Below are 54,686 nucleotides of genomic sequence, written 5' to 3' on the forward strand. Positions count from 1 at the left end.
CCAGACCGTAATCCATCCCAGACATCGCTCGCTCCCGCGAATCATCACTCAACTCACGGAATCAGCAATCAAATTCCTCCGCAATATGTGTGAATTCGACAGGCCGCGGCGGGGTTGGGGCCAGCGGAGCAGGATAAGATGCGGCAGGTGGTTGCCGGCACCGATCGCGTCTACGCGCTGGCGAAGAAGTACGGCATCAAAACCGCATTCGGCACTGACGTGCTGTTCTCGAAGGCTTTGGCGGACAAGCAGGGCTCGATGTTGGCCGCGTTGACGCGCTGGTACACACCGGCCGAAGCGCTGGCGATGGCGACGTCGACCAATGCGGAGCTGCTGAACCTGTCAGGCCTGCGCAATCCTTACCCAGGTAAGCTCGGCGTGGTGGAGGAGGGCGCGCTTGCCGATCTCTTGCTGGTCGACGGCAATCCGCTCGACAACATCAATCTCGTCGAAGATCCCGCGAAGAATTTTGTGCTGATCATGAAGGGCGGCAGGATCTACAAGAACAGTCTGGCGCGCTGACGCGCACGCGCAGTGCAGCAATTTAATTCGCATCGTTACGCCGGATTGTGACAGGCGTTGCCCGATTTTTGCGCGTGACATCGTGTCGACGGCCACACACCGCGGCGTAACGTGACTATTCCTTGCGGACGGTACCGGCTATAGAATGGCGCTCTGTCATTGAAGTGTCATGTCACCGGGAATGCTCAATCAGACGCTAAGCCGGCTCGCAAGACTTCGAGCGCGCCGGACGGGAATCCTGTCTCGAAAGACGACAAGAGAATGCAAGTCGTCGCCGGCTTCTTCAGGCAGCGTGAACCGGCCGAGCCCGGCGCGGAACCAGGGATCATCGAGGGCGCTGTGATCGACCAGACGCCATCGCAAGAGACGACGCCCGCACCCGGGCCAACCCAGTCGAACGCCGCCGCGCGGCACGCCGGTGAAATCGAGCTCAAGCTTCTCGTCGATGCCGATCGCATGGCGCATTTCAACGCAGCGCCGGTCATCGCGGCGAACGCGCGCAACAAGGGCGCGCGCAAACATCTCAAGTCGGTCTATTATGACACGCCGGAACGGACGCTGCGTCGCAACGGCTTGAGCTTGCGCGTTCGTCAGAGCGGCGCACGCTTCGTGCAAACCGTGAAAACCGATGCGGTGGATGATCCACTGCGCCGCGGCGAGTGGGAGGCGAGGGTGTCGTCGCTTGCGCCCGACCTGGCTCTGGCGATGCCCTTCATTGCGGAGAAGCTTCCCAGCCATCTCGAAGCGCAGCCGCTCGAAGCGGTGTTCACGGCCGACGTTCATCGTCATGCGCGGATGATTGACCTGCCGTCCGGCACGGTCGAAATCGCGTTTGACCGGGGCGTCCTCACGGCCGGCGACCGGACGTTACCGGTGAGCGAGATCGAACTTGAGCTGAAGAGCGGCAGCGCGAGCGCGATCTACGAGATCGCATTGCGGCTTGCCGAGCACGGGGCGGTGAAGCCGTCGGTTCGCACCAAATCGGCGCGCGGCTTCGATCTTGCCGCCGACAAACCGCCCTCGGCGCGACGTCCGCGAAAACTTCGCCTCGATGCGTCGGTTACGCTCGACGAGGCGTTCGCGACGATCCTGCGCTCCTGCTTCCTCCATTTGCTTCAATCACTGCCCGCGGCCGAGGACGGTCGCAATCCGGAAGGGGTGCATCAGCTTCGCGTCTCGCTGCGCAGGCTTCGATCGGCGCTGGACCTGATGCGATCGGTCGGCGCGCTCAGCAATCTCGATGCGCTGCGGTCGGAAGCCAGATGGCTGGCGCAAGACCTCTCCGCCGCGCGTGACTGGGACGTGTTCCGGCTCGAGACCTTGCCGACCATCGCAAAGGCCTGTCCGTCGGTCGCAGGCTTCGATGCGCTGGGCCGGGTTGCGGCCGCGCGTCGGTCCGACGCCTATCGCAAGGCGCATCACGCGCTTGACGATTGCCGCTGCACCGCGTTCCTGATCGGCCTCGGAAACTGGATCGAGACGCGGGGCTGGCGTAACGACGTCGCCGCCGGAGACCCCGGCCGGCTCGCCGAGCCCGCCGTCAACTTCGCGCAGCGCATTCTGTCGGAGCAACATGCGAAGCTGCTCAAGCGCGGCCGCCGCTTCAAGTCGCTTGCGGCGGAAGATCTGCACCGGGTGCGGCTCGCGACCAAGCGGCTGCGCTATCTCAGCGAGTTCCTGCTGCCGCTCTACGAGGACCGCAAATCCGCGCGAAAATTCTCGCGCAGGCTCGCCGGCTTGCAGGAGCAACTCGGCGCCTTCAATGACATGGCGGTCACGGCATCATTGCTCGAAGGGCTCGGTGCCGAGCCTGACAGCGCCACCGCCGCGGCGGCGATCGCCGGCTGGCAGGCGCGCGCGTCGGTCGGGGTGCAGCCCGCCCTGCAAAGCACGTGGCGCGATTTCACCGCCGCGCGCGTGCCCTGGTCGCGGCAGACGCAGCAGGATTGAACGAAATGACATCCCCAAAAAAAAGTTGCGGCCAGGCTTTGGGGGAAGCCTGGCCGCGCGCGAACCGGTCTGGGACGGGGAGGGGTGGGGATGTGACCGGGTCGCGTAACTCCTTGTCTCGTTCTTACTGGTCTCTTGCGCTGGCGGTGGAGACCGCCGGCCTGGTATCGCCCAGCGAAACCCAGACGTTGGGATCGCTCTGCGACTGTCGCTTGACGAAGCGGTAGCCGGTGTCCGTCCAGGCAACGACGTTCTCGTTCTGATTGTCGAGAACGAACTCGCCCTTGTCGGTCTTCACCGTCAGCACCGCGTGTCCTTCACCCTTCTTGTCGCGCACGACGGTGATGAGCAGGGCCTCGCGCGGCCATCCGGCATCGATCAACATCTTGCGCTTCAACAGCACGTAGTCTTCACAGTCGCCGTAACCGTCCGACGGCAGCGACCACTTCTCGATCACGCCCCAGTGCTCCTGGTCGGTCAAAGGCTTGACGGTCTCGTTGACCCAGCGATTGACCTTGACGAGGTCGCGCCATGCGGCCTGCGACATCACGATGTCGCGCGGTTGCGTCGGCGCGCCCTGGCACTGAGCGGCATTATCCGCACAGAATTCGACCCAGCCGATCGGCGAACGCGTGGTGTCGCCGAGGCTTGCGTAGAGCAGACGGCCTTCGCCGGCCTGCGCTGCCGTGCTCATCCCGAAGAGGATGGCGGCCAGCGCCATTCCCTTCCCCTGTCCCCTGAAATCAAACATTGCGGCCCCCGTTTCTTGTTGGGACCACATTGCGCACGCAGCTTTTGAGTTGCCGCTAAATCGGCCAAGTAAAGTCGAGACGAATACAAGTAAAAGGCGCGACGAATTCAAACTATACTTGAATCAAATTCGAATAAAATTCGATATGACTGCAATTGATTCAAATTTTATCGATTAACGCGGAAACGCTGGCGGAACCGTTGTTTGCACGCGTCCGCAGTCCTCGCATTAACCCGCGCGAGGCTCGTCACGACCCATGAAAAAGGCGGCGTCCGCATCGCGGAGGCCGCCTTCAGGGCTTGAAATACAGGGGATTTGGCGCCTTCGCGCTTTACCGCGCGGTAACGCTCTCTTCGAGTGTCTCGATCGGCTGCGAATGCATGAACTCGAGCGCGAAGCCATCTTCGAGGTTTCGGACCACGCGGCCCTGCACCCGGCCGAGCAGAACCGTCGAGTTCAGCGGCGGCCGGTTCTCGGCGGCAATGGCGGCGCCCGACAGCGAGAGGTCGATGATGCGGCAGGTCATCTTTGTGCCGTCCTCGAGCGTCAGCACCGCGATCGGGTTGCGCGGCACGATACGGTCGTGGCGGCGGTCTTCCGGCAGATTGAGGATGTCGCGGTTGGCGAGCCAGGTGAGCTGTGCGGCGAGCTTGTCGCGCTTGCGCGGCGTCGCACCCACCGTCATGGCGAAGCCATTGTCGATGATGCGGGTGATCTTGCCCTCGACGCGGCCGATATGGTCGAGATAGGCGACCACGCGGTCGCCGACATTGCCGATGCCGGGGGCCAGCAGTGCCAGCCCGCCCGGCGACATGTTGATCACCTGGCAGGGGAATTCACGGCGGTCCGGCAGCATGTAGCGGCCGAGCAGGTGAACCTTCACCCGCTGGAAACGCCGACGTTCCTCGGCGGCCGGAAGAAATTTTTTGTTCGCCAACGCCATTTTCACAACCCGACCCCCCGCCTGGCGGAGTCCGGGACGACCCTAAGGTGCACAGGGTTAATGCCGCGTTAGGATTGGGCGCGTCGATTACGGACAGACACGATGCGCTCGAAAAGCCACATCAGCGGCGGGCAGGCCAGCACCGTCAGTGCGCCGAGGTCGAGCGCGACCGCGGCGGTCCCGGCCGATTTGGCGAGTCGCCCCGCCACCGCCGGTCCCAGCATCATCGCGGCATAGAAGAGAGTGTAGAACACGCCCATCCCGATCGCCCTCGTTTCCGGCACGAGCACGCGGGCGGTCAGGCTCATGATCGGGCCGGCCGGATGGCCGCCGATCAGGCCGATCAGGACCAGGATCGTGATCACGGCGTCGGATCGGGTCAGCCAGGCCAGCAGCCCCGCCAGCACGAGGCTGGCCGCGATCGCAAGCACGAGCGGCCGCTTGAAGCGATCGGCGAGATAGCCGCCTGCCGGCACCGAGATCACCGACAGCCACATCACGAGGCTGATCGCCGATCCCGCCGCGGCAATGCTCCAGCCGCGCTCGGCGAGCAGTGATGGGCCGAACGAGAAGATCATGGCGAAGCCGACATTATAGAGGCCCCAGATTGCGCCCGCGACGATCACCGCCAAGAGAGCAAGCGGATCAAGCCGCCCGGAGCCGGCCGCGCTGGCGGTGGCTCCCGGCGGCGGTTGATAAAACGTGATCAGCACAATGCCGATCGCGGTCAGCGCACCGGCCACGAGAAACACGGTGCCCGCGCCATAGGCGGTGCCGATTGCCGGCAGCACCAGGAGCGAGATCGCAACGCCCGCCGGCCAGGAGTTGACGAAGATAGCCATCGCGGTGGCGATCTCCTTACCGGCAAACCAGTCGGTGCCCATCTTCGTGAGCTGCACGGTCAGCAGCACGCCGCCGGCGCCGGAGGCAAGCCGGCCCGCCATCTGCCAGCCCCAGACATCGGTGGCGGCCATGACCAGGCTGCCGGCCGTCATCAGCAGCAGTGCCGCGATGGTCGTGGGCTTGTCGCCAAGGGTCCGGCCGATCGCGCCGCCCGGCAGCGCCAGCACGATGCCGGGTGTGAAATACAGCCCGATCAGGATGCCGATATCGGCGAGCCCGACTCCAAAAGTCTGTTGCAGCAGCGGCGCGACGGCAGCCACGCTCTGGAACTGGAACGCAATGGTGAGGCGAACGACGAACAGGATCGCAAGAATGCCCCAGCGATTGCGCAACGCCTCATCTCCCCAGCCCTGTATCGAGGGTGCGGTGGAGCGAGGCCGGAGTCAACCGGCTGCCTTCCTCACCGCGCGCTGGTACAGGAGACTCAGCAGCGCCAGCAGCACCGCGGCCGACAGGCCGAGCGACCAGTGAATGCCGATCGCCGCACCTGATAGCCCGACGGTGATGCCGCTGAACGCCCGCATGCCGAGCCCCGCCATGTTGTAGAGGCCGACGACGCGGCCGCGAATGTCGGACGGCGCGTTCAACTGCACCAGCGCCTGCGCCATGGTGTTGAACGACAGCTCGAAGAAGCCTGCAAAGAACAACAGCACGATCGCAACCGGATAGATCCGCACCGAGGCGAAGCCGAGCAGCGCCACACTCCACAACATGGCGAGCATGATCGCGGTGCGCGGCGTGCCCTTGAGCCGTCCCCAGGATTCCAGCGCGATCCCCGCGAGCAGCGCGCCGGCAGCATCGGCCGCGAGCAGCACGCTGTAGGAGATTCCGGGGTCGCCGTGGCCGAGATCGCCGGCAAAGCCCGGCATCTGGGCGTGATAGGCGTTGCCGATCATGAAGGAGGTGAGGCCGGCAAGCCATGTCATCGCCGTGAGCACCGGCTGCGTGCCGATCGCGCGCGTCGTCAGCATGATGTCGGCAAGGCCGCGCACCGCGAAGCGCCGCACGGCGACACTCTTGTGTCGTACCGGCGCCCAGAACAGCCACAGCAGCATCGGCAGGTAGAACAGCGTGTTGAAGATGATGCCATGCGAGGTGCCGAGCGTCAGCATGATGATTCCGCCGACGGCAGGCCCGACCAGGATGCCGAGATAGCGCGCCATCGCGTTCAGCCGCACCGCGCTCGGAAGATCGGCGGGACCGACGAGGTCGTAGAGCAGGAGCTGGTTCGGCGTCTGCCACAACACGCCGGCGCAGCCATGGATCACCAGCAGCAGCATCGCGTGCCACATCTGGATCGTATCGGTGATGAAGAAGAAGCCCCATCCGCTCGACGCTACGATGAACAGCAGCATGCCGCACTGGATGATGCGGCGCGGATCGAATCGGTCGGCGAGACCCCCGACCGCGACCGAGAACAACAGGAACGGCAGCCAGTGCGACAGCACGGCAAAGCCCGCGAGCGCCGGCGAATGGAATTTCTGGAACACCACCCAATAGCTGATCACATGCTCGATATTGTCAGCCATCATCGCCAGCACGTAAGCCATGAACTGGAGCCGGTACGGCACCGACTTCATCGCCGCGAACGATCCGGACGCAGCGACAGGATTTTGGGGGAGGGGGTTCAAGAGGGCACCTGGGTGGGACTCCTGGGGCCTTACACGTTCGCCGGTAAGCGCTCAAGATACTTGGGTGTGCTTGGACGTCAGCCATGCGCTGCTGCCACAAGCGCAACCGTCATCCTGAGGTGCGCGCCCTTGCGCGCCTCGAAGGATAGGCCGCGAGCGCCTGTGGCCCATCCTTCGAGGCTTCACCTTGCGATGCAAATGCATCGCAAGGTTCGCACCTCAGGATGACGGCGGTGAATGTGGCAGGCGCCGTAGCCCGGACGGAGCGCAGTGAAATCCGGGAGCGCCGGTCGCGCATTCCGCTTCGCTCGTGCGGGCTACGAGACCGCACCTTGGCACAACCGCGCATCTCACATACGCTTCCCGTTAGCCCGCACCACCAACCATAACAAAAGCGGGCAGCGAGGAAACAGCCATGGAACAGATCCGCGTCTGCACCCACGCGGGACCGGGCAGCGAGCCTGTCATCCGCAGCGTGCCATGGCCAAAGGTCGGCAAAAAGGCCGCGCTGATCAAGGTCGGCGCGTGCGGCGTCTGCGGCACGGACCTGCACATTCTGAAGGGACATTGGCCGAAGCCGCTGCCTTGGCCGTTCACGCTCGGTCATGAAATCGGCGGCGTGATCGTCGAATGCGGCGAAGAATTCACCGAAGACTTCATGAGCAAGCCGCTCAAGGTGGGATCGAAAGTGATGATCCCGCCGCTGATGCCCTGCGGCCGCTGCTATTACTGCATCCATTATCCGCAAGTCGCCAACAAGTGCCTGACGCCGGTCTATTACGGCCGATATCTCGGCTTCGACAAAGCGCCTCACATGTGGGGCGGCTGGGCCGAATATGTCTATGTCGATCTCGACATGCTGCCGGGCACCAAGATCTACAAGCTGCCCGACGACATGTCGCTGCGGTTAGGGGCGCTGTCCGAGCCGCTGACCTCCTGCATCCGCGCCTTCAACCGCGCTGGCCGAGCCGGCGGTTTCACCTGGGGCGACACGGTGGTGATCCAGGGCTCGGGTCCGATCGGCATTCTCGCCGTCGCGGCCGCAAAGGAGATGGGAGCAGGGCGCGTGATCTGCGTCGGTGCGCCGGAGGAGCCGCGGCTCAAGCTCGCGCGCGAATTCGGCGCGGAGGCGACTGTGAACATCGAGGAGATCAAATCGCCGCAAGATCGTATCGCGCGCGTGCGCGAGATTGTCGGGGGCTTCGGCGCCGATCTGGTGATGGATTGTTCGGGCCATCCGACCGCCGGCCCCGAAGGCATCGAGATGCTGCGCGACGGCGGCACCTATGTCGAGATGGGCCAGTTCACCGACGCCGGCTCGATCGAGACGTCCTGGCACCGCATCTGCACCAAAGACCTCAACGTGCTGGGATCCTGGGGCTTTACCGGTAATGATCTTCCGCTCGGCGTCGACATGCTCTATCGCACCCGCGACAAATATCCCTGGCTCAAGATGCAGACGATCTACCCCTTCACGGAAGAAGGCGTCGCGCAGGCGGTCAGGGACGCCATGGCGATGAAGACGGTGAAGTCGACCATCGTGCCGTGGCCGGAATTGGTGGAGTGAGAAATTCGTGGCCCGGATTGCGCTGTAGCGTAAGCCGGGATTCTCGCTTGTGGCTCCTCATATTCCGCTAGCTCCATACGAGCTGCGTGCGGACGTTTGGAATGAAAGGCATGATGATGGACGAGACACCCGAACCAGACCAACGCACGCGCTCCCCCTTCCACGCTATCTGCGCGATCGACTACACCATCATCTTCGTGCGCGACATGGTGGCGATGCGCCGCTTCTATGAAGACGTCCTTGCGTTTCCGCTGCTGCGAGAGTTGTCGTCGAACTGGATCGAGTACGGCTTGGGCAGCAACACGCTCGCTCTCGCAAAATCGAGCCGGACCGCGGCCGATGCGCCGACGCCAGCGGGCAGCGCCTCGCTGCAGCTTGCCTTCAAGGTGTCCGCGGCCGAAGTCGATGCGTGCGCTGACGAACTCGTGCGGCAGGGCGTTGCGCTGCTGTCGCCGCCGACGAACCAGTCGTTCGGGCATCGGACGCTGTTTTTCCGCGACCCCGACGGCAATCTTTTGGAGGTCTATGCGGAGATCTGAAGCTTGCCGAGGCGGGCCGATGTCCAAAAAGTTCCATCGGAATCCGCGAGTTATTCACGCGGGGGTGAAACTTAGACCCCAGTTCCGGCTTTCAGTTCGCGAGAGAGGTATCGTGAAGCGAATCCTGAAACCAGTCACTTACATCCTGGCCGCCATCTACTTCCTGGTGGATGCGGTCTTCATGGCCTTGGCGAGGCCAATCTCGCGCTGGATTGGGCGGCATTTCCAATTCAGGCGATTGCGCGCCTGGATCAGATCGCTGCCGCCTTATCCGTCGCTCGCCTTGTTTTCGGTGCCCGTGATCATTCTGGAGCCAATCAAGCCTGTGGCGGCCTATCTCGCGGCAACTGGTCAGTTCGTGTGCGCCGCGGCCACTCTCATCGTCGGCGAGTTGCTCAAGCTCGTGCTGGTCGAGCGCCTGTTCCATCTCACGCGCGACAAGCTGATGCGGATTCCGGCTTTCGCCTGGGGTTACGGGAAGTTCGCCGAGGTGAGGGCATGGCTGCAAGCAACCGAGGCCTGGCGTGCCGTCCGCGCCTTGAGCCGCGCGGCGAAGGACACTGTTGCGCGGGCAAGAGTCAGGCTGGTCGGCAGCTTCGGCAGGCTGGTGACCTCCCGGGATTAGGGCCGGCGCGTCGTCTCTATGCGAGCTTGCACGCTGCGGTGGTGGCTTTGACGCAAAATTTCGCTATATGCGGAAAAACGGCCGGAAAACGCTGGATGTAGTGGGTGGCGCCAGCGGTAAGCTTATTCTCGATGCCGCCAAAGCCATGCGTCATAGGCATGGTGATTTGCCCGCGCTTGGCGTAAAGAGCGTGCAAATCAAATCACCACGCGTGCGGCTGGACCATTTGCCGCCTACGCAGCTTCAGGTCGCGCGGCTCAACGTTCCGCGCCTGGACCAACCAAGGTTTTATCCCGTGTCTTTTCCGACCATGAGTCCGCCGCTCGCCCGAGCTTTGGCCGAGCGCAACTACGACCGTCCGACCCCCGTTCAGCTCGCCGTGCTCACCGACGAGGCCACTGACCGCGACCTGCTGGTTTCGGCCCAGACCGGCTCCGGCAAGACGCTGGCCTATGGGCTGGCCATGGCCAAGGACCTGTTCAAGGATCTGCTTGATGGCGCCGAGCGGTTCGAGCGGGCGGGTGCACCGCTTGCCCTGATCGTGGCGCCGACCCGCGAGCTAGCCTTGCAGGTCCATCGCGAGCTGGCGTGGCTATACGAGCATGCAAGCGGACGCGTCGTCTCCTGCGTCGGCGGCATGGATCCGCGGCGCGAGCAGCGCGAGCTTGCGGCCGGCGCGCACATCGTCGTCGGCACGCCAGGCCGGCTGTGCGATCATCTGCGGCGCAACCGTCTCGACATCTCCGAATTGAAGGTGGTCGTTCTCGACGAGGCCGACGAGATGCTCAATCTCGGCTTTCGCGAGGACATGGAGTTCATCCTCAAGACCACGCCGGACACGCGCCGCACCCTGATGTTCTCGGCCACGTTCCCGCGCGGCATCGTCGCGCTGGCGAAGCAATATCAGCAGCAGGCCTTCCGGATCGAGGTCGCCGGCGACGAAGGCGGTCACGCCGATATCGAGTACCGCGCGATCCGCATCGCGCCCGGCGATGCCGAGCATGCGGTCGTCAACGTGTTGCGCTTCTACGAGGCGCCGAGCGCTCTGGTCTTCTGCAGCACGCGCGATCACGTCAGGCATTTGCAGGCGGCGCTGCTGGAGCGCGGCTTCTCGGTGGTCGCGCTGTCAGGCGAATTGACGCAGAACGAGCGAACCACGGCGCTGCAGTCGCTGCGGGACGGACGTTCGCGCGTCTGTGTGGCGACCGACGTCGCCGCCCGCGGCATCGATCTGCCGAGCCTCGACCTTGTCATTCATGCCGACCTGCCCAACGACGCCGAAGTTATGCAGCATCGCTCGGGCCGCACCGGTCGCGCGGGTCGCAAGGGGACGAGTATCCTGCTGGTGCCGCCCGTGCGACGGCGGCGTGCGGAAATGCTGCTGAATGTGTCGGGGATCGACGCGGTCTGGGGGACGGCGCCGCAACCGGATGAGATCCGCAAGCTCGATCACGAGCGCATGAAGGACGTGTTGTTCACCGAGGAGACGACCGCCGACGATCTGGCGCTGGCGCAGGCGTTGCTGGCCGAGCGGTCGGCTGAGGAGATCGCCGCGTCGCTCGCACGGCTCTATCGCGCGCGGCTGCCGTCGCCCGAAGACATCATGGATCCGGGCGAGCGAAGCAGCCGGCCGCGCGACGATCGCGGTCGCAACGATGCCCGCGCACCGCGCGACGATGTCCGCACCTCGCGCGGCGATGATCGCCCTGCGGGGCCGCGCTCCAAGGGGAAATCCTCGCCGCGTCACGGCATGGGGGAGGCCACCGTCTGGTTCCGGGCCAACATCGGGCGACGCAAGAATGCGGAAGCGCGCTGGCTGTTGCCGATGATCTGCCGCCGTGGCGGCATCGACAAGAACGATATCGGCGCTATCAAGATCATGGACACCACGACCGAGTTCGAGATTTCCGAGCGGGTCGTGGAATCTTTCGCCGCCAAGATCAAGCGTCCGGACAAGGAAGACAATATCCGCATCGAGTCGATGGCGGATGCGCCGCAGCGGCAGGCGCCTTCGGAAGAGCGGCCCCACGCGCCTCGGCGCGAGAGCGGCGACAGCGACCATCGTGAACGTCGCGACGATCGCCCGCGCGAGCCGGGTGGGTTCAAGTCGCACGGCAAACCACACGGCAAGCCATACGACAAGGCGCAGGGCGAGCGCGGACCGAAATTCGACGATGCTCCTTCCTTCGCAAAGAAAAAGAAGCACAAGAACAAGCCGGGCCACGCAGAGCCTTCGGTCACTTCGTGGCCTGGGAAGAGCGCACCCGGAAAGAAGCCGAAGACGAAAAAGAAGCATCGAGACTGACGGCCGCGTTCCGGCGTCGGCAAGAATGTTGCCGCGGGACTGCACCGTGAAGGGGCATTACGTCGCAGCGAGATCGCGGAGCATGTAGGTCGCGTTGTCGTCGTAGGACGCGAGCTTTGCACGCAGCTCCGCGTTCGCCGTGACGGCCCGAAAGCCGAGGCGTTCCCACAGCGGCCGCGTGGCGTAGACCGACACCAGCGCGAGCGTCGCGATCCCTGACGCGCGCGCGAGCTGCTCGATCGCAGCGACATAATCGCCCGCGACGCCGCCGCGAAAGCCGGGCAGCACCGCGACGTCGTGCACATAGAGGCAGTCCGCATTGCCGGGCAGTTGTTCGAGGAAGCCGTCGAGCGGCGGAATCCGGTGTTGCGTCCAGGGATGGGCGAGTCCGTAGCCGGCGATCCCGTCGTCCGCGGCAAGCACGCGGCAACCATCGGAATAGAGCCGCATCTTTTCCGCGAACACCTCGGGGCGTTCAGGCAGATCGGGGTGGATGCGCGCTGCGATCGCGCTGATCGCCGGCAGGTCGGAGGCGCGCGCGGGACGCCAATGCGGCTTGCTCATGTCGATCCGTGGTTCCGTCTTGATCATCCCAGTTTATTCCGATGCGACGAGGCACGCAGCGAAAAATATCTTTGCCGTCATCTCAGGAATACCACGGCTCGCGCGGCGTCCTACCCCATGCAAGCCCATTGCATGACAGGAGATACCATGACGTCCTCGATCCGCCTCGCGCTCACGCTCGCAATATCGCTCGCGATGATTCCCACCGCATTCGCCGCGTCGCCGACCGTGATGGATCGCTAGCGCGGGACCGGCCATTTCCGCTGGGCGGCGAGCTTGGCTCACGCAGCCGGCGCCGGCACCAGTCCATAGCGCAGCATCGTCTCTTTCATCTTCGCGGGGTCGGGTGGCGCGCCTGCCGACAGGAGCGCGGCCATCTCCGTGAAATATTGCGTGCCCAGCACCCCGGGGCTCAGGATGCACAGGCATGTCGCCGGCCCGGTCGAGCGGTTGGTAAAGCCGTGCACGATGCCGCGCTTGATGAAGACGGATTCTCCGGGGCCGAGATCGTTCTGCTTGCCATCGATCGTCCAGGTCGAGACGCCGGACAGCCCGTAGATCGTTTCGTCCCAGCGGTCGTGATAATGCGGGATCGGCATCCGCGCATTCGGCTGCAACGTCATTTCGAAAATATCGACGCTGCCGCCGGTGTCATCCTTGCTCTGCAGGAAGCGGAGCTGAAGCGAGCCGAAATTGATGATGTCGGACATGGTCGTTTCGTCCAGGTGAGAGGCTGCATCGAGATCGCGGCGCTCGCTCACGTCGAAACGAGAACTACCGCAGCCCCCTGATACAGCCCGCGTGTGACCGGCCAATTTATCGCACAGGGACCGTTGCAGGTCGACCTGCCGGTTGCGCAAGCGGCAGAACATTCTGGCTCAAACGGCTCCGGGATCGAGCCTCTTAATAGCTCGCCGGCGCTGATCTCAGGTTGGCGCATGCAACAGCAGCAACTTCAAAGATGCAGAATTTTGATTGCGCCGCAGCATCGCACGAGTCGAACTAATTCAAGTCAAGAGTCCGAAAGCGAACCGAAGCTTCGACCTTCGTCGGTCATAGTTGCCTCCGGCAGGGGGCAAGAGCTGCATATGCAGCAGCATCCCACCATCGTGAAAGTAGAGGCACTGGGGTCCCGGTGCAGTACGCACCTGGGCGCGTCGGGGAGTCTTCAATCCATTATCTAGTTTCGCTTGAAAGGATGAATGCCCGTGAGTGATGCCAATGTGAAAGCCGAAACGAATGCCGCTCCGCCGAATGGGACGGCGAACGGAAATGCAAACTTCAAATTCGACATACCGTTTTTCAACATCCAGGCGATCTTCGGCGATCTCGCCGCGCCGACCGCCACGCGGGCTAAGGCAAATTTCGAGCAGATGAAGGCGACTTCCGAGGAGATCACCGAAGCTCTCCGCGATGCCTGTTCGACCAATGCCAGGCGTGCCGCCGACTACGGCACCAAGGTCATCGAAATATCCAACAACAATACCAGCTCCGCGCTGGAATTCCTCTCCCAGCTTGCAGACGCGAAGTCGTTTGCGGACCTCGTGAACCTCTCCACCGCTCACGGCCGCAAGACCTTTGAAGCGGCTTCCGCCCAGAATCGGGAGCTTTGGGATCTGGCCCAGAAGGTCGCGACCGAGACGGCCGAGCCGATCAAGAACAGCTTCAACCGGGTTCTGCATAGGGCTGCTTGAATCGAAGCTACTGGCCACGTGGATCGGCTGGACGAGCGTCTTCGCAAGAAGAGACGCCGTCCAGCCGATGGCGGCCAGCCTTGCCGTGAGGTGATGCCAAGCTGGAGGGAAATCAGGATGGGTATGGTGATGATCAAGTGTCCGGAAACGGGGAGCGCAATTCCGACAGGCATCGAGATGGATGGCGAAAGGTTTCGCTGCAGTACTGTGTTCTTTTCGCGTACCTATTGCCGGATGTGCGCAGCGACGCACGAGTGGTTCGCCAGGGAGGCCTGGGTTTACGAGTCGGTCTTGGCGAATGGGAAGTCCGGAGGTGGGCAGCCGTCCCGCGCCGGCGCGGCGTGAAGGAGCCTTAACGCATCCTGCGAAACGATCCGATCGATCCTGCGGCTCATCACCTTGTAGCACTCGCATGCGACGACCTCGAGCCGTTGCCTGTCGATCTCGAGTTGGCCGCGTCGATTGGATTTGATCGCCCTTGATGTTCGAAGCGCACTCACGACGTGCGTGACCGTGGTACGGCGGACGCCGAGCAATTCCGACAACGTCTCCTGGGTCAAGGGCAGGACATCACCGCCATCCGTCCGATCGTGAATGTGCAGCAGCCAGCGGGCGAGGCGCGCTTCGACGGAGTGCAGCGCATTGCAGGCCGCGACGTGCAGGAATTGCGTCATCAACGCCCTGGTGACAATCTGAACCGCGCTTGCGACGGCGGGACTGCGTTCGAGCATCGCGTGAAATCGCGCGGGCGAGATCTGCAGTGCGGTCCCGGCCACGCGGACAACCGCGGTCAGGGGGGATCGGACGGGCCCGAGCGCCGTCATGAGTCCGACGGCGCCGTCGTTGCCGATCACTGCGGTTGCGGCCGTTTGTCCGTTCGGCAACTCCATGATGAGGGCGATCGCGCCGCTGCAGGGGAAGTAGAGATGTTCGATGCGGTCGCCCGACCCGACCAGGACTGCGTCGTGCTGGAGCGGTACTTTCCGCAAATGCGGTGCAAGCAAAGCGAAGTCGGCCGGCGGTAACGCAGCTAACAGGCGATTACCAACTCTCGTCGCGTGCTCCATCACGGGAATCGCCCCTCGACGGAGGCCCGGCGGCTAGCAAACGCATCGCCTCCGACCGAGCCGCGTTGCCGCGCAGACACCAGCGACGGCGAGCGGATAAACGCACTTCAACAGATAAGGTTCCAATCACGGATCGCGAGCCTGCGTGCCGGGGGGCCGGCGCGTCTGACTGCAATGAAGATCGGGCGGCTTGCAAACGCTGCGCGCCCTGAGACGAGGGTCACTCCTACCTCAGTCCCTCATACACCATCAGCCCGCGTGCGATCTGCAGCTTGCGGATCGCGCGCGCCAAGAGCTTCTCCGGCTGGTGCAGATAACGCCAGGAGGTGAGGGTGAACGGGCCAAGCGCGCCGCATTCGTCGTCGAATGGCGCAAGCACGCCTGTCACGCTTACCGGCGTATGCGGACGGGCGTTGAACGGGAGCAGCAACAGCTCGAGATGCGCCTTGCTGCCGTCCTCGCGCGTGGCGGTGATACCGGCGATCGCGCCGAGGCTCTCGTCGGCGACAACGGTCGTGATCTCCTCGATCTCGCGGCGGTTGGCCTCGTTGAACAGCGCTGCAAAGCTCGCGTCCTTGAGGTCGCATCCTGCGAGCGCGCAGACGCGCGTGCCGGCGACGCGAAACGGGAAGCCGAGATTGGGCTCGCAGGACAGCACGAAGATGTCGCCGAGCAGGCCGCGCACGGCAGCCGGATCGATATCGGCCCGGTCAGGGGCCCGCTCGGTGCCGCGCTTCTGATCCCAATACGCGAAGAACTCGCGGTTCGACGGATGTTTCATGACTGAACGCTTATCCCGGGGCGCAACCTCGCGGGACAATCCTGTCCCGCTTCAGTGCAGCCGCGATCCCTGTGTTGTTGTGCAGGAGGGGATTTGCACCGTCCATGCCGTGGAGGCGTTTTCGGCCTCCCTGGCGCTGCCTTTGCGTCGTTAACGTTAAATTAACTATGCGCTTTCCGTCCGCCGCCCCGCTGCTATGGTGACCGCAGTCGCAAGCCTCGCCGCTTTTCTCCAGGTTCTCGGCGAGGCCTGTACACAGGCGTCAAACAGTTTGGTCACCGGCCGCGGGGGAGGGGTGGATACCCCTGTCTCTCTGGGTACCGGAAGTCCGACACGGACAGGCAGGGCTTTCCCAGGGCCCTGCCTTTTCCTTTTGTGCACTTGCGCAGGGCGGGCAAAGGCGACTATCTCCAAGGCCTGTCGTTAATCCTGTCGCTCCGATCGCGCCTGAAAGCGAAGCTGCCTTGGATTCCCCGCAAGATTCTCCGCCGCAAGATCCTTCGTTGCATCATGCTTCGATGGAGGTCCCGGCTGTCAATGAGGAGGTTCCGCGCGAGCCGATCCTGACGCTGCCCGTGGCGCTGACCGCCTACATCATCCTGCTGGCGGTGATCCATCTGCGCGTGCTGCTGCCGCCGGACCTGGAGAACTGGACCATCGACGTCTTCGGCTTCATCCCCAAGCGCTACGATTCCTCACTGCTTAATTTGGAGATTCCGGGCGGCGCCGGCGCAAAAATCTGGAGCTTCGTCACCTATTCGCTGCTGCACGCCAATCTCACCCATCTCGGCTTCAACGTGCTGTGGCTGTTGCCGTTCGGGAGCGCGCTGGCGCGGCGCTTTGGCACCATCAGGTTCTTCCTGTTCCTCGCGGTGACGGCGGCGGCCGGCGCGCTCGCCCATCTCGTCACCCATGAGCACGCGGTGGCGCCGATGATCGGCGCTTCGGCTTCGGTGTCCGGCGCGATGGCAGCGGCGATCCGCTTTGCCTTCGTTCGCGGCAGCTTCCTGTCGTTCAGCCGATCGGATGCCGATACCGCCGCGAGAGTTCCGGCGCTGCCGCTGTCGCGCGCGCTGCGCGACGGGCGGGTGCTCGGTTTCCTCGCGGTGTGGTTCGGCGTCAATATCGTCTTCGGTGTCGGCGCGATCGGCGTCGATAGCGAGACCACGAGCGTTGCCTGGCAGGCGCATATCGGCGGCTTCCTTGCCGGCCTGTTGCTGTTCACTCTGTTCGATCCCGTGCCGCGCGTGCGAAGCGATGCTGCGAATGCGTCATCACAGGACATTTCAGACCGTATTTGAAGCGGCGCTTGCGGCGCCGCCCGAATTCATCCATCATTCTCGTGAAGAATGTTCCGAAGCGACAAGCCCGTAGAGGCAATGCTTCGACAAGCGCCTGAGGGTGAAACCGGCGCCAAGCCTGTTTAGTTCAGGACTGTTAGTTGAAGACTCCAAGTCTGTTGGTTGAAGGCTCGATGAACAAGTCCAACCGCGAAAAGCGGGCGGTTCGGATTCAGGGAGGCGACAATGACGGTACGTTCGATTCTCAACAACAAGGGCCATCAGGTCATGAGCGTCGAGCCGGACGCGAAGCTGGCGGTCGCGGTCAAGCTGCTCGGTGAGAAGAAGATCGGCGCGGTGCTGGTGATGAACCAGAGCCGGCTCGAAGGCATCCTGTCGGAGCGTGACATCGTGCGGGTGATCGGCGAGCGCGGCGCCGGCGCGCTCGAGGAGCCGGTTTCTCAGGTCATGACCCGCAAGGTCGTCACCTGCAAGGAGACCGACACGGTCGCCGAGCTCATGGAGGTGATGACCACCGGCAAGTTCCGGCATCTGCCCGTGATCGACAGCGGCAAGGTGGTGGGCCTGATCTCGATCGGCGACATCGTCAAGCGCCGGGTGCAGGAATACGAGTCCGAGCAGGAAGCCCTGCGCGACTACATCAAGACGGCCTGATCAGTCCTGCTGGCCGGCTTTCGGCGCGGTGCCCTCGGGCGCGGGCGCCAGCTCGTGGATTGCCTCCTGGATGGACTCCAGCGCTCGCTCGGCAGCGCGGGTACCCAGGGCGATGAGGTCTTCGGAGCGGTGGAAGTCGAACCAGCCGAAATGGCCGACCCGCGGTGTGATCAGCATATCGGGCGGATCGCCGGCGAGGCGGGCGCGGGTGATGCGGTCCTGCATGATGTTGAAGGCATCGACCATCACCGAAGAGAGGCCGGGCCGGGCGCTGCCGCCGCCGAAGAATTCGCGCTTCACCGTTTTTTCGGGCGAGAAGAATCTCGGGAAGCGCCGCTTTGACGTCGTCTCTTCGGCCGCAGGAACGACCGGTTCAGGCATCGCGCCGTGCGAATAGACCGTCGTCGAATAGGTGAAGATATCGCTGGAAAGATTTGCAGCGACGACGATTTCGGCGCCGAGCGCGCGGGCGGCCGAGACCGGCACCGGGTTCACCAATGCGCCGTCGACCAGCCAGCGATCCCCGATCAGGACCGGAGAGAAGATGCCGGGCAGCGCATAGGAGGCACGCATCGCGTCGACCACGCGGCCGCGCGTCAGCCAGATTTCGTGGCCGGTGCGGACCTCGGTCGCGACGCTCGCGAACTTGATCGGAAGATCTTCGATCAGGGTCTGGCCGACCGCCTCCTCAAGTCGCGTTGCAAGCTTCTCGCCGCCGATCAGGCCGGAGCCATTGAGGCGGATGTCCAGATAGCCGAGGATGTTGCGCATACCTTGCAGACTGCGCCCCCACTCCTCCAGCGTATCGAGCCGGCCGGCCGCATGGAGGCCGCCCACCACCGCGCCGATCGAGGTACCGACCACCACGTCAGGCACGATGCCATTGGCCAAGAGGGTTCTCAGGATCCCGATATGGGCGAAGCCGCGCGCGGCGCCGCCGCCGAGGGCTAGGCCAATGACCGGCCGGCGGATGCTGCCGAGGCCGACCTTCTCGCCGTTCGAACCCCGACCCTTCAATATATCCAGCACCGAAACTCTCCTACACCTGGACCCGCCATCAGATTAGGCACCGTACTCGCGCTCCGCCAGAACCGGGCCGGAGCATGGTTTATGCCGGTTTGGGAAGGACACGGGGCAGGAGTATGGCGACGGGCGGTTGCGTGTGGGGTAATCGCGCGGGCGTCAACCGGGTTCCAAAACCGGATTGGGCCGTATTTCTTGGGGTTTCGGAGGCTTGAATTTGCCGCGTTTTCGGTGAAAAGCAGGTGGCATGACTCTCGGGGGTGACGGCATCATCGGATGGCGGCGCGGCGCATCGCTGCTGCCGATGCTGATCCTTGCTGCCTGCCTCTATACCCTCGGCCAAAACGCTGCGCAGGCGCAGCTTTTCTCTGATCGTCCGCCGCCGGTGCCGCCCGCTTCGGTGCCGGACCCCGGCGGCGCCGTCAGCCTGGCGCCGCCGTCCGGCCCGGGTGCCGGACCTCCGAGCCTGCCGCCGACCCTCATGCAGCCGACCACGCCCAGCATGCCGCCGCCTGCGGTCACGACCGTGCCGTCCGCCGCGCCGCTCAACGCGGCCGTGCCCGGACAGGGCGTACTGTCGCTGACCGCGAAATACGGCAAGGACACCCCGCCGATCACCAGCGGCCTGGTCTGGCGCGTATTTGCCGATCGTCCCGACGAGAACGGCACCTTCAAGCTGATCCGCGAGGACCGCAACGCCACGCCCAACATCGTGCTGCCGCCCGGCAATTACGTCGTGCACGTTGCCTTTGGCCTCGTCAGCGCGGTGCGCACAGTCAGCCTGAAGGCCGAGACCGACCGCGAATCATTCGTGCTGCCGGCCGGCGGCTTGCGCATCGAGGGCCGGGTCGGCACCAGCCGCATTCCGCAGAACCAGATATCGTTCGCGATCTACAAGGGAAGCCAGTTCGAGTCCGGCGAGCGCGCCTCCCTGGTGCCGAACGTCGCCGCCGGCGACGTCGTGCTGCTGCCGGAAGGCACCTACTACATCATCTCGAACTACGGCGACGCCAATTCGGTGGTGCGCTCGGACATCCGCGTCCAGGCAAGCAAGCTCACCGACGTCACCATCACCCACCGCGCCGCCGTCATCACGCTCAAGCTGGTCAGCGACAGAGGGGGCGAGGCGCTCGCCAACACCGCCTGGTCGGTGCTGACCCCGGGCGGCGACGTCATCAAGGAATCGATCGGCGCCTTCCCGCGCGTGGTGCTCTCCGAAGGCGAATACCGCGCCATCGCCAAGAACGAGGGCAAGGTCTACGAGCGCGGCTTCAACGTCGTCAACGGCGTCGACGGCGAAGTGGAAGTCGTCGCGCGCTAACGCTTAAGCGGGATCCCGCATGCGGCCGACGCTGTCGTTCGTGCGCTTGGCGAACGCTTCTCATTCAGCGCACGAATGTCCCATATCTTAGTACCGTCAGTCGCGTCGCGCGTGCGGGAAGCAGATGCTTTTCGCTACGCGCCAATCAACACCGGCACCATCCGCTTATTCCGGAAGCGTCTCGACTTCCTCACAGCCGGTGCAAGATACCTATTTCCGACAATCAATTTTATTCGCTTTCCATCCTGCTGCGTTATATGTCGGGCATCCCTCTAACGGGGGAGGCCGGAGCAGCCTCGTGCGTCTGCGAGACCGGCAAGGAGCAGGGGACCAAGCTCGTCGGCATGTTCGAAGTGATCCTCACCAGGCGAAAGCGGTTTGGCTGGCGGTGGCGGGTGTGCGACCACGCCGGCAAGATATTTGCCGATGGCTTCGAGCGCTCCCGGCCGTCCGCCAAATATCATGGCGAGCGCGCATTGTTCTTCCTGTTGTCGCAGGCCCATCTGCGCAACCGCTCCGCGGCCCCCAGCGAGGACTAGCGGCAGGCACAGCTCCGTAGCCCGGATTGCGCTTCGCTCCCTCCGGGCTCCGAAACGTCTCTGCGAGCGCCGTCAGATGTCGACGACGAGCTTGCCCTGCGCCGCGTGATCGCGGATCAGCGCATAGGCATTGCCGACTTTCTCCAGTGTGAAGTGCCGGGCATTGCGCTCGAACAGTCGCTCGGACAGACGCTGTTCCAGCGCACGACGGATGGTTTCGTGCTGACCGACGAGGGCACAGCCGTGCTGCGCCATGCCGAGCGGATTGAAGAGGAGGCGCTCGCTTTGGAGCGGCGTGCGTCCGGCGCGGAGACGCAGCTCGACGGCTTGCTGCGCCTGTCGTCGTCGGACTGGTTCGGGACGGTGATGCTCTCGCCGGTGAATAGCCGCCTTCGGCAAACGCCATCCCAAGATAATTGTCGAGCTTCTGACCGATGCGCGCCTCTACAGCCTGCCGCGCCGCGAGGTCGCTTCGCTCATCCCGGGCTACGCGAGACCTTGCGGTGCCTGTCGGGCAACACACACAAATTGTCGGTCAACGGGCAGGCGTAAAAATATTCGCCTTTACAGAATTCGGAATTATCGTATCTTCTGCTCACTCCGGCCCAAGGAAGAGGGCGTATCGCGATCGTCACGAACGCGGGCCGGGCGGCGGTGGACGCCGATCACATCGGCGCGAAGGGTTTCGCAGGGCGGAGAGCCGTGAGCGAGGGCGTCGCGCGCACGACCGGTGTGATCGGCGTACGGCCAAATCGTGTCGTCCTGGCGCCCGGGGTCTGTGCGCCAAGTCTTGCGGTGATGGGTGCAGCCCGACCGGGCACACGCATCAGCCATCCGCAGCGCGACGGGGGCAATAGTGCATCGCTCCCCGGGGAGAACACGGCATAAGCCGTTCCAACCATTGCGCAGGGAAGGCCGGGATGCTCCGGTTGCCCTGTTTCCCGCTGTGCAATGTAGCGCAATCTGCCCTTGGCATAGCGGAGCAATAGGAGCCAGCCGGCTCCCGGTCTTCCCTGCACCCTCTTTCAATTGAGGGTGAAGCGACGAAGCAAAGCTCGGGCGAAACACGCCGCGAGGATGCAAGCCCATGTCAGTTATTCAACAACGATCTCGTGCCCCGGACGCAGCGCAGCGCCTCTTCGCTGTGCGCTGCAGGGCCGGGGCCCATGCAACAGCGAACGGCGCGGCTTCCTGGATCCCGGCTCTGCGGCGCGTCACTGCGTGCCGCACCGCGTCCGGGACACGAGAAAGACGAGCGTTGTCGTCACAGTTCGTCATTGCGGCGCCGAGATCGCAAAGCTGCTCGCCGATTTCGGCCAGCGTGCTTCACGGGCGGCGTAACTCGGACGGATAACAGTCATAGACCAGCGCCTTGAAGGCAGGCGTGATACGGCTGCGCTCGTTCTGGGTCTGCTGCATCAGGAGGTAGACCATGTCGAGCTTGGGATCGACGCCGAAATAGGTGCCGCTGCCACTGTCCCATTTCAACTCGCCGAGCGAGCCCGGCGGCGGCGGTTTGGCGTTGCCGGGATCGGTCCGCACCGCAAGGCCATAGCCATAACCGAAGCCGTCGCCAGGAAAATAGAAATAATCGCGTCCAACGCCGGAGCCGGGCCCGACGTGATCCGTGGTCATGGCTTTGAAAGCCGCGGGGCTCAGATAGCGCTTGCCCTCGAACTCGCCGCCGTTGAGCAGCATCTGCGAGAAACGCAGATAGTCGGTGATGGTCGAGAGCAGCCCGCCGCCTCCGGATTGCCATTCGGGATGGTCGAGGCGGTCGCGCTCGGCGGCAAGCAGAATGAAGTCATTGGGCAGCGGCCGCGCCATCCGAGCGAGCTCGTCCGCGCTCGCCAGCGCGAATTTGGTGCTGCTCATGCCGAGCGGATCGAGGATGCGCTGCTTGAGGAATTCGTACAGCGTCTGGCCCGAGATGATCTCGATGACGCTGCCGAGCACGTCGGTGGAATGACCGTAGCGCCACAGCGTTCCCGGCTGCCGCGCCAGCGGCAGCTTTGCGATGCGTTGGGCGAATTCCCTGTTGTTGAATTGACCTTCGAAGATGTCGGCAGCCTTGTAGGCCTGCTCGACCCATTTGCCGCCGATATAATCGTAGCTGATGCCCGAGGTGTGCCGCAGCAGATCCTCGATGTTGACGGGACGGACCGGGGCCACGAGATCCAGATGCAACGTGCCGTCGGGATTGGTGACCTCCAGTCCCACCTTGGTGTCGGCAAAGAGGGGGATGTATTTCGACACGGGGTCGGTGAGCGCAAGCTTGCCCTTGTCGATCAGCATCATCGCGCCGAGGCACGTGACCGGCTTGGTCATCGAGTGGATGGCGAAGATCGTATCGGGCGTCATCGCGAGACCCGTCCTGGTGTCGCGCACGCCAAAATTCTTCAGATAGACCGGCTTGCCGTGCTGCTGGACCAGGACCACGGCGCCCGGCAGCCGGCCGCTCGTCACCTCGTTGTCAAAATACTTTGTGATGCGGTCGAGCCCGTCGGACGACGGAGCGGCGATATCGGCGGCGCGGCTCCGCGCCATTGTGCCGGCCAGCAGCGCGGCTCCGACCAGAAATTCACGACGCTTCATCCGGGCTTCCTCCCTCGCCGGGATCAAAGCCGCAAGACGTCGAAGGCGTCAACACGCCTTCGATTAAAATCGCGTCACGATTTCAGAAAGGACCGGCCGCGGACGGTCATCGCTCGGCTTGGTCGGGGTGCCGATATGGACAAGTCCGGCGAGCTTCTCGTCCGGCTTGAGGCCGAGGCCATCCAGCACGTCGCGATCGAACGAGAACCAGCCGGTCAGCCAGCAGGCGCCGTAGCCGAGCGCGGTCGCGGCCGTGACGATGTTCATGACGCTGGCGCCGGCCGACAATTCCTGCTCGAAGGCCGGCACCTTCGGATGCGGCTTGGTGAAGCTGACGATGCCGATCACCAGCGGCGCATCCGTGAGGCGTTTGCGCTCGGTCTCGACATCGGCGGCAGGCGCGCCAGGATTCTTCCGGGCAAACACCTTTGCGATCACCTCGCCGGCGCGTTGACGCGCATCGCCCTCGAAAATGATGAAGCGCCAGGGCGCAAGCTTGCCATGGTCGGGCACGCGCGAGCCGATGGTGAGGATGGTCTCGAGCTCGGCCGGGGAGGGCCCGGGTCCGGACATCTCGCGCGGCTTGACCGAGCGGCGGGTCTTCAGGAGTTCGATGGCGTCAGGCACTGCAATATCCTCTTCGGCTGGTCGTCGGGCGTGCCATGCCGAGATAAGCATGCACGCCCGCAACCGAAAGCGAGTTTAGATCGATTTCAGGAATCAGGCCGCGCCACGCGCCCGCTTCACATCGGGCGGGGTCGCCTCGTCGACGAGGGCGGCGAGCGCCTCCACCGTCGTGGTCACGTTCTGGCCGTCGCTGCCGAGCCGCCGGATCGAGACCGACTGTGTCTCGGCCTCTTTCTTGCCGACCACGAGCAGTGCCGGAATCTTGGCCAGCGAATGCTCGCGGACCTTGTAGTTGATCTTTTCGTTGCGCAGGTCGATCTCGGCCCGAAGTCCCGCACGCCGGACCTGCTCCAGAACCTGCTTGGCGTATTCGTCGGCCTCCGACGTGATGGTGGTGACCACCACCTGCACCGGCGACAGCCAAAGCGGGAAGTTGCCGGCATAGTGCTCGATCAGGATGCCGATGAAGCGCTCCATCGAACCGCAGATCGCGCGGTGCACCATCACCGGCGGCTTCTTGCCGCTGTCGTGGTCGATGTAGAACGCACCGAACCGTTCCGGCAGGTTGAAGTCGACCTGCGTGGTGCCGCATTGCCAGTCGCGGCCGATGGCGTCGCGCAGCACGTATTCGAACTTCGGCCCGTAGAAGGCGCCTTCGCCCGGATTGATCTCGGTCTTGATGTGATTGTTCTGCGTCTGGATTTCGCGCAGCACGGTGGCCATCACGCGCTCGGCGTGATCCCACATCGCGTCGGTGCCGACGCGTTTCTCCGGCCGGGTCGACAACTTCACCGTGAGATCGCCGGTGAAGCCGAAATCGGCGTAAGTCGACAGGATCAGCTCGTTGATCTTCAGGCACTCGTCGGCGAGCTGATCCTCCATGCAGAAGATATGAGCGTCGTCCTGCGTGAAGCCGCGCACGCGCATCAAGCCGTGCATGGCGCCGGACGGCTCATAGCGGTGCACTACGCCGAACTCGGCGAGCCGCAGCGGCAAATCGCGGTAGCTCTTCAAGCCGTGCTTGAAGATCTGCACGTGACCCGGGCAGTTCATTGGCTTCAGTGCAAACCAGCGCTTGTCTTCGGCTTCGTCGCCGGCCGACTGCGCCGCAAACATGTTCTCGCGGTACCAACCCCAATGGCCGGAGGTCTCCCACAGCGACTTGTCGAGGATCTGCGGCGCGTTGACCTCGCTGTAGTCGCCGCTCAGGCGTCGGCGCATATAGGCGATCAGCTGCTGGAAGATGGTCCAGCCCTTGGCGTGCCAGAACACCACGCCCGGACCTTCCTCCTGGAAATGGAAGAGGTCGAGCTCGCGCCCGAGCTTGCGATGGTCGCGCTTTTCGGCTTCCTCGATCTGCTTCAGATAAGCGTCGAGGTCCTCCTGCTTGGCGAACGCCGTGCCGTAGATGCGGGTCAGCATCGGGTTGTTGCTGTCGCCGCGCCAATAGGCGCCGGCCACCTTCATCAGCTTGAAGGCGTTGCCGACCTTGCCGGTCGAGGTCATGTGCGGGCCGCGGCAGAGATCGAACCAGTCGCCCTGATAGTAGATCTTGATCGGCTCGTTGCCGGGGATGGCGTCGACCAGCTCGACCTTGAACGCCTCGCCCTTGTCGCGGAACACCTGTTTGGTTTTTTCGCGATCCCAAACCTCTTTCGTAAAAAACTTGTCGCGCGCGATGAGCTCGCGCATCTTTTTCTCGATTGCGGCAAAGTCTTCCGGCGTGAACGGCTCGTTGCGGAAGAAATCGTAATAGAAGCCGTTCTCGATCACGGGACCGATGGTGACCTGGGTGCCCGGCCACAGCGTCTGCACGGCTTCGGCGAGCACGTGGGCGCAGTCGTGGCGGATCAACTCGAGCGCGCGTGGATCGTCGCGGTTGATCAGCTCGAGCTTGGCATCGGCTTCAATGGGATCGTCGAGGTCGGAGACCACGCCGTCGAGCGCCATCGCGACCGTGCGCTTGGCCAGCGACGGCGAAATGCCCTTGGCGATCTCGAGGCCGGTGATGCTCTTGGCATATTCACGCCGGGCGCCGTCCGGGAAGGTGAGAGTGATTTTTTCCGGTGGGGTCACGGGTCTCAAATTGCTGAGGCTGTATTGGAAGCCCGATTCGGATTTGGCTTGTTCGGCCTTGGTCTGTTCGGCCTTGGCTTGTTCGGACCTGGATTGGTCCTTGGGCTGGTCGGTCATTGCATGTCTCCTGGGGCTCACTCCTGCGAACGAGCGCAGGTAAGCGGGAACGAGCGATATATCAGGCGATTCGGCCTGCGCAATCCGGCATTTCCAAGAAACTGGCGCGCAAAAGCCGGGGCGCCGCACGAACTATTCCGGGCGACGCCCTTTAACCGGTCGCAGGTCTGCTCTACATGCATCTGCATGGAAAATGCACGCGCCGGCCGTTTCGCGCCTACTGCCCTGATGCTCGGCAATCTCGTCACCGGCTGCTCGGTATTGGCACCGGCGGGCATGCTGCCGGAATTGGCGGCGGGGCTCGACGTCAGCATCCACGCGGCCGCGCTCCTGATCACCTTCGGCGCCATCATCCTGTGCATCGGATCGCCGCTGACGGCCTGGCTCACCAGCCGGATCGAGCGCCGGACGCTGCTCACCACGACGCTGGCGGTGCTCGCCTTTGGCAATCTCGCATCGGCATTTGCGCCCGACTACACGAGCCTCCTTGTCACCCGCCTGGCGATGCTCGCGGTCGGCGCGCTCTACACGCCGCAGGCCGCCGGCACGGCGGCACTGATCGTGCCGGTGGAGCGTCGCGGCAGCACGATCGCCTACATCTTTCTCGGCTGGTCGCTCGCTGCCGCCGTCGGCCTGCCGCTGATCACCTTCATCGCCAGCCGATATGGCTGGCGCGCGGCCTATGGCGGGATCGGCGCGCTCGGCTGCATCAGCTTCCTGCTGTTGCTGATCCGGCTGCCGGCCGGCTTGAAGGGCACGCCGGTGGACCTGAAGACCTGGAGCGCCGTCGGCCGCGACGGGACGATCCTGCTGCTGCTTGCGATCACGATGCTGCAGATGGCCGGGCAGTTCGTGGTGTTCACCTTCATGGGCCCGCTGCTCAAGAAGCTGACCGGCGCCGGGCCCGATGCGATCGGCATGGTGTTCGCTCTCTATGGCGTCTGCGGCTTCCTCGGCGTTGTCATCGCGACCCGCATCGTCGACACCTCGGGACCCTATCGCACCTCGCTGCTGTTCACCTGCCTGCTGCTTGCGGGGATCACGGGCTGGGCGCTCAGTGCCGGCACGCTCGCGTTGATGGCGGGTGCGGCCGCGATCTGGGGCCTCGGCTTTGCCTCGACCAATTCGATGCAGCAGGTGCGGCTGGTCTCGGCCGCACCGTCGCTGGCATCGGCGACCGTCGCACTCAACACCTCCGTCCTCTATATCGGCCAGGCTGTCGGCTCTGCCGTCGGCGGACTGCTGTTCGCCCGCGAGCTCCTGCATACGCTCGGCTTCGTCGCGGTCGGTTTCGTCGTGCTGGCGCTGATCCTGGTAGTCCTGACCCGGCCCCGGCCGGCAACCGCCGCCCCGGCCTGAACGGAAGCGTTTTCGTGTGCGCAAGGCGCTTGGCAAACCGCGCGCCGGGGCGCTAGAACGCGAGGTATGGGGACCAAAGAGAGTTGACTGAAATGAGGATGATTCTGGCGGTTGCCGCGGTGCTCTATTCAGCCTCCGCGTTTGCGCAAGCCGACAAGCCACCACCGATGGTCGGGGACAAGCCGTTGGTGCAGGTCAAGCCCAAGGGGCCCAAGGCCGGGATCCAAGAGGCGGCTGCCAAGCCCGCCGCGGCGCCGAAGGGCAAGCCACAATCGATCGCGGCGCGGCTCCAGGCCTGCCTCGACCTCGATGACGGCACCAAGGACCGGCTCAATTGCTACGACGCGGTGATCGCGCCGACGCCGAAGCCGAAGCCGCCGAAGGCCAAGGGCTACGCCGATTGCCGATTCTTCAAGGAAGAGGACGAGCGGCTGGCCTGCTTCAACGGATTTGCCGAGAGCATTCCGAAGCTGCCCAAAACCTGAGGCCAATGGCTAAGGTCTGCAAGCCGGACGGTTAGTCGCTGATCAGCGACTCGACGGGGATGGATTGGTGGAGGCCACGCGCGTCAGTGCGAGTGATGGCGTCGCTGACATCTTCACCAGCACGTCCTTGAGCGGGTCCCGCGTCCAGGCGCGGGTCACATAGTCGCGATGGGTGATGCCGTCACCGGTTTCGACGAACACCACGCTGCCGGGACGCAACGGTCCGTCCATGTCTTCGGAGACGCTGATGCCTTTCTGCCGCAGCGTGCTCATCAGCTCGCGGTCGCGCCGCGCGGTGTAGCGGGTGTAGGAGCTGACGAAGAAGCCGGAGCGGTGGCTCTCGATCCATGAGGCGAACTTGTCCATTTCGCCGTAGACGGCGTCGAGCAGCACGACGCCGCGGACGCGGTCGCTGATGCCGCCGACCTCGAGACTCCAGGCCGTCGGCAGGAAGCCGCCGCTGTAGCCGACGATCACGATCGGCATATTGGCGAAGGCGCGCGCGCTGTTGGGATCGCCGGTGAGCCGGGCCAGATGGTTCGCAGACTCCTCCAGGAAGCGCTTGAGGCCGCCCGCCTGCCAGAACTTCCCGGCGCTAGAATCGGCGGCGTCCACCGCCATTTGCGGAGCAAGCAGGATGGCGTTGGCGCCGGAATCGGTGACCTGCTGCGGCACCAGCTGCCGGTCGCGCACGTCACGCTCGAGCGTTGCGCCGTTGCCGTGGAAGAACACCACGATCACGCCTGGCTTACGCACGTCGAAATGTTCGGGCACGTGCATCAGCACGCGGTTGTCGCTGTAGGTCTCGTCCTGCCAGAACACGCGCCCGGAATAGCTGCGGTGGCCGCGGCGGTCGCCCTTGGCGATGTTGAGGAACGGCGAGTCGGAGGCGGGGTTGTTGCCGAAATAGGGGAATGCCGACGACTTCATGCTGACGAGCGTCGTCAGGTCCTCGCGCACCGGACGTTGGTAGGGGGCCTGCGGCGCGAGCGAAGCGACCCTGTAGGGCGCCTGCTCCGGCTGTGGCTGCTGCACGGCGCGCTTGGGCGAGAAGTCCGACATTTGCCGTTGCAGAAAACCCTCGCTTGCGGACGGGAACCGCTCCGTGAACTGCGGGGCCGGGAAGCGATCCTCGAACGTGTCACTGCTTGCGACCTGCTGATTTGTCTTCGCAACGATCTGGACGTTGGCCTGCGAGTTCGCCGCGAGCGCCGCCGGATTGGGCGCCTTGCCGCATTGAACCAATGTGAGCGACAGCGGCACCAAGGCCGGGATCAGAGCGATCCGGAGCGCACGACCGCGCGCACCGGACGTCGTCCGGTCGGCACGAATGTCAGCTCTCAGTTTCGGAACGGCCCCGACCATCCACCCATGACCCCAAGTCATGACCACAAGTCCATCGGCAATCATTAAGACAACTGAACCGATGGGCGTTTAGGCGACGTTAAGTGTCCGGAGAAACTTCCCCACATCCGGAACGGCCAAAAGGACCACGTAATCGTGTCGCGATTGTGGGGAAGGGAGACGGGACGTCCCGGTGTTTGCGCAGGTTTATTGGCCAAGACCGCGCAGCAAGGGTGCCGGAGTACCGATTTAGCCCGCCTCATTTAACCCTTGTTAACCCTGCTTGAATTGACTGGCTCGAACTGCACGATGCTTCCCACGAGGCATGACGCCTGAGGTTGAGGACCCCGATGACGGCATCAGATGCGGGTACCGCGGCCTGGACTGGCCGGCTGACCGGAAGCGGATCGGGGGTCTCCGTTCTGGTCGCAACCGCCATCGTCGTTGCCGACATGATCGGGGTCGGCGTCTTCACCAGCCTCGGCTTTCAGGTCAAGGACATCCCCTCGGGCTTCTCGATCCTCTTGCTGTGGACCATCGGCGGCATTGTCGCGCTGTGCGGGGTGTTCGCCTACAGCGAACTCGGCGCGATGTTTCCGCGCTCCAGCGGCGAATACAATTTCCTCGGCCGCACCTATCACCCCGCCTTCGGCTTTCTCGCGGGCTGGGTGTCGGCGACGGTTGGCTTTGCAGCGCCCGTCGCGCTCGCCGCAATGGCGTTCGGCGAATACGCCAAATCGGTCGTGCCCGGTGTGCCGCCGATCCCGCTTGCCATCGCCGTGGTGTGGCTGGTCTCGCTCGTGCAACTGACCGGCGTCAGGCACTCCTCGACCTTCCAGTTGATCTCGACCATCCTGAAGGTCGTACTGATCGTGGCCTTCCTGGTTGCCGGCTTCATCATTGGCACCCCGCAGCCAATCGCCTTCACCCCGCAGGCTGGTGACCTCGCACACATCGTCAGCGCCCCCTTCGCGATCGGGCTTGTGTTTGTGATGTACTCGTTTTCGGGCTGGAATGCCGCGACCTACATCATCGGCGAAATGAACATGCCGCAGCGGGACCTGCCGCGTGCACTGCTCGCGGGCACGCTGATCGTGCTCGTGCTGTACGTCGCGCTGAATGCGGTGTTTCTCTATTCTACGCCGGTCGGCGCGCTCGCGGGTCAGCTCGACGTCGCCAGCGTCGCCGGCAGCGCGATCTTCGGCAACCTTGGCGGCCGGATCGTTGGCGCGATGATCTGCTTCGGCCTGATCTCCTCGATCAGCGCGATGATGTGGATCGGCCCGCGCGTGATGATGACGATGGGCGAGGACATTCCGGCGCTGCGTGTGTTCTCCCGCAAGTCGACGAGCGGCGCGCCGGCCTATGCCATCCTGTTTCAGCTCGCCGTCGCCAATCTGCTGCTGTTCACGCGCAGTTTCGAGGCGGTGCTCGATTTCATCCAGTTCGCGCTGCTGTTCTGCTCGTTCTTCACGGTCGCCGGCGTCATCAAGCTGCGCATCACCGATCCCGATTTGTCGCGGCCCTATCGGGCTTGGGGATACCCGTTCACTCCGCTCGTTTTCCTGCTCGTGACCGCCTTCATGATGTACTACCTTTTGACCGAGCGGCCCCTGCAGTCGCTGTCGGGAATGCTCGTCATGCTCTCGGGCCTGTTGATTTATGTTGTTTTCCGCAGGCGGCCGGTCGCCGCTGGCACGTCATCACATCGCGAATAGACATGTTTCGACCCATGAGAATTGCGGCCGTCGCTCTCGCCTTGCTGGCTGCGGCCGTTTCGTCCGCGCGTGCCGCCGACGTCACTTTCGACGATACCGCGCGCTTCCTTGCGGGCATGCAGCCTTCGGCGGATTCGCCGCTGGTGCCGCTCACGAAGGACCCGGGCTGGCAGCGCCACGCAAAGTTCTTCGACGGCGCCTTCGCGCAGCTCGAGCAGCGTCAGCTCGCGAAGATCCGCAACTGGTCCGATGTCAATCTGGCGGCACCCAGGCCGACCGTGTTCTATTTGTTCAGCGGCCCCGACTTCCTCTATGCCAACGCCTTTTATTCGAAGGCCAGCACCTATGTGCTCGGCGCGCTGGAGCCGGTCGGTGCGGTGCCCGACCTGACGCGGCTGCCGCGCGGTTCGGTGGGCGCCGCGCTCTACAATGTCGAGCGATCGCTCGGCTCGATCCTGAATTTTTCCTTCTTCATCACCAAGCAAATGAAAGTCGACCTGCACACCAACCAGGTCAATGGCACCTTGCCGATCCTCTATGTCTTCCTGGTCCGCTCCGGCAAGACCATCCGCAATGTCGAGATGGTCGCGCTCGACGACAAGGGCGGGATGCATGTCGGCAACGACAATCCAGGACCGAACGCGACGCGCGGCGCCCGCATCACTTTCGTCGGCAGCGACGGCGAAGCGCGCACCCTGTATTATTTTTCGACCGATCTCTCCAATTCAGGTGCACGCGCGGCGGGTTTCCTGAAGTTCTGCGAGACGCTCGGCCCCGGCAACAGCCTGATCAAGAGCGCGTCCTATCTCTTGCACTCCGGCAATTTCACCGTCGCGCGCGACTGGCTGCTTGCCAACAGCGCGACCATCATCCAGGACGATTCCGGCATTCCGCTTTCCAGCTACAACGCGCGGCAATGGCGGTTCTTCCCGTTCGGCCGCTACCTCGGGCCGATCAGCGAATTTCCCGGTCGCTATCAGGAGCGCTACGCCAACCTGTTCACGCGCGCCCAGCCGATCGATTTCGGCGTCGGCTATCGCTGGCGCATGCATGAATCGAACTTGCTGCTGTCGGTGAGGGTACCGGGAAGCGACACAGTGCCGGATGCGGAGACGACCTCATCCGCAGAGCCATCGGCGAAACCGCCGCGTCCGAAGCGGCCACGTCCGCCGGAGCCGATCCCACCGCCGCCCGGACGCTTTTTCTGGTCCCGCTGATTACCAGTGAACGCTCTGGCTCGGCACGATGAACGCCGTCGTGCTGGGCGGCGTTGCAATACTCGTCGCCAAGTACCAGCCGGAGCCGACGACGAGCACCAGCAGGGCGACGATGGCGATCATGTCGAGGGTTCTGGGGTCGTGGCCTCTCGAACCACCCCGGGAACCCAGCCCAAGGCTGAAGCGAGAATGAGGGCTGATTTTCCAGCGCATTGTTGTTTCCTCCCGTGGGAGCATCACATCAACGCGAACGGAGCATTCCGGTTCCACTCAAGGCAGCGCTCCATCCCGCTTAGGGGGCGTTGACGCCGCGCCAGCGGGCGTAACGCCACGGCAAATACCAGCGCGCGCTTTGTGGTGCGGTAAGGGGCACGTTGTCGATGCCCGAGGTACCGAACGGGTTACAGCGGAGCAGGCGAGCGAGCGTCATCCAGCCGCCAGCCCAGAGCCCGAACCGTTCGATCGCGTCATCGCCATAGATGGAGCAGGTCGGCAGGTGCCGGCAATTGTAGCCAACCAACGGCGAGAGCGTGTGGCGATACAGCCAGATCAGAGCGCGGCCGAATCTGCGCGGTAGCCGGAACGCGCCCGCGATGGGAGTGGAACAGTGCTCGCAGGCTGAATGCTTCATGGGCGCTTTGCCGCGATCGTGAGCGAGGTTTTGCGCGGTTCCGACGCAGGGAACTGTAAGCTGTTGTTTGTACGCCACATTTTACGTGCTTTTTGGGAGCAGTGCAGCAAGTACCGGTGGACGATCTGTATTCCCCCGGATACCATTTTTGTGACGTTCATGTGAGACTTATTGGAACGTCGGAGCAGGGCTTACCTGAATCGCTTTAGGAGCCTTGGGGAAGGGACCGGTTTGAAATTTCTGAAGGCGCTCAATCTTCGCGGCTGGTTGCTGGTGGGAGCCGCTGCCTGTGGGGTCATGGTGGCTGGCGCCGTCGCCACATTCGGGTCGTCGGCCCGAGCCGGTGTTGCCCTCGAAGAGCGCAAGCTGCCAATGAAGTTTGGCTGGATCGCCTGCGAGCCGAATTGCCGCGGATGGGTCAGCGCGACCGGCATCATCACCGCTGATACGCCCAGGGATTTCGAGGAATTTTCTCGCGGACGCCAGCTCGGCGGCGCCACTGTGGTGCTCGATTCCAGCGGCGGTTCCGTCAACGACGCGATCACGCTCGGCCGGCGCTTCCGCAATCTCGGACTTTTGACCACGGTCGGCATCAGCGTTCAGAACCGCGGCGGCCAGTCGGCCCGTCCGGCGGTCGCGCCTGAGGCCTATTGCGAATCCATGTGCGTGTTCCTGCTGCTGGCCGGCAAGAAGCGCTACGTGCCAGACGCGGCCCATGTCCGGGTCCACCAGATCTGGATGGGCGATCGCGCCGACGATGCCAGGGCGGCGAGCTACAGCGCGCAGGACCTGATGATCGTGGAGCGCGACATCGGTCGGCTCGCCAAATACACATTCGACATGGGCGGTGCCGGCGATCTGCTGTCGCTCGCGCTCAGCGTCCCGCCGTGGGAAGATTTACACGAGCTCGACGCAGGCGAGCTCAAGCTCACCAATCTTGTGACCACTGATCTCGTGGCCGACGTGCTGCCGCATGTGGACATCTCAGCGCCGGCAATGGCGGAGCTTGCACCGAAGACGCAGGCGAGGTTCGGCGCGGAATCGGAGCAGCCTGCCAAGTCGACCAAGACGGCGGAAGCCCTGGTGCCGACGGGCGGCGTAGCCAAGCCGGGCACGGCGTCGCAGAAGTAGCCTCGAATGTCCGATTTCGTTTCCGGGGTCTCTGGCTACGAGCCCGGAGTCAGCCTTGCACTGGAGCCGGCTGCTTGGCCTTGGCCTCGACCTGACCGATGGCATCGACCACCGCATCGAAGGTCAGGAGCGTCGAGGCGTGGCGCGCCTTGTAGTCGCGGACCGGCTCAAGGAATTTGATCTCTTCCCATTTGCCTTCAGGAGGCGCGCCGTTCTCCTTCAGCATCTTGCGAACAGTTTCGCGTAACTCACGGAGTTCGCTCGCAGTCGATCCGACGATCTGACTTGCCATGATGGATGAAGAGGCCTGGCCCAGCGCGCAGGCCTTCACGTCATGGGCGAAGTCGGTGACCTTGTCGCCCTCCATCTTGAGGTCGATTTTCACGGTCGAGCCGCACAGCTTGGAGTGGGCGGTCGCGGTGGCATCGGGATCCGACAACCGCCCGAGTCGCGGAATATTCCCGGCTAGTTCGATGATCCGCTTGTTATAGATGTCGTTCAGCATGTGATGGAGTCCAGCACTTCCTCACCCGATCGGCCTTGGCGGGCGGCGTCCATGGTCCTATATAGTGCTGGAACTGGCGGAAAAACAGCCCAGCGGTGCGCTGGCGGTCTTTCAGATCTGCGCTGCCAGCGTGATGACCCAAGGACCTTTTTCGTCAAAGCTGTTCTCTACAGGCGTCCGGCGGCTTCGCCGCCCCGTCTGCCGGTGACACTCCGGCCGCAAGGCCGTCGAACGGAGTAGACATGGACGCTACAATCAAATCCATCCGCCCCAGCAAGCCCTCCGATCGGCAGCCCGAGAGCCGCCCGGCAGAGCTTGATCCTTCCGAATTCCTCGCGGCTGCCGTCCGCGCCGACCAGCCGCGCCCGGCGCGCGCCGAGGCCGAGCAGGCGGTGAAGACGCTGCTCGCTTATATTGGCGAGAACACCAACCGCGAGGGCCTGCTCGACACACCGCGCCGCGTGGTCGAGGCTTTCGACGAGCTCTACCAGGGCTACCACCAGTGCCCGGCCGAGGTGCTCGATCGGACCTTCGGCGAGACCGCCGGGTATGACGATTTCGTGCTGGTGCGCGACATCGAGTTCACCTCGCAGTGCGAGCACCACATGATGCCGTTCTACGGCAAGGCGCACATCGCCTACACGCCGGTGGAACGCGTGGTCGGCCTGTCGAAGCTTGCGCGCCTTACCGACATCTTCGCCCGCCGGCTCCAGACCCAGGAGCACATGACCGCGCAGATCGCTGCGGCGATCGACGAGGTCCTCAAGCCGCGCGGCGTTGCCGTGCTGATCGAGGCTGAGCATACCTGCATGTCGGTGCGCGGCGTCGCCAAGCATGGCGCCTCCACCTTCACCAGCCGCTTCACCGGCATGTTCCGCGACAATCCGGCGGAGCAGGCTCGTTTCCTGTCCCTGGTGCGAGGCACGCGCTGACCTTGCGAAATTGACCGGCGAGGGCGTTGTGTCCGCTCACTCCCATGAGACCGAGGAAGGGCTGTCCTTCCAGCCGCGGTTCGACGCCGCTGGCCTCGTGACCGTCGTCGCGACCGACGTCGCGACCGGCGACGTGCTGATGGTCGCGCACATGAACCTCGAAGCGTTGCGCAAGACCATCGCGACCGGCGAAGCCTGGTACTTCAGCCGCTCGCGCAATGCCTTGTGGCGAAAAGGTGAGACGTCGGGTCAGACCCAGCGCGTGGTCGAGATGCGTACCGATTGCGACCAGGACGCGGTCTGGCTCCGTGTCGAGCAGATCGGCGCCGCGTGTCATACCGGCCGACGCTCCTGCTTCTATCGCAAGGTCGAGGCCGAAGACGGCGGTGCCAAGCTCGTCTTCGTCGATGCGGAGCGGCTGTTCGATCCGGACGCGGTCTACAAGAAATAGTCCTGCCGTCATGCGGAGGCGGGCTGGCGGCCGAATTAACCCCGCATTAACCATACCTGTCCCACGGTGAGACGACAGGGCGCCGAATTGCCGGCGTCGCTCAATGCCGCGCGGGGCGGGCCCTCCATCATGTCGGTCGACAATTCCAGTGGCTCGCAGACGGCGGTTCTCGATCCGTCGCGGGCACGCGTCGCCGGTGCGATCAAGCAGGCCTCGAACGTCGCGGGCGTCAGCTTCCAATACATGCTGACCACCGCCAAGATGGAATCGGATTTCGATCCGAGCGCCGGTGCCACCACATCGTCGGCGCATGGGCTCTACCAGTTCATCGACCAGACCTGGCTCGGCACGGTGAAGGAGGCGGGCGCCCAGCTCGGCTATGGCAATTATTCCGACGCCATCACCAGGACCTCGTCGGGCACCTACACCGTCGATGATCCCGCGATGAAGCGATCGATCATGAAGCTGCGCGACGATCCGGAGGCCGCATCCAGCATGGCGGCTGCGCTGACGCAGTCGAACAGCTTCAAGCTTACTGCACTGCTTGGCCGCAGGCCGAGCGACAGCGAACTCTACATGGCCCATTTCATGGGCCTCGGCGGCGCCGCAAAGCTGATCGCCAATGCCGAGGACAATCCGCAAGCCGTTGGCGCGCGGTTGTTTCCCAATGCGGCATCGGCCAACCGCTCGATCTTCTACGCCAAGGACGGCCGCGCCCGCAGCGTCTCCGAGGTCTATTCGGTGCTGGATGCACGCTATGCCGGCGCTGCAAATTCGAAATCGACCCGCAGCGCGATGGCGGCGTATGGCGACACGCCGTCGACCACGCAGGTCGCAAGCGCCAACGGCGTGCAGCCCGTCGCGCCGGTGATCGACAACGCCGCCTATCTCCAGACCTTTCCAAACACACGCGCGATGACGCCGGCGAGCGCCATGGCGCCAACGACGGTCGCGGACAATGCGCCGAGCACGCCAGTGTTTCGATCGCTCTATCAGCCCGGCGATGCAACGCAGCCGGTCTCGACGACCGTGCAGAAATTGTGGGGCAACAATGCCTCGCTCAATTCGGTCGCACCCGCGACCTCGGGCGCATCGGCAACGCCCGACGTTCGGCCGCCGCAGCCGCTTGATCTCTTCAGCGATCGCAGCGGCACGTTCTCGAGCTAATATCTGCACTCGTGTCCCGCACAAGGCGCAACGCGTAAGCGATGCGCCGCAGAGCCGGGACCCATGCCGCACAGACGGCTGTCGAAGCGCTTCGGTTCCATTAACAAAACGTCAATAAAACCAAACGGTTATGGTGAACGCTTTGTTAAGCGTCGTGGTTTATTTTGTGTTGCAGGTGACAAGCCGTCACCGCTTCGTCTTCGTTGCGTTAAGCCGGAAGCAACATGATCGTTCGGCAGTTCATCAATTGGATCAGGACGGCGCCCGCCGGCGAGCGGGCCGAGGCGACACGGGCGTTGGCCCGGGCCTGGCTGATCTCAGACCTTTCCCGTGACGACCGGGTTGCCGCCGAAGGCGCGCTTCTGATGCTGCTCGACGATCCCTCGCCGCTGGTGCGGCAGGCGATGGCCGAGGCGTTTGCACGCAGCACCGAGGCGCCGGCCGCAATCGTGCGGGCGCTGTCGGCGGACCAGCCGACCGTCGCGCTGCCCGTGCTCGAACATTCTCCGTTGCTGATCGACGCCGATCTCGTCGACATCGTCGCGACCGGCAACGACGAAGTGCAGTGCGCGGTCGCCCGCCGCATCGCGCTGCCGGTATCGGTCTGCGCCGCCATCGCCGAAGTCGGCTGCGCGGCGGCAGCGCTCGAGCTGATCGAAAATCCTCATGCCGAGCTTGCGCCATTCTCCTGGGATCGCATCGTCGAACGTCACGGCCATCTTGCCGCGATCCGCGAGGCGATGCTGGTGCTGGAGGATATGCCGTCCGCCACGCGCGCCGCGCTGGTGGCGAAACTCTCCGAGACGCTGGCGCAATTCGTCGTGGCCCGGAACTGGCTGAGTGCCGACCGCGCCGAGCGCATCGCGACCGAGGCGCGTGACCGCTCCACCATGAACATCGCGGCGCGCTCGCGCGGCGAGGACATGCAGGGGCTTGTCCGGCACCTGCGCATCACGGGCCAGCTCACCGCGGGTCTTGTTCTGCGCGCTCTGCTGTCGAGCAATCTCGACTTGTTCGACGCGGCGCTGGCTGAACTCGCCGATCTGCCGCTGGCGCGCGTGACCGCACTGCTGCACGATCGTGGTGGCAACAGCCTGCACGCGTTGCTCCGCCGCGCCGGGCTTCCCGAGGCGACGTTTGCCGCATTCCAGGTCGCGCTCGATGCCTGCCACGAGCAAGGCTTTGTCGACAGCGACGACAACGCGGCGCGGCTGCGCCGGCGCATGGTCGAGCGCGTGCTCACCCATTGCGAGACCGACCGCGGCGCCACCGAGCCGCTGATGGTCCTGCTGCGCCGCTTCGCCACCGAATCCGCGCGCGAGGAGGCAAGGCTGTTCTGCGACGAGCTGGTCGCGGACGAGGCGGTCGATCCGGGGTACGACGAGCTGATCGCGGCCTGAATCGTAGCTTGTGTCGCCCCGGCGAAGGCCGGGGCCCATACCGCGAGGTCTCGCAATTGAAGCGAGATGGCCGCCGCCTTTTGCAATAATTTCCGCTGGTAGTCATGGGTTCCGGCCTTCGCCGGAACGACGCCTATGGCTACTCCGCCGGCGCGATGCTCGGCGCCAGGATTACCTCGAGATGCTCGGGGCGGTCGCGGTTGACCTGGGCGAGATAGTCGTCGGCGACCTTGCGCAGGCGCCGGCTGAGCTCGGCGGAGACGCTGATGTGGTCGAGCTTGGTGTTCTCGTGCACGATGGCGAGGATGGCGTTGATGTGGTGCGTGAACAGCTCGGCCGGCACCTTTTCGAGATCTGGCGCATGCTCGATGACGCGGCACAGGCTCTCGGCAATTCCCGCCGCCGCCGGATAGCCGAAGGTCGCGGCATCGCCCTTGACGTCGTGCGCGGCGCGAAAGAGCTCGTCGCGCCTGTCCTTGGTGAAGCCGTCGTGCCGGATGGCGACGTAGGCGGCCGACAGCCGGTTGATCTCGGTCACCATCCAGTCTTTGAACTCGCTGGCGAGGCCCGCGAGCGCCTGTTCGGCCCGGCCGACCGGATCGTCCATGTCCTTCTCTTCGACACGGCGCAGGACCGTACGCAGCGGGTTGGGCTGCGTGATGATTTGATGCGTGGCGAAGGCCGTGACCTTGATGTCCCTTGCGCTGTTCTTCGCCATGATATCGGCCTCGACCGTGAGAGACGTTGCGCTAGATAGAGGAGCGGGCCTTGTCGAGCAGCGAGGGCTGCTGCAGCACCTCGTGCTTTTCGCCGACGCGGCGCTCGGGACCCATATAAGCGGAGATGGTGTTGCGGCGCCGGTCCGGGCCGAAATAGGTCTTGGTCTTGATGAAGGGGCGGGGACTGGCGACCACGTTGAGGATGCGCTGGTAGAGCCCCTTCGCCGAGATCGGCTTGGCCAGGAATTCGGTGACGCCGGCATCGCGCGCCACGGTGACGCGGCGTTTCTCGGAATGGCCGGTCAGCATGATGATCGGCGCGTAGGGATTGCCCTTGGATTCCGGCTGCCGGATCATCTGCGCCAGCTCGAGCCCGTCGAAGATCGGCATGGCCCAGTCGGCGATGACGATGTCGGGCACGTAATGGCTGTACATTTCCAGCGCGGTGGCGCCGTCTTCGGCTTCGTAGACCTCGCGCGCGCCGAAGGAATGCAGCAGCGTCCGCAGGATGCGGCGCATGTGCGGATTGTCGTCGCAGATGAGGAAACGCAGCTTGTTGAAATCGATGCGAAACATGGAGCCCGGGCCGAAGCGGTCAACTTTCGTTAACCATATCGCGCCGACGGTTAACGAAGGGTTGCGATCGGCAGTCTGACGAGGCGCTCAGGAGCCGAACTGCTCGCGCAGAATGCGCTCTTCCAGGCTGTGACCGGGGTCAAACAGCATGCGCATCGAGATGGTCCTGTCGGACAGCACCTCGACGCGGCGGACGTCGCGGACCTCGTCATGGTCGGCGACCGCCGCCACGGGGCGCTTGTCGCCCTCCAGCACCTCGATCACGACATAAGCCGTGTTCGGCAGCAGCGCGCCGCGCCAGCGGCGCGGGCGGAAGGCGCTGATCGGCGTCAGCGCCAGCAGCGCAGCGTTGATCGGCAGGATCGGTCCCTGGGCGGACAGATTGTAGGCGGTCGAGCCGGCCGGTGTTGCCACCATAATGCCGTCGGCGATCAGCTCGGTCATGCGTTCACGCTCGTCGATCAGGATCCGCAGGCGCGCGGCCTGGTAGGTCTGCCGGAACAGGGCGACCTCGTTGATGGCGTGATGCAGGTGGACGCGGTCGTTGGCGTCGGTCGCGCGCATCAGGAGCGGGTTGATCTCGGATTCCTTCGCCGCGTCGAGACGGGCCCGAAGATCGACCGTCGAGTACTCGTTCATCAGGAAGCCGACGGTGCCGCGGTGCATGCCGTAGATCGGTTTGCCCGAGCGCATGTTCCGATGCAGCGTCTGGAGCATGAGCCCGTCGCCGCCAAGTGCGACCACGACGTCCGCCTCCTCGACGGTGCAATTGCCATAATCCCCCGTCAGCTGGCCGAAGGCCGCTTGCGCCTCGCTGCTCGGGCTGGCGACGAAGGCGATCCGGTCGTATCGCGCTGGCTTGGTCATGGCTTCCGGGGCAGGGCCGCTGGAGAAAGTTCCGCCGGGCTCGTCTATACGACCTGGGCCTCGATTGTCGAGGATGACCGCCTTTCAAAGGAGACCGCCAGCTGCCCATCCCGATCTGAGGGCAAAATCGGGCCGATTTGCGCCCAACCGGGCTCTCCAGGCACCGCTGGACCCATGATCCCCCAAACCGTCGCAATTCCGCGCTACCCTTGCGGTCCGCACCGGTGCTCGCAGCCGGGCAGGGAGAACGATCATGGCGACGAATATGCCGGCGCTCCGCCGCGCGACCCTGGTACTGGCGGTGTCGGCTTTCGCGCTCGCGGGATTTGCGCGCGCGGACGATCCGCCGCAACCGCGCGCCGAGACCGCGGCGCCAGCCGGACAAAAGGGCGGACGTGGCGGCGCCGCACAAAGCCCGTCTCAGAATTCATCGTCATCCGCCGAGCCGCACCGTCTCCCCTCGGATTCGACCACGAAGCAGACGCTCGATCTTCCCGGCCGTACCCTCAACTTCGCCGCGACCGCTGGTTCGATCCGCGTGTTCGACGGCAAGGGCGAGCCGCTGGCCGACATTGCCTATACATCCTATGAGCTTGACGACGCCGACCGTGCGACGCGCCCCGTAATATTCCTGTTCAACGGCGGCCCCGGTGCGTCCTCGGCATGGCTCCAGTTCGGCGCGGCCGGGCCGTGGCGGCTACCGCTCGATGGCGAAGCGCTGTCGCCGTCCGCCTCGCCCGAGGTGAAGCCGAATGCGGAGACCTGGCTCGATTTCACCGATCTCGTCTTCATCGATCCCGTCAGCACCGGCTACAGCCGCTTCATCGCTAGCGGCGAGGATGCGCGCAAATCGTTCTACTCCGTTGATGGCGACGTCAATGCGATCGCGCTTGTGATCCGCCGCTGGCTGGAGAAGCACGATCGGCTGACTTCGCCGAAATACGTCGCGGGCGAGAGCTATGGCGGCATTCGCGGGCCGAAGGTGGTGCGCCAGTTGCAGCTCCAGCATGGGGTCGGCGTCAGGGGATTGATCCTGGTGTCGCCGCTCCTGGACTTCCGCGAGTTCACCGGCACCAGCCTCCTGCAATATGTCGCGACGCTGCCGAGCTATGTCGCTGTGGCGCGCGAAGCCAAAGGGGCGGTCAAGCGCGCCGATCTCGCCGACGTCGAGGCTTACGCGCGCGGCGACTTTCTGGCCGATCTCGTCAAGGGCGAGGTGGATAAGGAGGCCACCAACCGTCTTGCCGACAAGGTCGCCGAGCTCACCGGTATCGACCAGGCGGTCAGCCGCCGGCTCGCCGGCCGCTTCGATGTCGGGGAATTCCGCCGCGAGTTCGATCGCAAAGGCGGCAAAGTGACGGGCCGCTACGATGCCTCGGTGCGCGGCTTCGATCCCTACCCGGATTCGAGCAGTTCTCGGTTCGGCGACCCCTCAGGCGATGCGCTGCAGGCGCCGCTGACGAGTGCCGCGGTCGACGTCCTGACGCGAAAACTCAACTGGCGGCCGGACGGCTCCTACGAGGTCCTGAACGGCGCCGTCGAGGGCAAATGGGATTTCGGCCGCGGCATCAACCCGCCGCAGTCGGTGTCCGAGCTGCGCCAGATCCTTGCCACGGATGCCAAGCTGAACGTGCTGGTCGCGCACGGCCTTTTCGATCTCGCCACGCCCTATTTCGGATCGAAGCGGGTGCTCGACCAGTTGCCGGCCTTCGCGACACAGCGGGTGAAATTCATCGTCTATCCTGGCGGCCACATGTTCTATTCGCGCGACGGCTCGCGGCAGGCGTTGCGGAGCGAGGTCGAGACTCTCATTCGGGAGTAGGCCGTCGCTTGCGCGGCTTGTATCTCCGCGCGATCTCACGCGCCACGACCTTGGCCGGCTTGATGTTGGCGCCCGCGATCCAGACGTCGCTGACCTTGCCGCGCTTGTCGCGGATGCGCCGCACGGGCTCGCCGTGGCTGGAATAGCCGGCGGCCCAGGCAAGCTTGCCGGTGTCTCGGCCGGTGACCTCGATCTCGGCAGCGTCCATGAACGGGTTGTTGAACTGGGGATTGGCGACCAGCACGCGGTTGCCTGCAGGCACGAGGTCGCTCGCGCCCCAGATCGTCCACCAGCGCCCGGTCCAGTCTCGCACGCGCCGGTCGGGTGCGCCGCGCGTTTTAAACACGTGCAGGATCTGCATCGCGCCGTCCATCCAGAACGGCGCCGCGCCGTCGATGGAGTTGCTGAGGATGCTGATCGCGAGCTCGCAAGCGGGGATGGAGCAGGTCCGCGAGATGTAGCCCTGAAAGCCGCCGCCATGGCCGAACCAATCCCAGCCGTCGGTCTTGCCGGCGTTGACGCCGAGGCCGTAGTAACCTTCGAAGCTCTGCGGCACGCGCCAATGGTTTCGCGTCATCTCGCGGCGGCTCGCGACCGATAGCACGCTCTTTTTCGCATTGGGCGCGAGCTGCGCGAAAAACCGCGCCGTATCGGCGGCGGTCGCGACGAAGCCGGCGGCCGATGCCATGGCGTGCGCGGGATTGTCGCCGGGGATTACACATCGCTCTCCGTACGGCAGCTTGCGGGTGTGACCGCGCGCGAATGCCGCGCTCTTGGGAAGCGGCGCGTCCGGCTCGGTCTCGCGCAGGCCTGTGGCTTCGATGATCTCGCGCTTGATCCAGACCGGGTAGGGCTCCTTCGTCACGGCCTCGATGAGGAGACCGATCAGGCCAAAGCCGTGGTTGGAATATTTGAAGCGCGTGCCCGGTTCGATCGCGGTCGGCAGCTTCAATTCCGCCGCCAGCTCCTTGGCGTTGAGATAGGGACGGTTGTCGATGAACTGGCTGGAATCGGCGCCGTCGCGCGTCAGTCCCGCGCTGTGCGAGAGCACTTGCGCAATTGTTGTTTCGGCGACGCGCGGATGCAGGCCGACGACATATTGTCCGATGGGATCGTCAAGCCGGAGCTTGTGCTGCTCGCGCAGCTTCATGATGCCGGCCGAGGTAAAACTCTTGGAGTGGGAGGCGATGCGAAAGCGGTGGCGCGGGGTGAGCTTCTCGCCGGTGTCGAGATTGGCGAGGCCGAACGCGTGCTCGGCGACCACCTCGCCGCGATGGACGAATGCGACCATAACGCCGGGCTGTTGAAACGTCGTTTGTTGGAATTCGATCCAGGAGCCGATGTAGTCGATCGCGGATCGCAGCCACTTGTCCATTGCGCACCAATTTGCGAGGGGAGGATTGGTGCGGAAGGCTATCCGAGAACGCAGAATGGGCACAACCCTGCGGTTGTGCCCATTTGCTTCATTCGAAGATGCGGCGTCTTTAGTAAACGAGGGTCGCGCCGGTCGGCTTGTCGAGCGCCGTGGCAAGCGAGCGATACTCGGAGCTGTCGGTGCCGGCGAGCGAGGCGATCTTGTTCAAGTGATACTGCGCCTGCTCCCGGTTGCCCTGCTCGAGCTGCCAGAGGCCGTAATACTGCCAGGTGCGGACGTGGTTCGGATCGTCCTTCAGCGCCAGCTCGTAATAGATCTTCGACGATTGGTAGTCGCCGATCTTGCGATAGGAATAGCCGATCAAATTGGCGACGTCGGCGACGTCGTCGCGCTTGAGCGACTTCAGCTGGCCGATCGCACCCGTGTAGTCGTGATTGTCGTAGATCGTGGTGTAAGCGGTACGGTACGCGGCAAGGAATTTCGGATCGCTGACGGAGGAGCTCTTCTTCTTGCCCTTCTTGGTCGAGGTGTCCGACTTCGGCGGCGACGAGGGTTCGTCGCTGCCTGCGGCATAGGCGCTGGTCAGAGCCGGCCCGGCCGCCAACGTCATGGCGACAAGTCCTGGCACAAGAAGCGTTGAGAGTTTGCGCATCTAAGTTCTCCCGTATGAAGCGTGGCGATCCTACACGATTGCCCAGAGACCGGAACACCCGGCGCGCAAAAACATTCCCCGCCGCCCCGGTCTATTCGCCCTGCCGCAGATGACAAACGTGTCATCGAGATGAACGGAAACCTGCAAAGGGCTTCAGACTGGGTTCAGCGCCCGCCGCCTAGGCTCTCACCTATGATCGAAGGGTAGGCGAGAGGGTGCCGCCTCAAGATCCTTCCAAGAGGAGACTAACCATGTTGAAGACCATTTCCGCAGCCTTGCTCGCAGCTTCCGTGATTGCAGCTCCGGCCTTCGCCACCGAAGCCGGAAAGACCACCACGACCACGCCGGTGATCAAGGCGGACCAGAGCCAGACCAAGGTGTCGACCACCGCCGCGAAACCCGACGCCGGCCTCAAGGCGGACGCCAAGGTCTCCGACATCAAGGCGGGCGCCAAGGTGGATACCAAGTCGAAGGCGATGAACGCCAACGCCGCGGTCACGCCGGACCAGCACAAGACCGTGCGCACGCATCGCCACCATCACAAGCATCTGGCGGCGAAGAAGTCTCTGAAGACGCAGCCGGACGTGACCAAGCCGGCGACAATGGACAAGCGCAGCTAACGACTGATCCGGCGCGGCGACGTCGTAGCATTGCCCAGTCGCCGCGTGAGGAATTCAGGCCGGCCCGTCGATTTGGCGCCTGCGCGAAAGCGCAGCCGTCGGCGGCGGGCCGGTGCGCTATCGGCAAGGCTCTTGGCGGCAAGGCTTGTGGCGGCAGGACGTGCGAGCAGGACCGAATTCCCTTCGCGCAATCTTGAGGCTAGAAGAGCTTCTGGTCTGATTGAACGGAGAGCGTAAGCGGTGGGGCAATTGGCGAAACGAGCGGTACGCCTGGCATTGATCCTGGCATTGCCGTTGGCGCTGGCGGCATGTTTCGGCAGCGACGGTGACCGTCCAACCCTGATGGACGGGACCCAGGCCGGCGGGCCGCAGCCGTTTCCCGACAATTTCCGCAGCGATACGCTGGCCTTGATGCGCAGCTATCTGAACAACCCGGTGGGCGTGCGCGACGCCAGCATGGCCGAGCCGTTGCAGCGCGAGGTCGGCGGCCGCCAGTTCTATGTCAGCTGCCTGCACTTCACCCCACGCGAAACCGACGGCACCTACAAGGCCATGCGGGAACGCGCCGTCATTTTCGTCAACGGCCGGGGGGACCGCGTCGCTGATCGCGCCAGCGAGCTGTGCGCGGGCGCGGTTTACGTACCCTTTCCGGAACTGGAAAAGATGACGCGGTAGCGCAAAGCCCGCCTTCATCGGCTGATGGTAGGACAGGGGCCGCCGGAGCTGCCGGATCACATTTCGGCGAGCTTTGAACGGGGTGGTTTCGCCTTGCGACAAATTGTTACGCAGATCTTTGCGCAGGCTGGGAAGACAGCCGGTACAAGGCTACGTGATGGAACAAAGTCGCGTTGTTGCCGCTCTGTCACAGTTGCGAACGATCAACGTTCCGGCATCGCCGCGAAGCAACCCAATTCACGCCACGTTGTTTCCTGAGTGTCGTTAATGAAAGAACGGGGATGATCATGAAAACGATTTTGCTGGGCGCAGTCGCTCTGCTTGCGCTGGCCGCGCCGGCCGCAGCAGCGGATATGCAGGCGCGCACCTACACCAAGGCTCCGGCCTATACGCCGCCGCAGGTGATCTACAACTGGACCGGTTTCTACATCGGCGGCCATGTCGGGGGCGCCTTTGCCGGCGACAGCAGCTTCCAGTCGAGCGACGCGCGCTTCCTGGGCGGCGTGCAGGGCGGCTTCGACTACCAGTTCGCGCCCAACTGGGTCGTGGGTATCGAGGCCCAGTATTCCTGGCTGCCGACCAACAATAACGGTGTCACGTTCCCGCTGGGCTCGCAGGTGACGTCCAATACCGACCAGATCGGTTCGGTGACTGGCCGCATCGGCTACACCTGGGGTCCGGCGCTGCTCTATGCCAAGGGCGGTTACGCCTGGCGCAATGGCGGTCTCGGCGTCAACGTCGCCGGCGTGCCCCAGACATTCACCACCACAGGCAACAGCAAGGACGGTTATACCGTCGGCGCCGGCCTCGAATACATGTTCGCGCCGAACTGGTCGGCCAAGGCCGAGTACCAGTACTACAACTTTGGCAGCACGACCTTCACCTCCGGTCCGCCCGACATCATCGGCGTCCGGGGCCGGGACGACGAGCATACCGTCAAGGTCGGCGTGAACTACCGCTTCGGTTGGGGCGGTCCGGCAGCCTCGCGCTACTGACGCGCCACCAACGACCACGATCTGACAAAGGCCGGCTCCCGCCGGCCTTTCGTCTGCCGGGCCCTCGTGGGCCAGCCTTTTGTTTGCATTGCATCAACCATCTGGCGCGTCATTTGCAGGCGAACATTCCAGCGCGCGCCTTCTCACGCGCGTCATGGAGCTCGGGTAAAGCAAAAATAATTTTTGCCGCTTACGGAACTCACGCGCCGGAACGCGTTATATGACAATTACCGGGTTGGTGGGACGACGGACATGCGTATCTTGGTGTCGGCAGTGGTGCTCTCGTGCTTCGTCAGTTTGCCGTGCGCTGCCCAAACAATCCTCAAATCCGAGCCTCTGATGCTGGCACCCTATGAGGTGGCCTTCGTCAAGGACGCCTCGTGCTCCTCCGGCAAGGTGCTGAAGGTCACCGGCGCGATCCGTGGGCTACATCGCCGGAAGGCCTGCGTGGCCTTGGCGGGCGAGCAGGCCTCGCTGGCAACCGCGACGCCCTGAGACTTTTCCGAGCTCTGACTTTCTCAGGCGTCCAGTCGGATTCTACGAATTCAGCTCGAGCTCCAACCTGGACTGGCGATCGGCCTCGGCCTTGTTCCTGGCGGGGTCCTCACCCTGTGCGGCCTGGCAGGGCTTGATCTCGTAATCGTTGTCGAGCACCCGGCGCGGGCCAAGGCGATCGTCGTCGGCACTGACATCCACGACGAGGCCACTCCGCTGCGCGAGCTTCCAGATATCGGACTCATCAGGGTAGGCCTTGCTGATCTGGGCATCGTTGCAGAACAGGGCGTAAGGCATTCTTCCCGCTCCCGGAAACCGCGATAACGATTTTGCGGGGGAGGGGTTCCCGTCGGCCGGTTGATCACATGGCCGTGATGTGCGGCGCCGGGCCCTGAGTCCTTAACGAGTCCTGAATCCCGAAAAAAAGAATCCTTGGGACTCGTTTGGCGGAATCAGCGGATGTTTTCGGCCATGACGAGCGACCTGAAAACCTCCTGCGGGCACATGCTGCTGCCCCTGACGCTGGCGCTGTTCGGCGCCTGTGCGGCCAATCTCTGGCTGGTGTGGTCTTGGCTGTAGGCCCGCGACAGAGGCCCGGCTTTACTTTTCAGCCGCTGGACGGGGAGAGACGTCGCGGATGGCGGCGCGCAGTTTGGTCAGGGTGGCCGTGCAATATTCCTCGCGCTCGCGCTCGAACCGCTCCTGATGCTTGCGGAAATTGGCGATGCGGGTCTGCATCTCGGCTCGGACCTCGTAGCGCGCCGCCCGCGGCGTCAAGACAGGCGAGGGCTGCGCCGGCGGAGCGGGCCGAAGCGGTTCGATCTCGACGACGGTCTCGAGGGGGATGATCTCCACCGACGCGGCCGCTGCCGCCATCGGGATCTCCGGCGGATGGAGGTCATCCGTTTTGCCGGTTACCGATTGGACGAAGGCCATTGTCTGCGCGATCAGCGCGTCGCGTTCCCTGATCCACTTCATGGTGCACCTTTGTTGGGGCTATTTCAGCAAAGCTGGCCAGCCGAATCAAGAAGGTGTTTGTTGGGGATTGCATATTTTTCCCGCCCGCCTGACAGTGGGGAATGGATGCCAAAACGGACCATTCGGACGAAGCGGACGGCCTGAGGCTCGTTCGCGCGTTCCTGTCGCTGCCGCCCGACAAGCGGGCGGAGGTGATCGCGTTCGTGGAAGAATTGGCGCGGGCCCAAAGCCGGCCCGAGGAGGGCACGGAGGTCTCGCCGGGGTGAGCGCTATCGCTCCCGCGGATTGACGTTGGGCTCGAACGGCGCCCCGACCACCCGAACGGGTGTCGGCGCGGTTACGTCGGTAGCAGCCCTTTCGGCCATCTGCTGCGCCGGAGCGGGCCCCAGTGTCAGCTCGAACAGCGCAACTGTGCCAGCCACGACGCCACAGCACAGCGTGACTATCGACAGCAGAAACATGTTTCGGTTTTCTTCTCGGATCCGCATGGGCCGACAACGGCTGAGGCGAGCAACCGGTTCCGCGCCGGCCCTGTCGCGATCATCGCAGCCATCCCAATTTTCTGCCAACGCTTAATTCCTAGCGTCGGGCATTGGAACCGCGGGACATGGAAGGTCGCGCTGATCGTGGCCGTGATGGGCAGCGTGCTTGCCGCCGTCGCCGCGTTCGGGACGCGCGAACTTTCGGCGACCGTCGACGGCTTCGCCGAACTCTCCGCTGCGCAATCTTCCGCGCTCAACCTGACGCGGGCCCAGCGCCGCGCCGAGACCTATTATGCCGCGCTCTACGCGGTCTTCACTGAGGCTACGGAGGCGGGCAATGCCAATCGCCTCAAGACCGCGATCCAGAACCGCGATGAAATCCCTCAATTCCTGGAGGCGGCGGAGCAGGACGATCCGGCGCGCGCGGGCCAGATCAGGAGCATCGGCGACCAGTTGAAGGCCGTGTTCGTCGGTTGCGGCGACGCGCATCGGCGACGTCGTCGAGCTGATCAACACCATCGCCGGCCAGACCAACCTTCTGGCGCTGAACGCCACGATCGAGGCGGCACGTGCCGGCGAGGCCGGCCGCGGCTTCGCGGTCGTCGCCGCCGAGGTGAAGACCCTGGCCGAGCAGACCGCGAAAGCGACCGGCGAGATCAGCCAGCAGATTTCCGGCATCCAGACCGCGACCCAGGAATTCGTCAGCGCGATCCGCGACATCTCCGCGACGATCGAGCGGCTCTCCGAGGTGTCGTCGACCATCGCCGCCGCCGTCGAGGAGCAGGGCGCCGCGACCCAGGAGATTTCGCGCAACGTGCAGCAGGCCGCGCACGGCACCCAGCAGGTCTCCACCAACATCACCGACGTGCAAGCGCGGCGCGGTCGAGACCGGCTCGGCCTCCTCGCAGGTGCCTTCCACCGCCAAGATGCTGGCGACCGACAGCAACCGGCCGAAGGACGAAGTCGGGAAGTTCTTGCGGACCGTGCGTGCCGCGTAAGTCTGCGCGGCGGCTTTGGTCGCCGCGCGCGCTATCGCGCCAGCAGAAAACCGAACGCGATGACGAACAGCACAGCCGTCATGATGACGGCCGTCGCCGCGCCGGCGGCGATTCTGGCCTTCTCTTTGGCTGTGGTGGAGCGCATGGGGCCCAGACGCGACGGATGACCTAAGCAGGCTCGCTTACGGACCATTTCGGACCGCTCGCTTTGCCTGTATACTGCGGTTGCGCCGGAAGTCACACCCCCGTCCCATGATCGCCAATCGTCCACCTGTGCTCGCCCATGAGCGGTTCGCCGCCGACCGCGACAATTTCACGGGCCTCGACCTCGTCGCGCGGTTCGAGCGGATCGAGCAGACGAACCTGTGGGGCGCGGCCAGTTCGGTGTCAGGCCTCGGCTCGGAGGATGCCGCAACCGCCGCGATCCGCGAGGCGCTTCCGTTATTGCTGCAACGGCTCGGCGTGCGCTCGTTGCTCGATGCGCCTTGCGGCGATGCCGGCTGGATCGGCCGCATGAGGCTCGATCTCGACTACACCGGCATCGACATCGTGCCGTCGCTGATCGCGGCCAACAACGGGCGCGCGGCTCGCGGCGAACTGTCCGGCCGATTTCTCGTTGCCGACATCACGCGCGATGCACTGCCGCGCGCGGATGTCGTCTTGTGCCGGGACTGCCTGGTGCATTTGAGCTTCGACAACATCGTTCGTGCCGTCGACCGCTTCCGGACGAGTGGCGCGCGCTTCCTGCTGGTCACGACGTTTCCCGAATGGGACGGCAATCGCGATTGCGAGGACGGCGACTGGCGGGCGCTGAACATGGAGAAAGCGCCGTTCGACTGGCCGGCGGCGCGCGAACTGATCAGCGAGCGTTGCGAGGAGGGCGGTGGCGGCTGGCGCGACAAGAGCCTCGGGCTGTGGCGGCTGGATGAATTGCCGGATGGGGCCCGCATTGCCACGGATGTGTGACAGGCGCGAGCGGAACGTCCATTGCCTCAGTGATGGCCGTCGCGATACACTTGTGGTTGTGTGAAGCGATCTCGCATTGCGGTGACGATGCCGGAGCACGCCATGAGGACGAGTTTTGTCGTAGCCGCTCTGTTGATCTGGTGCTCCGCGCCGGCACTGGCGCAGCAGGACGGCGCTGCGCTCTACGCAACACAGTGCGCACAGTGTCACGACGGCGACGTCCAAAACCGCGTGCCGGGCCGCAGCGCCATGCAGGCGATGTCGTTCGATCATGTGCTGGAGACTTTGACCTCCGGCAGCATGTCAACGATGGCTAAGGACCGCAGCGACGGAGAGCGCCGTGCAATTGCCGCCTTCGTCACCGGCAAGTCCGCGACCAGTGCCAGTGCGGTCGACGCGGAGGGACGCTGCACGCAGCAGACCGGCGGCTTCCCGCAAACGCTGGACGGCCCGCGATGGAACGGATGGGGCGTTGACGTCAACAATAGTCGCTTCCAGCCGGCCGACATGGCCGGTCTGACCGCGGAGCAGGTGCCGCACCTGCGGCTGAAATGGACTTACGCGTTTCCCGGCGCCTCGGTATCCTTTGCGCCGCCAACCATCGTGGGCGGCCTGCTGTTCATCGGCGGCACCGACCGCAAGGTGCACGCGCTTGACGCGCGAAGCGGCTGCACGCTGTGGACATTCGCGGCCGATGCCGCCGTGCGCGCCGCGATCAGCTTTGCACAGCTTCCGGGCTCCGATCAGTTCGCGATCTTCTTCGGCGATTTGCGCGCCAACGCCTATGCCGTGAACGCGCTGACCGGCACGGTGATCTGGAAAACCAAGGTCGAGGAGCATGCGGCTGCGCGCATCACCGGCGCGCCGACGCTGCATTCCGGCGTGCTCTACGTGCCGGTGTCCTCGCTCGAGGAAGCCGTCGGCTCGCAGGCCTCTTACGAATGCTGTACCTTCCGCGGCAGCGTGGCGGCGCTGGACGCCGCGACCGGCAAGACAGTCTGGCAGGCCTATACGATTCCCGAAGCGCCGCATCCGACCGGCAAGAATGCGAGGGGCACGCAGCTATTCGGCCCGTCCGGCGCCGCCGTCTGGTCGGCTCCGACGATCGATCCGAAGCGCAGCGCGATCTATGTCGCGACCAGCAATTCCTACTCAAATCCGCCGTCCCCAACCAGCGACGCGATCCTCGCCTTCGATCTTGCGACAGGAAAGCTGCTCTGGAAGCAGCAGGCGACGCCGAAGGACGCCTATGTCGTGGCGTGCTACAGCGCGGACAAGACCAACTGTCCCGAGGATCACGGACCCGATCACGATTTCGGCCAGTCGCCAATTCTCGTGACCCTGCGCGACGACAGGCGCGTGCTCGTCATTGCGCAGAAATCCGGCGTCGTGCACGCGCTCGATCCCGATGACGGCGGCACGATCCTGTGGCAGACGCGGATCGGGAAGGGCGGCGCGCTCGGCGGCAGCGAGTGGGGCTCGGCCGCCGACCAGGACCGCATCTATGTCGCGAACTCCGACGTGCGCTTTACGCGCGACGGCACGCGGCGGCTCGATTCCACCCAGGGCGGCGGTCTGTTCGGGCTCGACCTCGTCAGTGGAAAGATTGCAATGGAAGTGCCGCCGGTCGCCTGCGGTGACCGCCCCCAATGCAGTCCCGCGCTGTCGGCGGCGGTGAGCCTGATCCCGGGCGTCCTGTTCTCCGGCGGCGTCAGCGGCTTCCTGCGCGCCTACGCCACCGCCGACGGCAAGCTCTTGTGGGAGTTCGACACCGCGCAGGATTTCAAAGCCGTCAACGGCGTCCCCGCTTATGGCGGCGCAATCGACGGCCCGGGGCCGGTCATCGCCGGCGGCATGCTCTACACCAATTCCGGCTATGGCCAGTGGAGCGGCATTGCCGGCAACGTACTGCTGGCGTTCGAGGTGGAGAGGAAGTGAGGGCCGTCATCGGCGCGACTTGCGGCAGGACAGGACCAGCATCATCGCCCATGCAGACTCTGCTGGAACAAAACACCGGGCGTTCGAAACGTGAGGAAGCGGAGGTGCTCGATGATCGATGCCAGATGCAGTTGTGGGACCGTCAGGCTTTCGCTTCCGGGTCCATCCAACCTGGTAGCCGCCTGTCATTGTGTCGATTGCCAGCGCCGAACCCGGCGCGCCGTTCGGCGTCGGTGCCTTTTATCCGGTTGAGGTCGCACGATCTCGGGCGCGCCGAAGGAATACGTCCGGCCAGCCGCATGCGGGCGGCAAGGTGCGCTTCCATTTCTGCACCGATTGCGGCCCAACCGTCTATTGGAAGGCGGACAATCTGCCCGCGCTGATCGGAGTCGCCGTCGGCACGATTGCGGACCCGAACTTCTCGGCCCCGATCAAATCGGTTTTCGAGCAGTCGAAACAAGTGTGGGTCGAGATCGACGGCGCCGAGCATCTTCAAGGCGGGAGCGCGCGAAAGTCGTCGAGCTGAGAGCCGCGCGTCAAAAGCTGGTGCCAGCTGAGGGGATTGGTCAGTTTAGCCGACAGGAAACACCGAGGATTGTCAGTTTTGGAGTCTGGTTGGAGGAGGAGCGGCCCGCGGGGCCGGTTCGTCCTCGGGCGTCGCCATAGACCGATCTGGTCCTAGCGTACAAATTGCGAACGAGGGTGTTCCGCCAAGCGAACGCCCCTCGTGCAATATTATTGCCCATTGGAACCTTGGAGGACCCGAAAAGATTTCCGGTATAGCGAATCATGAAGGAGGATTTTCATGAAGCGCCACCGGTTCAAACAGGACAGGACGCTAGGCGAGCGGCTTATCAACGAAGCGCGGCTAGCGAGAGAAAAGGCAGATCAATTCCCGGCAGACGACGCGGAGCGTGAAGTGTTTTTGAAGAAGGCCCGCGAATTCGATGCCGGCGCCAACATTGACGGATGGCTGAACTCGCGCGGATTGCAACCGCCGAAGTAAGGCGTATGATTCTGGCTGATTTACAACTGAGGGAGCTGCGCTTGGCAGCCGACCTAGTTTTGAAACTTGCCATCGTTGGACTGGGCGTCTTTTCGACGGTCTTAGTCTCTATGTTGTATTTCAATCTGTAAGAGAGAGGCCGCCTCAAAAGGGGCGGCCTCGCCGTTAACAATCAGTACCGGCGATAGCCCCGGTGATAGCCATACGCACGGTGGTATCCGTAACCTCGACGCACGCCATAGCCATAGCGACCGACACCGTAGCCATACCGTCGATAGACCGGTGCCGTGCGGACACAGCCGTTCGGACCACAAACCAATGCGACGCTCTCAACGTTTGATGTTTGTCCGAGAGGGGCGAGCGGCATAGCCGATGCCGCACTAGCGGTGAACGCGGCGCCGCTGAGCGCGATTAGTCCGATGAGTGCGAACTTGAGTTTCATGGTGTCCTCCTGTGGAGCGCTGGAACGCATGGCACGGTAGGAAGTTGCACATGAACGAGGGATGAGCAGGAACTTAATTTCCGCCAACAATCGTGAACCGGGACGAATGTCTGCAGAATTTCTACCGCGCGACAAATTGATCCACTTTTACAAATCACATTCTGTGATTCCGCCGGGCAGCGCACGCCGGGCCTTTTTCGTGCGCATAGCCCCAATAAGGACCATGTCTAATAGATCGATCTCATTATCTACCTGAAATCCACTCTCGCTGCGGCTTCAAGGAAATTGCTATCGGCCCAAACGCCTGCTTGGCCGCGGCGGGCACCCACTGCACTTGAGCGATTTAAAGCCAACTTGGAGCAAATCTCGGGGAGCGGGGACAAGGTGGACCATCAGATCGGCGCTGCTTTCCGCGAGTTGGTCGACAGCGTCATTGTTATGCCGAGGAAGGCCGGGGAGCCTTACACAATCGAGACCCGTGGACGGCTGGCAGCGTTTTGATTAGGGACAAAGGGAGCCCCGATCGGTAAGGCTGCAATGTCGGCTAAATCGCTGGTGCCGGCTGAGGGGATTGAACCCCCGACCTTCGGTTTACAAAACCGCTGCTCTACCGCTGAGCTAAGCCGGCGACGCCTGGAAAGCGGG

General features: G+C 64.1%; 55 protein-coding genes, 1 tRNA gene and 3 pseudogenes. 32 read left to right on the plus strand and 27 right to left on the minus strand.

Translation table 11 applies throughout. The features are described from left to right. Window positions 1-102 precede the first annotated feature (102 nt). A pseudogene (locus tag IVA74_RS38750) lies at window positions 103-522 on the plus strand (amidohydrolase family protein); the annotation flags it as partial. A 261-nt stretch (window positions 523-783) separates the two neighbouring features. Then, window positions 784-2,472 carry a CYTH and CHAD domain-containing protein gene (locus IVA74_RS38755; RefSeq protein WP_247353128.1) on the plus strand — a complete coding sequence of 563 codons (1,689 nt, stop codon included), beginning with the start codon at window positions 784-786 and terminating at the stop codon, window positions 2,470-2,472. Between the two features lie 124 nt (window positions 2,473-2,596). Here IVA74_RS38755 and IVA74_RS38760 read toward each other — a convergent pair whose 3' ends face one another. The 4 genes from IVA74_RS38760 to IVA74_RS38775 all read right to left on the minus strand — a co-directional run bounded on the left by IVA74_RS38760 (window position 2,597) and on the right by IVA74_RS38775 (window position 6,700). Next, entirely contained in the window at window positions 2,597-3,223 is a 627-nt protein-coding gene (locus tag IVA74_RS38760; protein WP_247353129.1) for a transglutaminase-like cysteine peptidase, read from the minus strand. 331 nt (window positions 3,224-3,554) lie between these two features. After that, complete coding sequence (locus IVA74_RS38765; RefSeq protein WP_247353131.1) at window positions 3,555-4,166, minus strand: PilZ domain-containing protein; 612 nt, start codon at window positions 4,164-4,166, stop codon at window positions 3,555-3,557. A gap of 68 nt (window positions 4,167-4,234) precedes the next feature. Beyond that, window positions 4,235-5,401: an MFS transporter gene (locus IVA74_RS38770; RefSeq protein WP_247353133.1), complete on the minus strand. Its 1,167-nt coding sequence runs from the start codon at window positions 5,399-5,401 to the stop codon at window positions 4,235-4,237. A gap of 51 nt (window positions 5,402-5,452) precedes the next feature. Then, window positions 5,453-6,700, minus strand: a complete 1,248-nt coding sequence (locus tag IVA74_RS38775) for an MFS transporter (protein WP_256467583.1) — start codon at window positions 6,698-6,700, stop codon at window positions 5,453-5,455. 415 nt (window positions 6,701-7,115) lie between these two features. Here IVA74_RS38775 and IVA74_RS38780 point away from each other — a divergent pair, with 415 nt between their 5' ends. The 4 genes from IVA74_RS38780 (at window position 7,116) to IVA74_RS38795 (ending at window position 11,736) form a co-directional block, all read left to right on the plus strand. Next, a complete protein-coding gene (locus IVA74_RS38780) occupies window positions 7,116-8,267 on the plus strand; it encodes a zinc-binding dehydrogenase (RefSeq protein WP_247353137.1) in 1,152 nt (383 codons plus the stop codon). Window positions 8,268-8,377: 110 nt separating this feature from the next. Next, window positions 8,378-8,806, plus strand: a complete 429-nt coding sequence (locus IVA74_RS38785) for a VOC family protein (protein ID WP_247353139.1) — start codon at window positions 8,378-8,380, stop codon at window positions 8,804-8,806. A gap of 112 nt (window positions 8,807-8,918) precedes the next feature. Beyond that, window positions 8,919-9,431 carry a hypothetical protein gene (locus IVA74_RS38790; protein WP_247353140.1) on the plus strand — a complete coding sequence of 171 codons (513 nt, stop codon included), beginning with the start codon at window positions 8,919-8,921 and terminating at the stop codon, window positions 9,429-9,431. 310 nt (window positions 9,432-9,741) lie between these two features. Beyond that, on the plus strand, window positions 9,742-11,736 hold the full coding sequence (locus IVA74_RS38795; protein ID WP_247353277.1) for a DEAD/DEAH box helicase: 1,995 nt from the start codon (window positions 9,742-9,744) through the stop codon (window positions 11,734-11,736). A gap of 57 nt (window positions 11,737-11,793) precedes the next feature. On the opposite strand, the gene IVA74_RS38800 is transcribed toward IVA74_RS38795, so the two are convergent. Both IVA74_RS38800 and IVA74_RS38805 read right to left on the minus strand, forming a co-directional pair. Next, the gene (locus tag IVA74_RS38800; RefSeq protein WP_247353278.1) at window positions 11,794-12,300 is read right to left on the minus strand and encodes a GNAT family N-acetyltransferase; all 507 of its coding nucleotides are present in this window, start codon (window positions 12,298-12,300) and stop codon (window positions 11,794-11,796) included. A gap of 281 nt (window positions 12,301-12,581) precedes the next feature. Next, window positions 12,582-13,010, minus strand: a complete 429-nt coding sequence (locus IVA74_RS38805) for a cupin domain-containing protein (protein WP_247353141.1) — start codon at window positions 13,008-13,010, stop codon at window positions 12,582-12,584. Window positions 13,011-13,502: 492 nt separating this feature from the next. Between IVA74_RS38805 and IVA74_RS38810 the strand changes: the two genes are divergently transcribed. Next, window positions 13,503-13,994 carry a phasin gene (locus IVA74_RS38810; RefSeq protein ID WP_247353142.1) on the plus strand — a complete coding sequence of 164 codons (492 nt, stop codon included), beginning with the start codon at window positions 13,503-13,505 and terminating at the stop codon, window positions 13,992-13,994. A 278-nt stretch (window positions 13,995-14,272) separates the two neighbouring features. Here the strand turns inward: IVA74_RS38810 and IVA74_RS38820 are convergent, their stop codons facing one another. Further along, on the minus strand, window positions 14,273-15,064 hold the full coding sequence (locus IVA74_RS38820; protein WP_247353146.1) for a Crp/Fnr family transcriptional regulator: 792 nt from the start codon (window positions 15,062-15,064) through the stop codon (window positions 14,273-14,275). Between the two features lie 223 nt (window positions 15,065-15,287). Continuing rightward, window positions 15,288-15,842, minus strand: coding sequence for a PAS domain-containing protein (locus IVA74_RS38825; RefSeq protein WP_247353148.1), 555 nt, complete (start codon window positions 15,840-15,842; stop codon window positions 15,288-15,290). 518 nt (window positions 15,843-16,360) lie between these two features. Between IVA74_RS38825 and IVA74_RS38830 the strand changes: the two genes are divergently transcribed. Next, window positions 16,361-17,143: a rhomboid family intramembrane serine protease gene (locus IVA74_RS38830; RefSeq protein WP_247353149.1), complete on the plus strand. Its 783-nt coding sequence runs from the start codon at window positions 16,361-16,363 to the stop codon at window positions 17,141-17,143. 225 nt (window positions 17,144-17,368) lie between these two features. Beyond that, entirely contained in the window at window positions 17,369-17,797 is a 429-nt protein-coding gene (locus tag IVA74_RS38835) for a CBS domain-containing protein (RefSeq protein ID WP_247353150.1), read from the plus strand. Here IVA74_RS38835 and IVA74_RS38840 read toward each other — a convergent pair whose 3' ends face one another. After that, entirely contained in the window at window positions 17,798-18,826 is a 1,029-nt protein-coding gene (locus IVA74_RS38840) for a patatin-like phospholipase family protein (protein WP_247353151.1), read from the minus strand. It lies immediately after the preceding gene. A gap of 241 nt (window positions 18,827-19,067) precedes the next feature. Between IVA74_RS38840 and IVA74_RS38845 the strand changes: the two genes are divergently transcribed. The 3 genes and pseudogenes from IVA74_RS38845 to IVA74_RS38855 form a co-directional block, all read left to right on the plus strand. Beyond that, entirely contained in the window at window positions 19,068-20,141 is a 1,074-nt protein-coding gene (locus IVA74_RS38845) for a hypothetical protein (RefSeq protein WP_247353152.1), read from the plus strand. Between the two features lie 257 nt (window positions 20,142-20,398). Continuing rightward, a complete protein-coding gene (locus IVA74_RS38850; protein ID WP_247353153.1) occupies window positions 20,399-20,680 on the plus strand; it encodes a hypothetical protein in 282 nt (93 codons plus the stop codon). A 108-nt stretch (window positions 20,681-20,788) separates the two neighbouring features. Beyond that, window positions 20,789-21,161 (plus strand): annotated as a pseudogene (locus IVA74_RS38855) (LysR family transcriptional regulator); the annotation flags it as partial. A gap of 845 nt (window positions 21,162-22,006) precedes the next feature. Here IVA74_RS38855 and IVA74_RS38860 read toward each other — a convergent pair. From IVA74_RS38860 to thrS, 3 genes are all read right to left on the minus strand, one after another. Then, on the minus strand, window positions 22,007-23,275 hold the full coding sequence (locus tag IVA74_RS38860; RefSeq protein ID WP_247353155.1) for a serine hydrolase domain-containing protein: 1,269 nt from the start codon (window positions 23,273-23,275) through the stop codon (window positions 22,007-22,009). 63 nt (window positions 23,276-23,338) lie between these two features. Further along, window positions 23,339-23,902 (minus strand): nitroreductase, encoded by a 564-nt coding sequence (locus IVA74_RS38865; RefSeq protein ID WP_247353157.1) that lies wholly within the window; start codon window positions 23,900-23,902, stop codon window positions 23,339-23,341. A gap of 93 nt (window positions 23,903-23,995) precedes the next feature. Further along, window positions 23,996-26,095: a threonine--tRNA ligase gene (gene thrS, locus IVA74_RS38870; protein WP_247353159.1), complete on the minus strand. Its 2,100-nt coding sequence runs from the start codon at window positions 26,093-26,095 to the stop codon at window positions 23,996-23,998. A 186-nt stretch (window positions 26,096-26,281) separates the two neighbouring features. Between thrS and IVA74_RS38875 the strand changes: the two genes are divergently transcribed. After that, window positions 26,282-27,454, plus strand: a complete 1,173-nt coding sequence (locus IVA74_RS38875; protein WP_247353161.1) for an MFS transporter — start codon at window positions 26,282-26,284, stop codon at window positions 27,452-27,454. Window positions 27,455-27,546: 92 nt separating this feature from the next. Further along, window positions 27,547-27,939: a hypothetical protein gene (locus tag IVA74_RS38880; protein WP_247353163.1), complete on the plus strand. Its 393-nt coding sequence runs from the start codon at window positions 27,547-27,549 to the stop codon at window positions 27,937-27,939. 42 nt (window positions 27,940-27,981) lie between these two features. Here IVA74_RS38880 and IVA74_RS38885 read toward each other — a convergent pair whose 3' ends face one another. Continuing rightward, a complete protein-coding gene (locus tag IVA74_RS38885; RefSeq protein WP_247353280.1) occupies window positions 27,982-29,304 on the minus strand; it encodes an alpha/beta hydrolase in 1,323 nt (440 codons plus the stop codon). 329 nt (window positions 29,305-29,633) lie between these two features. Between IVA74_RS38885 and IVA74_RS38890 the strand changes: the two genes are divergently transcribed. Further along, window positions 29,634-31,001, plus strand: a complete 1,368-nt coding sequence (locus IVA74_RS38890) for an amino acid permease (RefSeq protein WP_247353165.1) — start codon at window positions 29,634-29,636, stop codon at window positions 30,999-31,001. Window positions 31,002-31,003: 2 nt separating this feature from the next. Further along, window positions 31,004-32,218 (plus strand): hypothetical protein, encoded by a 1,215-nt coding sequence (locus IVA74_RS38895; RefSeq protein ID WP_247353167.1) that lies wholly within the window; start codon window positions 31,004-31,006, stop codon window positions 32,216-32,218. On the opposite strand, the gene IVA74_RS38900 is transcribed toward IVA74_RS38895, so the two are convergent. Both IVA74_RS38900 and yidD read right to left on the minus strand, forming a co-directional pair. Continuing rightward, window positions 32,219-32,431, minus strand: a complete 213-nt coding sequence (locus IVA74_RS38900) for a hypothetical protein (RefSeq protein WP_247353168.1) — start codon at window positions 32,429-32,431, stop codon at window positions 32,219-32,221. Between the two features lie 79 nt (window positions 32,432-32,510). Continuing rightward, complete coding sequence (gene yidD, locus IVA74_RS38905) at window positions 32,511-32,849, minus strand: membrane protein insertion efficiency factor YidD (protein WP_247353170.1); 339 nt, start codon at window positions 32,847-32,849, stop codon at window positions 32,511-32,513. A 231-nt stretch (window positions 32,850-33,080) separates the two neighbouring features. Here yidD and IVA74_RS38910 point away from each other — a divergent pair, with 231 nt between their 5' ends. Continuing rightward, a complete protein-coding gene (locus tag IVA74_RS38910; RefSeq protein WP_247353172.1) occupies window positions 33,081-33,980 on the plus strand; it encodes a hypothetical protein in 900 nt (299 codons plus the stop codon). A 49-nt stretch (window positions 33,981-34,029) separates the two neighbouring features. On the opposite strand, the gene IVA74_RS38915 is transcribed toward IVA74_RS38910, so the two are convergent. Further along, window positions 34,030-34,485 carry an iron-sulfur cluster assembly scaffold protein gene (locus IVA74_RS38915; RefSeq protein ID WP_247353174.1) on the minus strand — a complete coding sequence of 152 codons (456 nt, stop codon included), beginning with the start codon at window positions 34,483-34,485 and terminating at the stop codon, window positions 34,030-34,032. Window positions 34,486-34,727: 242 nt separating this feature from the next. On the opposite strand from IVA74_RS38915, the gene folE reads away from it, so the two are divergent. From folE to IVA74_RS38935, 4 genes are all read left to right on the plus strand, one after another. Beyond that, window positions 34,728-35,417, plus strand: coding sequence for a GTP cyclohydrolase I FolE (folE, locus tag IVA74_RS38920; RefSeq protein ID WP_247353176.1), 690 nt, complete (start codon window positions 34,728-34,730; stop codon window positions 35,415-35,417). A gap of 28 nt (window positions 35,418-35,445) precedes the next feature. Then, entirely contained in the window at window positions 35,446-35,868 is a 423-nt protein-coding gene (hisI, locus tag IVA74_RS38925) for a phosphoribosyl-AMP cyclohydrolase (RefSeq protein ID WP_247353178.1), read from the plus strand. A gap of 87 nt (window positions 35,869-35,955) precedes the next feature. Then, window positions 35,956-37,035, plus strand: coding sequence for a lytic transglycosylase domain-containing protein (locus IVA74_RS38930; protein ID WP_247353180.1), 1,080 nt, complete (start codon window positions 35,956-35,958; stop codon window positions 37,033-37,035). Between the two features lie 224 nt (window positions 37,036-37,259). Then, window positions 37,260-38,435 carry a DUF2336 domain-containing protein gene (locus IVA74_RS38935; protein ID WP_247353182.1) on the plus strand — a complete coding sequence of 392 codons (1,176 nt, stop codon included), beginning with the start codon at window positions 37,260-37,262 and terminating at the stop codon, window positions 38,433-38,435. A 139-nt stretch (window positions 38,436-38,574) separates the two neighbouring features. Here the strand turns inward: IVA74_RS38935 and IVA74_RS38940 are convergent, their stop codons facing one another. The 3 genes from IVA74_RS38940 to IVA74_RS38950 all read right to left on the minus strand — a co-directional run bounded on the left by IVA74_RS38940 (window position 38,575) and on the right by IVA74_RS38950 (window position 40,597). Then, window positions 38,575-39,153, minus strand: coding sequence for an Hpt domain-containing protein (locus IVA74_RS38940; protein ID WP_247353185.1), 579 nt, complete (start codon window positions 39,151-39,153; stop codon window positions 38,575-38,577). A gap of 31 nt (window positions 39,154-39,184) precedes the next feature. Then, on the minus strand, window positions 39,185-39,730 hold the full coding sequence (locus tag IVA74_RS38945) for a response regulator (RefSeq protein ID WP_247353187.1): 546 nt from the start codon (window positions 39,728-39,730) through the stop codon (window positions 39,185-39,187). Between the two features lie 87 nt (window positions 39,731-39,817). Next, on the minus strand, window positions 39,818-40,597 hold the full coding sequence (locus IVA74_RS38950) for an NAD kinase (RefSeq protein WP_247353188.1): 780 nt from the start codon (window positions 40,595-40,597) through the stop codon (window positions 39,818-39,820). Window positions 40,598-40,850: 253 nt separating this feature from the next. Here IVA74_RS38950 and IVA74_RS38955 point away from each other — a divergent pair, with 253 nt between their 5' ends. Continuing rightward, complete coding sequence (locus IVA74_RS38955) at window positions 40,851-42,419, plus strand: peptidase S10 (RefSeq protein WP_247353190.1); 1,569 nt, start codon at window positions 40,851-40,853, stop codon at window positions 42,417-42,419. On the opposite strand, the gene IVA74_RS38960 is transcribed toward IVA74_RS38955, so the two are convergent. Next, a complete protein-coding gene (locus IVA74_RS38960) occupies window positions 42,406-43,794 on the minus strand; it encodes a serine hydrolase domain-containing protein (protein ID WP_247353192.1) in 1,389 nt (462 codons plus the stop codon). The genes IVA74_RS38955 and IVA74_RS38960 overlap by 14 nt on opposite strands. A 109-nt stretch (window positions 43,795-43,903) precedes the next feature. After that, on the minus strand, window positions 43,904-44,446 hold the full coding sequence (locus IVA74_RS38965) for a tetratricopeptide repeat protein (protein WP_247353193.1): 543 nt from the start codon (window positions 44,444-44,446) through the stop codon (window positions 43,904-43,906). A 251-nt stretch (window positions 44,447-44,697) separates the two neighbouring features. Between IVA74_RS38965 and IVA74_RS38970 the strand changes: the two genes are divergently transcribed. From IVA74_RS38970 to IVA74_RS41330, 4 genes are all read left to right on the plus strand, one after another. Further along, window positions 44,698-45,066 carry a hypothetical protein gene (locus tag IVA74_RS38970; RefSeq protein ID WP_247353195.1) on the plus strand — a complete coding sequence of 123 codons (369 nt, stop codon included), beginning with the start codon at window positions 44,698-44,700 and terminating at the stop codon, window positions 45,064-45,066. A 240-nt stretch (window positions 45,067-45,306) separates the two neighbouring features. Next, window positions 45,307-45,741: a hypothetical protein gene (locus IVA74_RS38975; RefSeq protein WP_247353197.1), complete on the plus strand. Its 435-nt coding sequence runs from the start codon at window positions 45,307-45,309 to the stop codon at window positions 45,739-45,741. 287 nt (window positions 45,742-46,028) lie between these two features. Continuing rightward, the gene (locus IVA74_RS38980) at window positions 46,029-46,736 is read left to right on the plus strand and encodes an outer membrane protein (protein ID WP_247353199.1); all 708 of its coding nucleotides are present in this window, start codon (window positions 46,029-46,031) and stop codon (window positions 46,734-46,736) included. Between the two features lie 252 nt (window positions 46,737-46,988). Further along, window positions 46,989-47,231, plus strand: a complete 243-nt coding sequence (locus tag IVA74_RS41330) for a hypothetical protein (protein ID WP_018455389.1) — start codon at window positions 46,989-46,991, stop codon at window positions 47,229-47,231. 42 nt (window positions 47,232-47,273) lie between these two features. Here the strand turns inward: IVA74_RS41330 and IVA74_RS38990 are convergent, their stop codons facing one another. Next, the gene (locus IVA74_RS38990; RefSeq protein ID WP_247353201.1) at window positions 47,274-47,528 is read right to left on the minus strand and encodes a hypothetical protein; all 255 of its coding nucleotides are present in this window, start codon (window positions 47,526-47,528) and stop codon (window positions 47,274-47,276) included. Window positions 47,529-47,831: 303 nt separating this feature from the next. Continuing rightward, entirely contained in the window at window positions 47,832-48,209 is a 378-nt protein-coding gene (locus tag IVA74_RS38995) for a hypothetical protein (RefSeq protein WP_247353203.1), read from the minus strand. A 101-nt stretch (window positions 48,210-48,310) separates the two neighbouring features. Here IVA74_RS38995 and IVA74_RS39000 point away from each other — a divergent pair, with 101 nt between their 5' ends. Continuing rightward, window positions 48,311-48,475, plus strand: a complete 165-nt coding sequence (locus IVA74_RS39000; protein WP_247353206.1) for a hypothetical protein — start codon at window positions 48,311-48,313, stop codon at window positions 48,473-48,475. A gap of 3 nt (window positions 48,476-48,478) precedes the next feature. On the opposite strand, the gene IVA74_RS39005 is transcribed toward IVA74_RS39000, so the two are convergent. After that, entirely contained in the window at window positions 48,479-48,670 is a 192-nt protein-coding gene (locus IVA74_RS39005; protein ID WP_247353207.1) for a hypothetical protein, read from the minus strand. Between the two features lie 111 nt (window positions 48,671-48,781). After that, the gene (locus IVA74_RS39010) at window positions 48,782-49,210 is read right to left on the minus strand and encodes a hypothetical protein (protein WP_247353210.1); all 429 of its coding nucleotides are present in this window, start codon (window positions 49,208-49,210) and stop codon (window positions 48,782-48,784) included. On the opposite strand from IVA74_RS39010, the pseudogene IVA74_RS39015 reads away from it, so the two are divergent. The 5 genes and pseudogenes from IVA74_RS39015 to IVA74_RS39035 all read left to right on the plus strand — a co-directional run. Further along, window positions 49,167-49,689, plus strand: a pseudogene (locus IVA74_RS39015) (methyl-accepting chemotaxis protein); the annotation flags it as partial. The gene IVA74_RS39010 and the pseudogene IVA74_RS39015 overlap by 44 nt on opposite strands. 252 nt (window positions 49,690-49,941) lie before the next feature. Continuing rightward, window positions 49,942-50,655 (plus strand): class I SAM-dependent methyltransferase, encoded by a 714-nt coding sequence (locus IVA74_RS39020; protein ID WP_247353212.1) that lies wholly within the window; start codon window positions 49,942-49,944, stop codon window positions 50,653-50,655. A gap of 102 nt (window positions 50,656-50,757) precedes the next feature. Further along, a complete protein-coding gene (locus IVA74_RS39025; protein ID WP_247353213.1) occupies window positions 50,758-52,593 on the plus strand; it encodes a PQQ-binding-like beta-propeller repeat protein in 1,836 nt (611 codons plus the stop codon). Window positions 52,594-52,783: 190 nt separating this feature from the next. Beyond that, the gene (locus tag IVA74_RS39030; protein ID WP_247353215.1) at window positions 52,784-53,119 is read left to right on the plus strand and encodes a GFA family protein; all 336 of its coding nucleotides are present in this window, start codon (window positions 52,784-52,786) and stop codon (window positions 53,117-53,119) included. A 279-nt stretch (window positions 53,120-53,398) separates the two neighbouring features. Beyond that, window positions 53,399-53,599, plus strand: coding sequence for a hypothetical protein (locus tag IVA74_RS39035; protein ID WP_247353217.1), 201 nt, complete (start codon window positions 53,399-53,401; stop codon window positions 53,597-53,599). A gap of 172 nt (window positions 53,600-53,771) precedes the next feature. Here IVA74_RS39035 and IVA74_RS39040 read toward each other — a convergent pair whose 3' ends face one another. Further along, the gene (locus IVA74_RS39040; protein WP_247353219.1) at window positions 53,772-54,041 is read right to left on the minus strand and encodes a hypothetical protein; all 270 of its coding nucleotides are present in this window, start codon (window positions 54,039-54,041) and stop codon (window positions 53,772-53,774) included. A gap of 553 nt (window positions 54,042-54,594) precedes the next feature. Next, a tRNA-Thr gene (locus IVA74_RS39045) sits at window positions 54,595-54,669 on the minus strand. Between the last annotated feature and the right edge of the window lie 17 nt (window positions 54,670-54,686).

It is taken from the genome of Bradyrhizobium sp. 132 (assembly GCF_023074185.1).
Classification (GTDB): domain Bacteria; phylum Pseudomonadota; class Alphaproteobacteria; order Rhizobiales; family Xanthobacteraceae; genus Bradyrhizobium.

What these genes read in the sequence shown, in the direction of transcription:
- IVA74_RS38755 (WP_247353128.1), top strand. Translation starts at nt 784, where the DNA reads ATGCAAGTCGTCGCCGGCTTCTTCAGGCAGCGTGAACCGGCCGAGCCC.
- IVA74_RS38760 (WP_247353129.1), bottom strand. Translation starts at nt 3,223, where the DNA reads ATGTTTGATTTCAGGGGACAGGGGAAGGGAATGGCGCTGGCCGCCATC.
- IVA74_RS38765 (WP_247353131.1), bottom strand. Translation starts at nt 4,166, where the DNA reads ATGGCGTTGGCGAACAAAAAATTTCTTCCGGCCGCCGAGGAACGTCGG.
- IVA74_RS38780 (WP_247353137.1), top strand. Translation starts at nt 7,116, where the DNA reads ATGGAACAGATCCGCGTCTGCACCCACGCGGGACCGGGCAGCGAGCCT.
- IVA74_RS38785 (WP_247353139.1), top strand. Translation starts at nt 8,378, where the DNA reads ATGATGATGGACGAGACACCCGAACCAGACCAACGCACGCGCTCCCCC.
- IVA74_RS38795 (WP_247353277.1), top strand. Translation starts at nt 9,742, where the DNA reads ATGAGTCCGCCGCTCGCCCGAGCTTTGGCCGAGCGCAACTACGACCGT.
- IVA74_RS38800 (WP_247353278.1), bottom strand. Translation starts at nt 12,300, where the DNA reads ATGAGCAAGCCGCATTGGCGTCCCGCGCGCGCCTCCGACCTGCCGGCG.
- IVA74_RS38805 (WP_247353141.1), bottom strand. Translation starts at nt 13,010, where the DNA reads ATGTCCGACATCATCAATTTCGGCTCGCTTCAGCTCCGCTTCCTGCAG.
- IVA74_RS38810 (WP_247353142.1), top strand. Translation starts at nt 13,503, where the DNA reads ATGCCCGTGAGTGATGCCAATGTGAAAGCCGAAACGAATGCCGCTCCG.
- IVA74_RS38825 (WP_247353148.1), bottom strand. Translation starts at nt 15,842, where the DNA reads ATGAAACATCCGTCGAACCGCGAGTTCTTCGCGTATTGGGATCAGAAG.
- IVA74_RS38830 (WP_247353149.1), top strand. Translation starts at nt 16,361, where the DNA reads ATGGAGGTCCCGGCTGTCAATGAGGAGGTTCCGCGCGAGCCGATCCTG.
- IVA74_RS38835 (WP_247353150.1), top strand. Translation starts at nt 17,369, where the DNA reads ATGACGGTACGTTCGATTCTCAACAACAAGGGCCATCAGGTCATGAGC.
- IVA74_RS38845 (WP_247353152.1), top strand. Translation starts at nt 19,068, where the DNA reads ATGACTCTCGGGGGTGACGGCATCATCGGATGGCGGCGCGGCGCATCG.
- IVA74_RS38850 (WP_247353153.1), top strand. Translation starts at nt 20,399, where the DNA reads ATGTCGGGCATCCCTCTAACGGGGGAGGCCGGAGCAGCCTCGTGCGTC.
- IVA74_RS38860 (WP_247353155.1), bottom strand. Translation starts at nt 23,275, where the DNA reads ATGAAGCGTCGTGAATTTCTGGTCGGAGCCGCGCTGCTGGCCGGCACA.
- thrS (WP_247353159.1), bottom strand. Translation starts at nt 26,095, where the DNA reads ATGACCGACCAGCCCAAGGACCAATCCAGGTCCGAACAAGCCAAGGCC.
- IVA74_RS38875 (WP_247353161.1), top strand. Translation starts at nt 26,282, where the DNA reads ATGGAAAATGCACGCGCCGGCCGTTTCGCGCCTACTGCCCTGATGCTC.
- IVA74_RS38880 (WP_247353163.1), top strand. Translation starts at nt 27,547, where the DNA reads ATGAGGATGATTCTGGCGGTTGCCGCGGTGCTCTATTCAGCCTCCGCG.
- IVA74_RS38885 (WP_247353280.1), bottom strand. Translation starts at nt 29,304, where the DNA reads ATGGTCGGGGCCGTTCCGAAACTGAGAGCTGACATTCGTGCCGACCGG.
- IVA74_RS38890 (WP_247353165.1), top strand. Translation starts at nt 29,634, where the DNA reads ATGACGGCATCAGATGCGGGTACCGCGGCCTGGACTGGCCGGCTGACC.
- IVA74_RS38895 (WP_247353167.1), top strand. Translation starts at nt 31,004, where the DNA reads ATGTTTCGACCCATGAGAATTGCGGCCGTCGCTCTCGCCTTGCTGGCT.
- IVA74_RS38900 (WP_247353168.1), bottom strand. Translation starts at nt 32,431, where the DNA reads ATGCGCTGGAAAATCAGCCCTCATTCTCGCTTCAGCCTTGGGCTGGGT.
- yidD (WP_247353170.1), bottom strand. Translation starts at nt 32,849, where the DNA reads ATGAAGCATTCAGCCTGCGAGCACTGTTCCACTCCCATCGCGGGCGCG.
- IVA74_RS38915 (WP_247353174.1), bottom strand. Translation starts at nt 34,485, where the DNA reads ATGCTGAACGACATCTATAACAAGCGGATCATCGAACTAGCCGGGAAT.
- folE (WP_247353176.1), top strand. Translation starts at nt 34,728, where the DNA reads ATGGACGCTACAATCAAATCCATCCGCCCCAGCAAGCCCTCCGATCGG.
- IVA74_RS38935 (WP_247353182.1), top strand. Translation starts at nt 37,260, where the DNA reads ATGATCGTTCGGCAGTTCATCAATTGGATCAGGACGGCGCCCGCCGGC.
- IVA74_RS38940 (WP_247353185.1), bottom strand. Translation starts at nt 39,153, where the DNA reads ATGGCGAAGAACAGCGCAAGGGACATCAAGGTCACGGCCTTCGCCACG.
- IVA74_RS38945 (WP_247353187.1), bottom strand. Translation starts at nt 39,730, where the DNA reads ATGTTTCGCATCGATTTCAACAAGCTGCGTTTCCTCATCTGCGACGAC.
- IVA74_RS38950 (WP_247353188.1), bottom strand. Translation starts at nt 40,597, where the DNA reads ATGACCAAGCCAGCGCGATACGACCGGATCGCCTTCGTCGCCAGCCCG.
- IVA74_RS38955 (WP_247353190.1), top strand. Translation starts at nt 40,851, where the DNA reads ATGGCGACGAATATGCCGGCGCTCCGCCGCGCGACCCTGGTACTGGCG.
- IVA74_RS38960 (WP_247353192.1), bottom strand. Translation starts at nt 43,794, where the DNA reads ATGGACAAGTGGCTGCGATCCGCGATCGACTACATCGGCTCCTGGATC.
- IVA74_RS38965 (WP_247353193.1), bottom strand. Translation starts at nt 44,446, where the DNA reads ATGCGCAAACTCTCAACGCTTCTTGTGCCAGGACTTGTCGCCATGACG.
- IVA74_RS38970 (WP_247353195.1), top strand. Translation starts at nt 44,698, where the DNA reads ATGTTGAAGACCATTTCCGCAGCCTTGCTCGCAGCTTCCGTGATTGCA.
- IVA74_RS38980 (WP_247353199.1), top strand. Translation starts at nt 46,029, where the DNA reads ATGAAAACGATTTTGCTGGGCGCAGTCGCTCTGCTTGCGCTGGCCGCG.
- IVA74_RS41330 (WP_018455389.1), top strand. Translation starts at nt 46,989, where the DNA reads ATGCGTATCTTGGTGTCGGCAGTGGTGCTCTCGTGCTTCGTCAGTTTG.
- IVA74_RS38990 (WP_247353201.1), bottom strand. Translation starts at nt 47,528, where the DNA reads ATGCCTTACGCCCTGTTCTGCAACGATGCCCAGATCAGCAAGGCCTAC.
- IVA74_RS38995 (WP_247353203.1), bottom strand. Translation starts at nt 48,209, where the DNA reads ATGAAGTGGATCAGGGAACGCGACGCGCTGATCGCGCAGACAATGGCC.
- IVA74_RS39000 (WP_247353206.1), top strand. Translation starts at nt 48,311, where the DNA reads ATGGATGCCAAAACGGACCATTCGGACGAAGCGGACGGCCTGAGGCTC.
- IVA74_RS39005 (WP_247353207.1), bottom strand. Translation starts at nt 48,670, where the DNA reads ATGTTTCTGCTGTCGATAGTCACGCTGTGCTGTGGCGTCGTGGCTGGC.
- IVA74_RS39010 (WP_247353210.1), bottom strand. Translation starts at nt 49,210, where the DNA reads ATGGTGTTGATCAGCTCGACGACGTCGCCGATGCGCGTCGCCGCAACC.
- IVA74_RS39020 (WP_247353212.1), top strand. Translation starts at nt 49,942, where the DNA reads ATGATCGCCAATCGTCCACCTGTGCTCGCCCATGAGCGGTTCGCCGCC.
- IVA74_RS39025 (WP_247353213.1), top strand. Translation starts at nt 50,758, where the DNA reads ATGAGGACGAGTTTTGTCGTAGCCGCTCTGTTGATCTGGTGCTCCGCG.
- IVA74_RS39035 (WP_247353217.1), top strand. Translation starts at nt 53,399, where the DNA reads ATGAAGCGCCACCGGTTCAAACAGGACAGGACGCTAGGCGAGCGGCTT.
- IVA74_RS39040 (WP_247353219.1), bottom strand. Translation starts at nt 54,041, where the DNA reads ATGAAACTCAAGTTCGCACTCATCGGACTAATCGCGCTCAGCGGCGCC.